This is a genomic window from Streptomyces sp. NPDC002698 (genome assembly GCF_042888945.1).
Classification (GTDB): domain Bacteria; phylum Actinomycetota; class Actinomycetes; order Streptomycetales; family Streptomycetaceae; genus Streptomyces.
This window is the reverse complement of the sequence record NZ_JBIAQM010000007.1, coordinates 57,672-114,175: the sequence shown is the minus strand read 5'-3', so window position 1 is coordinate 114,175 and position 56,504 is coordinate 57,672. Positions and strand designations below refer to the sequence as shown.

Below are 56,504 nucleotides of genomic sequence, written 5' to 3'. Positions count from 1 at the left end.
ATCGAAGAGACCCTCCTCGAGGCCGAGGAGAAGATGGAGAAGGCCGTCGTGGTCGCCAAGGAGGACTTCGCCGCGATCCGCACCGGTCGTGCGCACCCGGCGATGTTCAACAAGATCGTGGCCGACTACTACGGCGCGCTGACGCCGATCAACCAGCTGGCCTCGTTCTCCGTTCCGGAGCCGCGCATGGCCGTGGTGACCCCGTTCGACAAGAGCGCGCTGCGCAACATCGAGCAGGCGATCCGCGACTCCGACCTGGGCGTCAACCCCAGCAACGACGGCAACATCATCCGGGTGACGTTCCCCGAGCTGACGGAAGAGCGCCGCAAGGACTACATCAAGGTCGCGCGGACCAAGGGCGAGGACGCCAAGGTCTCGATCCGCGCCGTGCGCCGCAAGGCCAAGGACGCTCTCGACAAGCTCGTCAAGGACAAGGAGTCCGGCGAGGACGAGGTCCGCCGTGCGGAGAAGGAACTCGACGACACCACGGCGAAGTACGTCGCCCAGGTGGACGAGCTCCTGAAGCACAAGGAAGCGGAGCTGCTCGAGGTCTGATGAACGACTCTTCCTGGGGGGCGCCGCCACAAGCCGGGTACTGGGGGCCGTCCGAGCAGGGGCCACTCCAGGGGGCGGCCCCGGCGGGTCCCACGTACGATGCGCATGACGCGCAGCACACTCGGCCCATGCCCACCGCGCCCGGCGTACCCGCTCATGGCGGGAACCAGGATGACGACAGGGGGGCCGCTCGGCTGAGCGGCCCCCCGGTCCGCAACGACTCACCGCCGACGGCGCCCTACGGGGATCCGTCGCACAATCCGCAAAGCCCGCAGGAGCCCATGCCCAGCACCGCACCCGAGCCCGCCCCCGCACCGCAGAAGAAGAGCGCGGGACGCGACCTGGGTGCGGCCATAGGAGTGGGCGTCGGGCTCGGCGCCGTGATCGTCGCGTCGCTGTTCGTCGTCAAGGCCGTCTTCGTCGGTGTGATAGCGGTGGCCGTGGTGGTGGGGCTCTGGGAGCTCACCTCACGGCTGGAGGAGCGCAAGGGCATCAAGGCGCCCCTCGTGCCGCTCGCGCTCGGCGGGGCCGCCATGGTCGTCGCCGGATACGTGCGCGGAGCCGAGGGCGCCTGGGTGGCCATGGCGCTCACCGCGCTGGCCGTGCTGGTCTGGCGGATGACGGAACCGCCCGAGGGCTACCTCAAGGACGTCACCGCGGGGGTCTTCGCGGCCTTCTACGTGCCGTTCCTGGCGACCTTCGTGGCCATGATGCTCACCGCCGACGACGGCCCGCGCCGCGTGCTGACCTTCCTGCTCCTGACGGTCGTCAGCGACACGGGGGCGTACGCCATCGGCTGGCGCTTCGGCAAGCACAAGCTGGCTCCGCGGATCAGCCCCGGAAAGACCCGCGAGGGTCTGTTCGGAGCGGTCACCTTCGCGATGGCGGCGGGTGCGCTGTGCATGCAGTACCTGATCGACGACGGCACCTGGTGGCAGGGTCTGATCCTCGGCCTCGCGGTCGCGTCCAGCGCCACGCTCGGTGACCTCGGCGAGTCCATGATCAAGCGGGACCTCGGCATCAAGGACATGGGCACCCTGCTGCCGGGCCACGGCGGCATCATGGACCGGCTGGACTCCCTGCTCCCGACGGCTCCGGTCGTCTGGCTGCTGCTCGTGCTTTTCGTCGGCTCCGGCTGATCGTTTCTTCGCACGCGTTTACGGCGTACGTATCCGTGACGCGCGCACATCCACGACACCACCCCTTCGGGTCATCCGATCACCTCACCGTGATCGCCGTGACCCGGAGGGGTGGTGTCGTATGTGACGCTGCGCAGATGCCGCAGGCGGGACGCTTTTTCGGATACGCGTTCGGTTCTGGAGTCCGGCGGAACGTCGCGACAGCACTCCTCGCGTGCCGCCCGATCGCAGAGAGACGCAGGTCACATTCAGGTCGGTCACATCGTGCCGGGTCGTTCCGTCAACCAGGTGTAGCCACGAGAAACGACACAGGGAGCACACCATGGAAGCTCGTCTGAACCTCTTCGCCAGCCCGGTGGCGGCCAAGTTCATGAAGCACATCGTCGCCGCGGGCAGGCCGCTCGCGGAGTCGACGCTGCCGCTCGCGACGCAGGAGCTGGTGAAGCTTCGCGCCAGCCAGATCAACGGCTGCGGGTTCTGCACGGACATGCACAGCAAGGACGCGGAGGCCGCGGGCGAGACCTCCGTGCGCCTCAACCTGGTCGCGGCCTGGAGGGAGGCGACGGTGTTCACCGACGCCGAGCGCGCCGCCCTGGAGCTGACGGAGCAGAGCACGCGCATCGCCGACGCGGCGGGCGGCGTCACGGACGAGTGCTGGGCGAACGCCGCCAAGTACTACGACGAGGAGCAACTCGCCGCGCTGGTGTGCTGCATCGCGCTCATCAACGCCTTCAACCGCGCGAACGTCATGATCCAGCAGCCCGCGGGCGACTACCGGCCCGGCCAGTTCGCGTAACCGGGAGACGCGAGGGGTCCGTCGGCCGGGACCTGGGTGACGGGGAGGACCGCGCCGGTTCGGGCGGGGCCGGGGACGGTTGGGGCGGGGACGGTTCGGGAGAGGGCGGGGCGGGGGGAGAGAAGAGACGGCGGCGGAATGGTGACGATGCCGCCTTCCTCCTCCGCTTGCTCCTCCTCCGCTTGCTCCTCCTCGGCCGCGCAGGTTGTTCATGCGGTGGGTTGATGCGGTGGGTTCATCTGGTGGGTTCATACGGCGGGGGCCCACCGGAATCGTCCGGCGGCCGGTGTCTTACGAGTGAATGCCGCCGTTCTCCGATCGACGGCCGGTGTCTTACGAGTGAATCCCGGCGTTCTCCGATGGGCGGCCGGGGCGTCGGCGGGAAGAGCACCCACGTACCGACACCTCAATGGCAGGGAGCAACCCCTATGCCGAAGTTCCTCATCCAGGCCCGCTACACCCCCGAGGGGGCGAAGGGCTTGCTCAAGGAAGGCGCGAGCGGCCGCCGCGCAGCCGTCGAGCACGTCGTCGCCGGCCTCGGCGGGAGCGTCGAGGCCATGTACTTCTCCTTCGGAGAGGACGACTTCGTGTGCATCCTCGACTTCCCCGACGCGGTCTCCATGGCCGCCGTCAGCCTCAGCGTCAAGGCCAGCGGTGCCCTCCGCACCCGGGCCACACCGCTCCTCACCCTCGACGAAGTCGACGAGGCCACCCGCAGAGAGGTCGCCTTCCGCCCTCCGGGCGCGTAGCCCGAGCCGGCCGGGGACACTCCACCGCAGGCGCTCCTGCCGGACCCTCGCCGTCGAGTCCGGCTCGGATGCCATGCTCCGCCCCATGGACACGGAAGAGTTCTGGAACCTGATCGAGCGGGCCCGCGGCACGGCCGTCGACCTGGCCGACGTCGAGGACATCGCCGAGCGGGCCACCGTGCTGCTGGCCGGGTACGCCCCCCGGGACATCCTCGGCGCCGAGCAGGTCCTGCAAGAGCTGATGGCCGCGTCCGACCGAGTTCCCCTCAGGGCCGCGGCCTGGGTCATCAGCGGTGGCAGCCCCTGCTTCGACGAGGGTTTCGACTACTTCCGCGGATGGCTGATCGCCCAGGGCCGGGAGGTCTTCGAACGCGTCGTCGCGCACGCCGACCGGCTGGCCGAGCTCCCGGAGATCTCCGCGTCGGCGCCCGAGGGGATCGAACCCGACGGTGAGGGGATTCTCGGCATCGCCCAGGACGCCTACGAGAGGGCGACCGGCGCCGAACCGCCCGAGGACGTCTTCACCTTCGACGACCCGGCAGTCGATCCGGACCACGACTTCGACGACCGTGAGCGTATGACCGCCCTGCTGCCCCGGCTCACCGCCCTGTACCCGGGCTGACCCGGACCGGCCCGTGGCCTCGACGTGGCCGAGTCGGCGGGACGGGTCTGTCGTTCGAAGTCGGCGGCATATCCAGTTCCTGGCCCGCAGACGGCCCGGGACGTCAGTGTCCCGGAGACCGCCCGCCCTGTCGTGTCGCGGAGGCGATCGCGGATACGACGGCGGTCACGGCGAGGCTTCCGATCATGACCAGCACCACGCCGACCATGAAGAGGCCGCTGGAGTCGTCCGACCAGTCGTAGTAGGCGGCGACGGTGAGGCCGGCCGTGGTGCCGAGGACAGCGGCCCGGGTGTAGCGCCGGGATGCCGCCCAGTACACCGGTGCCAGCAGAATCAGCACCAGCCCGATCACCTGCCATGCCTCGTACGGACCGGTCGTCGTGCCGTCGGGTTGCACGTCACGATGCTGGTCCCAGCCCAGCCAGGCGGCCCACACCGCCAGCGACACGCCGGCCAGCAGGAGGATCGACACCAGCTGGGGAACAGGTTTCCGTGGTTCTTGACTCATGGCCCAAGCGTTTCCGTTCACTCGATCACCGACCAGGGCGCAGGTACTCAGTTCCGCCCGAGTACATCAGCCATGGCCAGTGGGTCCTCGGTCGGCCGGAGAGGCGACCGTTCCGGACCTCTGCGCTGCCGTTTCCCGGGATGCTGGCGGGATGGCAAAGGGCGATGAACTGATCATTCAAAACCTGTTCGAGAACTGGCTGGTGGAGCGGGGCTGGACGCTGACCGCCGAGCGCGGGTGGGTGGACGTGGATGCCCGGCATCCCGATGGGCGGAGGTTGCTGGCCGAGGTGAAGGGGCCCACTTCGTCCCCCGGTCTCGACGTGGATACGGCCTACGGGCAGCTGCTTCGACGTATGGGCGAAGTGGCGCCGGCGAAGACACGCTTCGGAATCGTCGTCCCCGAGAGATCGATCACGGCTGCGCTACGCGTACCCGAGCGGGTCCGCGAGCTGCTCGCTGTCGATGTCTTCGCCGTGTCTTCGAGTGGATCGGTACGGCAGATCTGACGGCCGGGGCTCCCGGCACCAACTGGCTGATGTGTCGGAGCAGTCGAGTGGCGTCCCGGCAGTGCCAAGGAGCCAGGTTGCCGCTGGAGCCGGACCGACCTGGGGAACGGCGGCGCCGGTCACGGCCGCCCTGAAAAGCGGTGGTACCAGCAGGCACCCGATTCCTACGCTACGGACATGTGTCGCTATGGGAAGAGGGACTGACCTTTCATTCGTGCGGCTGTGGTGGTTGGGGGTTCCGGCCGCGCACACCTGCGGAAGTACGTGCCGGACGGATCATCGCGCGGCGACTGGACATACCCCTTCGGGAGGCCTTGCAGCGCACTGAGGTCTATTGAGCGGAGTCGGTGACCAGACCCGGGGGGCACGGGGGCGAGTGGTGGGTCAATGAAGTTCTGCTCGGCGAGTCGGCCTGATCTGCCGAGCAGGACATCCATCGGTGGGAGGGGCGGTGTGAGCAAACGGCGGTACGTAGCGCGCGGGGTGCCAGGCGGATACCGGATCTGGGACAACAAGGGGCGGCGCTGGTGGGGAGACCTGTACGAACTCTGCCCCGACGATCTGCTGACGGAGCTGAACAGCCGGGCCGACCCTGCCAGGATTTCTACTCTCCTGAAGCGCTACCGGGCGCTGAAGCGGTAGCCGTCGTTGTTTGGAGGAGGGGACGCGGGCGCGGGCCGTAGGGGTAGAGCCACGGGCTCCAGTCGCCTTCTTGAAGGTGGGAGATCGCGATGAGCGCGTCGGCGGCGTTCTTGCAGCGCGGGTGGCGTGCCGTGAAGGACGCGATGCGGGGTCGCTGCGTGAGCAGCCAGTCGGCGACGGTTCGCGGGTCGCCGTCGTACCACCACGTGAAATCGAACTCCTCCCACAGGAAATCCGTCCCCCAGCCCAGTGACAGTCGGACGAGGCCGGCATCCGCGGCGGGGCCGGAGAGGCCGGCGATGTGGTCCAGCCATGGCTCCAGGCCGCCAGTGGCGTGGGCGACGCCTTCCACGAGGTCGCGGATGTCCGCCGGGGACCGGCCGTCGGTGAGGGCGAGGGTGAGCAGTGCCCGGAACGCCTGCTCGACCGCGGTGCGCTCGGCGACCGGCCAGCCGATCAGTTCGGCCCCGTACCGGCCGAGACCGCGCAGCTCATGGGACGGGTCGGTACCAGGGCCTTCCGGGCCCCAGTGACGCAAGGCACGCGGTATGAGGCGGCGCCACAGGACCGGGTACTGGTCCGCGTCCCAGTGATCGACGACCTTGCCCATGAAGCCTGCGAGGACGTCATCCGGCACATCGCGCGGATCACCGCCGAGGATGCGCAGCTCCGCTTCCGTGAAGCAGCGAGTGCACCCCGCCACCGGCCGGTCGAGCTCCGGGAGGGAGGCGAAGATCCGGTCCACCTCGGCGAGGGCGAGCCGCCACATCGTGTACGGGTCGGGGACAGGCTGATCGAGCATGACGGCTACCTACCGGGACTCCGCACCGTGGGCCGGGCGAAGAGAGCGACGCTACACCGGTTCCCGCCCGGCGGGTACCCGTTTCCCGACGCGGGCGAGGTCAAGATCCGCAAGGTCGGGCCGACTGCCCGCGCCTGAAAACCGGGCAATGGGCTGCCGGACCGTCTCCGGGCCGTGAAAGGGTGGCCAATGGTGACGGGGGACATCGGAGGGTGACAGGTCCCTCGCCCATCCGACCGGGGCGGCCCCAAACGATCTGCGACACTGGTTACGCCATGCCTAAGCCCGGAGAACTCACCTTTGTCGCGCCGCGCGGAGCCAAGAAGCCGCCGCGGCACCTTGCCGATCTCACGCCCGCCGAGCGCAAAGAAGCGGTTGCCGCGATCGGCGAGAAGCCGTTTCGTGCCAAGCAGCTCTCGCAGCACTACTTCGCCCGGTACGCGCACGACCCCGCCGAGTGGACGGACATCCCGGCCGCCTCGCGCGGCAAGCTCCAGGAAGCGCTGCTTCCCGAGCTGATGACGGTCGTGCGGCACCTGTCGACCGACCAGGACACCACCCGCAAGACGCTGTGGCGGCTCTTCGACGGCACGCTCGTCGAGTCCGTGCTGATGCGCTACCCGGACCGGGTGACCATGTGCATCAGCTCGCAGGCGGGCTGCGGGATGAACTGCCCGTTCTGCGCCACCGGGCAGGCCGGCCTCGACCGGAACCTGTCCACCGGCGAGATCGTGCACCAGATCGTCGACGGTATGCGCGCGCTGCGTGACGGCGAGATCCCCGGGGGTCCGGCGCGGCTGAGCAACATCGTCTTCATGGGGATGGGCGAGCCGCTCGCCAACTACAAGCGGGTGGTCGGAGCGATCCGGGCCCTGACCGACCCCGAGCCGGACGGCCTCGGGCTCTCGCAGCGCGGTATCACGGTGTCGACGGTCGGGCTCGTCCCCGCCATCAACCGGTTCGCGGACGAGGGCTTCAAGTGCCGGCTCGCGATCTCCCTGCACGCCCCGGACGACGAGCTGCGCGACACCCTCGTCCCCGTGAACACGCGGTGGCAGGTGCGCGAGGTGCTGGACGCCGGCTGGGGATACGCGGACCGGTCCGGACGGCGCCTGTCCATCGAGTACGCGCTGATCCGCGACATCAACGACCAGGCGTGGCGTGGGGACCGGCTCGGGCGGATGCTCAAGGGCAAGCCCGTACACGTCAACCTCATCCCGCTGAACCCGACCCCGGGCTCGAAGTGGACCGCGTCGCGGCCCGAGGACGAGAAGGCGTTCGTCGAGGCGATCGCGGCCCATGGCGTCACGGTCACCGTCCGGGACACCCGGGGGCAGGAGATCGACGGAGCGTGTGGCCAGCTCGCCGCGACCGAGCGGTAGTCTGAACCGAGTCGGCCCGTACGGTCGTCCGGCATCACCATGGTCGGACCATCCCGTCGTCCGGCATCTTCACCGTCCGACATCTTCATATTCCGACAGGGGAGCGCCACAGCGCTGAGAGTGCGGGACAGACCGCAGACCCTCTGAACCTTGCCCAGGTCATTCTGGGTAGGAAGTTCGGTCGTTACTCAAGCTGTTGCGCCCTGCCCGGGAACCGTCAGAGGTCCCGGGCAGGGCCGCGTCTCTTCCTGGTCACCCAGGAGGAATCAGTGAGCATCACCACCACCGTCAGCAGCGGCAGACGGTTCGCCGTCATGGCCGCCGGGCTCGGTCTCGTCGCGCTGCCCGTGCTGTCCGCGTGCGGCTCGTCCGGCGGCTCCGGCTCGGGCGATCCGAAGACGGTCACGCTCGTCAGCCACGACTCGTGGCTCGTGTCGAAGAGCGTGCTGGCGGACTTCGAGAAGCAGTCCGGCTACAAGGTCCGCGTCCTCAAGGACGGCGACGCCGGGCAGGCCGTGAACAAGGCCGTCCTGACCAAGGACAACCCCCAGGGCGACGTCTTCTTCGGCGTCGACAACACCCTGCTCTCCCGCGCGCTCGACAACGGGCTGTTCCAGCCGTACGAGGCCAAGGGCGCGGACCAGGTCCTGCCGGAGTACCGGACCGACCAGGACAAGCACCGGGTCACGCCCATCGACACCGGCGACATCTGCGTCAACTACGACAAGGCCTGGTTCAGCGAGCACGAGCTGGCGCCGCCGCGGTCCTTCGACGACCTGGTCAAGCCCGCGTACAAGAACCTCCTCGTCACCGAGAACGCCGCCACCTCCTCGCCCGGCCTCGGTTTCCTGCTCGGGTCCGCCGCGCACTACGGCGACAAGGGCTGGGAGGACTACTGGACGAAGCTCAAGGCCAACGGCGTGAAGGTCGTGGACGGCTGGGAGCAGGCGTACAACGAGGAGTTCTCGGGGTCCGCCGGAGGCAAGAAGGCCAAGGCCGACCGGCCGCTCGTCGTCTCGTACGCCTCCTCGCCGCCCGCCGAGGTCATCTACGCCGACCCGAAGCCCGCCACGGCCCCGACCGGCGTCGCGGACGGCACCTGCTTCCGGCAGGTGGAGTACGCGGGTCTGCTCAGCAACGCCGAGAACGCCGAGGGCGGCAAGGCGTTCCTGGACTTCCTGCTCACCAAGGAGTTCCAGGAGGACATGCCGCTCAACATGTTCGTCTACCCGGTCCGTGAGGGCGCGCGGGTGCCCGCGGAGTTCACCCGGTTCGGTCCGCAGGCCAAGGATCCCGAGATCCTGGCGCCCGCGAAGATCGCCGCCGACCGCGACCAGTGGGTCAAGTCGTGGACCTCACTCGTACTGAAGTAACGGAAGCGGACGAGGCCGGCGAGACCGGCCCGGCAGGCAAGCCCGAACCGGCCGGTGGGACCGGCGGGACCGGCCGGGGCGGCGACGCCGGCCCCGCAGCCGAATCCGCGGCCTCGCGCGGCGCGCGTCGGGGGAGCGCGGCGCGGTTCGGGCTGATGGTCCTGCCCGTCGCGTTCTTCGCGGTGTTCTTCGCCTGGCCGGTCGCCGCGATCGTCTCGCGCGGGCTCCACGGGGACGGCGGCTGGGAGCTCGGCCGGATCTGGGACGTGGCGACCCGCTCCGACATCCGGCACGTGCTGTGGTTCACCACCTGGCAGGCGCTCGCCTCGACGGCGCTCACGCTGCTGGTCGCGCTCCCCGGCGCGTACGTCTTCGCGCGCTTCGACTTCCGGGGCAAACAGATGCTCCGGGCCGTGGTGACGGTGCCCTTCGTGCTGCCGACCGTGGTCGTCGGCACGGCGTTCCTCGCGCTGGTCGGCCGGGGAGGGCTGCTCGACGAGCTGTGGGGCGTACGCCTGGACACCACGGTGTGGGCGATCCTGCTGGCGCATGTCTTCTTCAACTACGCCGTCGTCGTCCGGACCGTCGGCGGGCTCTGGTCGCAGCTCGACCCGCGTCAGGAGGAGGCCGCGCGCATGCTCGGGGCCTCGCGTCTCGCGGCCTGGCGCAGGGTGACGCTGCCCGCGCTCGGGCCCGCCGTGGCCGCCGCCGCCCTCATGGTCTTCCTCTTCACCTTCACCTCGTTCGGTGTGGTGCAGATCCTCGGCGGACCCACCTTCTCCACCCTCGAGGTCGAGATCTACCGGCAGACCTCCGAGATCTTCGACCTCACGACGGCGGCGGTGCTCACGATCGTCCAGTTCGTGGCCGTCGGCGCGATCCTCGCCGTGCACGCGGCGACCGTACGCCGACGGGAGACCGCCCTGCGGCTGGTGGCGCCGGCGACGACCGCGCGCCGGCCGCGCGGTGCCGGACAGTGGGCGCTCCTCGCGGGTGTGCTGGTGAGCATCGCGGTCCTGCTCGTGCTGCCGCTCGCCGTCCTCGTCCAGCGCTCCCTCGGCGCCCCGGGGCTCGGCTACTACCGGGCCCTGGCCGACGACGACGGAGGCGTCTTCCTCGTCGCCCCGATCGAGGCGGTCGGCAACTCGCTGGAGTACGCGCTCGCCGCCACCGCCATCGCCGTGCTGATCGGCGGTCTGGCCGCCGCCGCCCTCACCCGGCGCGCGGGCCGGCTGATGCGGGGCTTCGACGCCCTGCTGATGCTGCCGCTCGGCGTCTCCGCGGTGACCGTGGGCTTCGGGTTCCTGATCGCCCTGGACGAGCCGCCGCTCGACCTGCGCGCGAGCTGGATCCTCGTGCCGCTGGCGCAGGCGCTGGTGGGCGTCCCCTTCGTCGTACGGACGATGCTGCCCGTGCTGCGCGCGGTGGACGGACGGCTGCGGGAGGCCGCGGCCGTCCTCGGGGCGTCGCCGTGGCGGGTGTGGCGCGAGGTCGATCTGCCGATGGTGCGGCGGGCGCTGCTGGTCGCGGCCGGGTTCGCCTTCGCCGTCTCCCTCGGGGAGTTCGGGGCGACCGTCTTCATCGCACGGCCCGACAACCCGACGCTGCCGGTCGCCGTCGCCCGGTTGCTCGGGCGTGCGGGAGATCTCAACTACGGCCAGGCGATGGCCCTTTCGACCATTCTGATGGTGGTGTGCGCGGTGGCGCTGCTGCTGTTGGAGCGGGTGCGGACCGACCGGACCGGGGAGTTCTAGATGCTGCTGAGCCTCCAAGGCGCGACCGTACGCTTCGGCGGGCGGCCCGTGCTGGACGCCGTCGACCTCGATGTCGCCGAGCACGAGATCGTGTGCGTGCTCGGGCCGAGCGGCAGCGGGAAGTCCACACTGCTGCGGACGGTCGCCGGACTGCAGCCGCTGGACGAGGGCCGTGTGGTGCTGGACGGACAGGACCAGAAGGACGTTCCCGCGCACAAGCGGGGCGTCGGCCTGATGTTCCAGGACCATCAGCTCTTCCCGCAGCGGGACGTGGGCGGCAACGTGGCCTTCGGACTGCGGATGCGGGGCACGTCGAGGAGCGGACAGGCCGCCCGGGTGGGGGAGCTGCTGGACCTCGTCGGGCTGCCCGGAGCCCGGGACCGCGCCGTCGCCTCGCTCTCCGGCGGTGAGCAGCAGCGCGTGGCGCTGGCCCGCGCCCTCGCGCCGAGCCCCCGGCTGCTGATGCTCGACGAGCCGCTCGGCCAGCTGGACCGCTCGCTGCGCGAACGGCTCGTCGTCGAACTCCGGCAGCTCTTCGGCGAGTTGGGGACGACGGTGCTCGCCGTCACGCACGACCAGGGCGAGGCCTTCGCGCTCGCCGACCGGGTCGTGGTCATGCGCGACGGGCGGATCGCCCAGTCCGGTACGCCACTCGAGGTCTGGCAGCGGCCCGCGGACGCCTTCGTGGCCCGCTTCCTCGGCTTCGACAACGTGGTCGACGCGACCGTGAGCGGGGGTGCCGCCGACACCCCCTGGGGCAAGGTCCCGGTGCCCGAGGGCGCCCCCCAGGGTCCCGGAACCCTCCTCGTACGGCCCGCCGGTGTACGGCTCGTGGCCGTGGCGGACGGGCTGCGCTGCACGGTCGCCGCGCGCACCTTCCGGGGCACGCACGTCGCCGTACGGCTCCAGCCGGAGGGCGCGCCCCGGCTGGAGGCCGCGTGCGCGCTGCGGGACGCTCCGGAGCCCGGGGACGTGGTCGGGGTGGAGTTCGACGCCGCGGAGACCGTCGTCCTCGGGGCGCCGGCCCCCGCGAAGCGACCGGCGCGGCAGGCGGGTTGAGCGGGACGTCCGGACAGCCGTGTGGCCCGCCCCCTCGACGGGGGCGGGCCACACGGTCGTTCAGGAGGTGGTTCAGCTCGCCTTCGAGGCGCCACGGCGGCGCATGCCGAAGAAGACCGCTCCGCCACCGACGACGACGAGCGCGCCGGCGATACCGGCGATCATCGGGGTGCTGGAGTTCGCGCCGGTCTCGGCGAGGTTGGACTCACCGGCGGCCGCGGACGGCTGGTTGTCGCCCGGGGTGGCCGGAGCGGCGCTGCTCTCCGAGTCGGACGGGGTCGCCGAGTCCGAGGGGGTGTCCGCGGGGGCGGACTCCGACGGCTCCGGGCTCGCCGACGGGGACGGCGACTCCGACTCCGTGGAGCAGGCCTCGTCCTTCGTCACCAGGTTCGGGGAGATGTCCTTGTCCACGATGCCAGGGACGCTGACGTGGATGCGGTACTCGGCCTTGGGGGCCCAGTCCTCCGAGAAGGAGATGGTGGCGCCGTCCTTCTTGCCGACGACCTTCTGGGCGGTTCCGACCTGGTGGTCGTCGGCGCCGTTGCGCTCGAGGAAGACCGTGATGGTGGCTTCCTTGGCGGAGGGGTCGATGTCGGTCACGGTGATGATGCCCTTCCCGTTGCCGTCACAGGTGGCGGCGGCCGAGAAGTCCTTGATGCTGCAGGCGAGTGCGTTGCCGGCGACGCCGAGCGCGAGCGCGGCAGAGGCGGAGGCAACGCCGAGGATTCGCACGGTACGTGCGGTGCGTCGAGATATGGACACGATTGCCCTTCACAGGTTGCGCAACTGCGGGGGGTGTGGGGGGATTTGCTGCGGTCTATCCAGCAACAGCGCCCCCAGGAGTCTCACAGGTGTATAAGCGCGACCTAAGTGCTGTCAATGCGTAGACCGTGCCTCGCTGTTGGCTTTGCCGAGTTGTTAAGGTCCCAGGTGTTTGAGCGCTTCCGGAGCGTCATCGACGCCGTCGACGAGGGCGATGCGCGACTCCATCGGGCGCTCCCTGGCCAGCGACGTCAGCAGCGCCCAGGCGGGGTATCTCTCGGTCCAGTGCTCCCGGTCCACCAGGACCATGGGGGTCGGCTCACCCCTGGACCCGTAGTAGTTGGGGGTCGCGTTGTCGAAGATCTCCTGTACGGTCCCGGCGGCGCCCGGAAGGAAGACGACCCCCGCGTTCGAGCGTGCCAGCAGTCCGTCCTCGCGGGTCGCGTTGGCAAAGTACTTGGCGATGTGCGCGGCGAAGGCGTTCGGCGGCTCGTGGCCGTAGAACCAGGTGGGGATGCCGACCGAGGCGCCGCCCGAGGGCCAGCGCTCGCGCACCTCGAACGCCGCGCGCGCCCAGTCCGTGACGGAAGGGGTGAACGAGGGGACGGCGGCCAGCACACGCAGGGCCTCGTCGAGCATGCCGTCGTCGAACGGGGCCGCGTACGCGCCGAGGTTCGCCGCCTCCATGGCGCCGGGGCCACCGCCGGTGGCGACCATGAGACCGGAGCGGGCGAGGGTGCGGCCGAGCCGCGCGGCCCCCGCGTAGGCCTCCGTGCCGCGCGCCATCGCGTGGCCGCCCATCACGCCCACCAGCCGTACGCCGACGAGGAGTTCCTCGAGCGCGTCCGAGACGGAGTCGTCGTGGACCGCGCGCACCATCGACGCGAAGATGTCGCCGTCGGCCTTGGTCCGCTGGAACCAGGCGTACGCGCGGGCGTCGGGCGTCGACTCGTACCCCGCGTCGAGCGAGGCGAAGAGCTCGTCGGGGGAGTAGAGGTGGCCCCGGTAGGGGTCGAGGGGGAGGCCGGGTACGGGAGGGAAGACGAGGGCGCCGGAGAGCCGGACCCGCGCGGCCGCCTCGGGCTCCATCGGGCAGCCGAGGAACACGGCACCCCCGGTGTCCGCGGACAGCAGGTCCCGCGTACGGTCCGTCAGATCGACGGCCTGGACCCGGAACCCGGCGAGCGAGCCGCCCGCCGAGACGGCCTCGTCGAACTCGGCGAGGGATTCGATCTCACGGTCGTGGGAGACGTGAAGAGGAGTTGGCAGCACCCGGCCATGCTAGGGGCTGCCGCCCAAGGGGCACCGGGGTTCTGGACCTCCGCCCCCGCGACGTGACCCCGGGTCGCCCCGGCCCCGCGACGGACCGCGATCCGGCAGCCGACCGCTGACGCGCTCCGACCGCTGACCGTGGGCCGGCCCGGCAATCGGTCCCGGCCCCGCTCTGGCCGAGCGGTCCAGCCCCGGCCGCTTCACTGCCTGCCGCACCAGCGAGCTTCTTTCGCCCCCTCCGCCCCTGCCCGTCCCGTACCTGGGGCTCCGCCCCAGACCCCGCTCCTCAAACGCCGGAGGGGCTGAATCTTGTCCCGCACCTGAAAGGTGGCCTGCGCCGGAGGGGCTGAATCTTGTCCTGCACCTGAAAGGTGGCCTGCGTCGGAGGGGATGAATGGGGGGACGTGCCCGGGCCGGCGCGCGGACCCCTGTACCGCGCGCCGGGCCCGGAACGTCGGCCGGGTGGTGAGGCTCAGCCCTGGACCGCCGCCGGGTCCATCCACATGACCTCCCAGGTGTGGCCGTCCAGGTCGTCGAAGGCGCGCCCGTACATGAAGCCCTGGTCCTGCGTCTCGCCGGTGCCCGAGCCGCCCGCCGCGATGGCGGCGTCGACCAGTTCGTCGACCTTCTCGCGGCTCTCGGCGCTCAGACACAGCAGCACCTCGCTGGTCTTCGTCGCGTCCGCGATCTCCTTCTTGGTGAAGTCCGCGTAGCGCTGCCTGCCGAGCAGCATCGCGATGATCGTGTCGCTGATCACCACGCAGGCGCAGTCGTCGGTGGAGAACTGGGGGTTGATCGTGTAGCCGAGCTCCGTGAAGAACTTCCTCGAGGCGGCGACGTCGGACACGGGCAGGTTCACGAAGATCATCTGCTGGTACATGCGAGGTACTCCCGTCGGTGTTGTGCCGTTCGCGGGGATAGACCGGGGATCCGCCCGGAAATCATCGCCCGGTACGGACTTTTCCCGGAGGTCCGCGCAGGGCGGCCCGCAGGCGCGTCACCTGACCGGCCCGCGGGCCGGTCAGGTGATGAGCGGAAGCGCGGCCAGTTCGGCGACCGCCCAGGTCAGCGGGGCGAACGCGACGAACAGCGCCCCGGCGCGCAGGGCCGCGGCGCCGCGCAGCATCGTGGCGGGCGCCCCGAGCCGCAGCAGTGCCGCCGTGGTGTCGGCACGGGCCCGCCGCGCCTCGACGGCGGCGGTCGCCAGGGTCAGCAGCGTGCACCCGGCGACCAGCAGGGCGCCGAGCGTGGTCAGCGGACCGAAGGCGGGCCGGGCGCCGGTGTACAGCGTCGTCATGGCGAACCCGCCCGACGCCACCGCGCACACCACCCCCAGCGGCTGTCCGATGCGCCGCGCCTCCGCCTGGAGCGCCCGCCCGGCCAGCAGCCGCATCGCGCCCGGACGTACGGCCTGGAGCAGCCATCCGCACAGATACGTGATCGCGGGCCCGGCGAGGGCCAGACCGACCGCCGTCAGCACCCAGCCGAGCAGCACCCCGGCCGGACCGCCGACGAATCCGCCGGGCAGCGCGAGCGCGGGCGCGGGTCCCGGACGGCTCGCGTACGTCTCCACGGCCAGCCCGGCCGCCAGCGCGGCCGCGCCCCAGGGGAGCCCGTTCGGGCAGCCCTGCGCGGGCGGCAGCGCGCGGGAGCCGGCCTCGGCGGCCCGGCGCCGGTCCGGGCGCGCACCGGGCACGACGGCACCCTCGTACGCCGGTTCCGGGTGTGCGTACGAAGGTGCCGTGTCCCCGTACGCGATGTCCTGGCGCTCGTACGAGGGCGGCGTTCCGAGGGCGACGGCGGGCGGCAGGTCCTCCGCGGCCGTCCTCCGGGTCCCCCCGGAGGCGTACGCCTCGGCGGTCCAGTGGAAGTCGGGGCCGCCGGGGCCGTCCGCCGCGAGGGCCCGCGGGTCGGGTGCCGGCAGGGCGGCGCCGGCGGCGTCCGTCGACGCGTCCCGGAACCCGTCGCCCGTGCCGGTCACGGTCGGACCCGCGGCCGTGCCGGTCGCGGCGAAGGCCGCGGGCCCGCCGGGCGCGGTGATGGGCGCGGGCGTGCCGGGAGCGCCGCCCGTGGGCCCTCCGCCGCCGCGGGTACCGGGCCGCTGAGCGGCCGCGACGGCGTTCTGCCGCGCCGACATCCAGGTGCGGCCGTACGACCACGCGGCGCGCACCGGACCGCTGCCCCGGGGACGCAGGGCCAGGGCGGCCGCGCCGGAGGCCGCGACCGGCACCACGACGAGCAGGGTGAGGGCCGCGGGCAGGGGCAGGGACCGGCCGGAGGCGAGGAAGTCCGTGGCCGCGCCGCCGAACGGGACACCGGTCAGGTCGCCGCGCAGGTGGAGGAAGAGGACCAGGGCGAGCAGAGAGCCGAGGAGCGTGGACAGGGCGGTGGTGGCGGCGGAGATCGCCATCAGCCGGCCGGGACCGAGGCCGATGGCGGACAGGCCGGGCCGGGGCCGGGTGGCGGGGTCGGTGCGGGCCACCGCGACGGCGAAGTAGACCGTGGCGGCGAGGGGAACGACGCACCAGGCCAGGCGCAGCGCGCCGGCGGCCGAGGCGTCCGGATGGCTCAGCGCGTACCCCAGCGTGCACAGCAGCAGGAACCCGGTGCCCGCGGAGGCGGCGGCGACCAGGAGCCGGCGGAGCTGGACGAGGGGGTGGCCCCCGCGGGCTAGACGGAGAGCGAGCACGCGGCCCGGCCTTCCGTCTCGGCGACCGGGGGCAGGTGGAGGGTGTTCACACGCCGTCCGTCGAGCAGGTTCACCGTGCGGTCGGCGAGGGCCGCGGTGTCCGGGTCGTGGGTGGCGAGGACGACGGTGATGCCGTGCGAGCGGGCCGCCGAGGTCAGGGTGCGCAGCACATGAGCCTGGTCGGCGCGGTACAGGGGGGCCGTCGGCTCGTCGGCGAACAGCACGGTGGGGGTGGGGGCGAGGGCGCGGGCGACGGCCACGCGCTGCCGTTCGGCCTGGAGCAGGGCGTGCGGGCGCCTGCGGGCGCAGTCGCCGACGTCCAGGCGCTTGAGCCACTCCAGGGCGGCGGTCTTGGCGGCCCGGCGGGTCCAGCCGCGCAGCATCAGCGGGAGGGCGGTGTTCTCCCAGGCGTTCAGCTCGGGGACCAGCGTCGGGACGGGGCCGATCCAGCCGAACCGGTCCCGGCGCAGCCGCTCGCGGGTGAGCGGGCCCATGGTGTGCACGGGCGAGCTGTTGAACCAGACCTCGCCCTGCTGCGGCAGGAGCTGGCCGGACAGGCACAGCAGGAGGGTCGTCTTGCCGCTGCCGCGCGGGCCGCCGACGGCGAGGATCTCGCCCTCACGGACGCCGAGCGAGACGCCGCTGAGCGCGGGCGAGCCGTTGTGCTTGACGTGCAGGGCGCGTGCCCAGAGCACGTCGTTGTCAGGCGGGGCCACCATCGCGTACACCTCGTTCAGAGCTGATGTGCCGTGCCCGGCGATCTCTTCGAGGTCGCTCGGTCCCCCGGACGGGGGAACGGAGGGCAGGGCCGATCGGTCAAGGGGCACGCTAGGGAGTCGGGGCCGGGAGGCCGGACAGCACGCGGCCCCGGGCCGCCCATTCTCACTCGAACGGGCGCCACCGGGGCCGGTGTTGATCAGTCGAACGGAAGATCAGAGCCCGCCGGGGGAGACCGGCGGGCCGAGCTCACGGCCGGGATCGGCGGGACGCGGTCAGAGCTTGGTCCACGCCTCCGTCAGGACCTGACGGACGATCCCCTCGATCTCGTCGAAGGTCGCCTGGTCGGAGATCAGCGGCGGCGACAGCTGGATGACCGGGTCACCGCGGTCGTCGGCGCGGCAGTAGAGGCCGTACTCGAAGAGCTTCTTGGAGACGAAGCCGTAGAGCACGCGCTCCGACTCCTCGTCCGTGAAGGTCTCCTTGGTGGCCTTGTCCTTCACCAGCTCGATGCCGTAGAAGAAGCCGTTGCCGCGGACGTCGCCGACGATCGGCAGGTCGTGCAGCTTCTGCAGGGTCTGCAGGAAGCTGGCCTCGTTGTCCAGCACGTGCTGGTTCAGGCCCTCACGCTCGAAGATGTCGAGGTTGGTGAGCGCCACGGCCGCGGAGACCGGGTGGCCGCCGAAGGTGTAGCCGTGCAGGAAGGTGTTGTCGCCCTTGTAGAACGGCTCGGCGACGCGGTCGGAGACGATGCACGCGCCGATCGGGGAGTAGCCCGAGGTCATGCCCTTGGCGCAGGTGATCATGTCCGGTACGTAGCCGAACTTGTCGCAGCCGAACATCGTGCCGAGGCGGCCGAAGGCGCAGATGACCTCGTCGGAGACCAGCAGCACGTCGTACTGGTCGCAGATCTCGCGCACGCGCTGGAAGTAGCCGGGCGGCGGCGGGAAGCAGCCGCCGGCGTTCTGCACCGGCTCCAGGAAGACCGCGGCGACCGTGTCCGGGCCCTCGAAGAGGATCTCCTGCTCGATCTGGTCGGCGGCCCAGCGGCCGTAGGCCTCCGGGTCGTCGCCGAAGAGCGGGGCGCGGTAGATGTTGGTGTTGGGGACCTTGTGGGCACCCGGGACCAGCGGCTCGAAGGGGGCCTTCAGGGCCGGCAGACCGGTGATGGACAGGGCGCCCTGCGGGGTGCCGTGGTAGGCGACCGCACGCGAGATGACCTTGTACTTGGTCGGCTTGCCCTGCAGCTTGAAGTACTGCTTGGCCAGCTTCCACGCGGTCTCGACGGCCTCGCCGCCACCCGTCGTGAAGAACACCTTGTTCAGGTCGCCCGGCGCGTGGTGCGCGAGGCGCTCGGCCAGCTCGATGGCCTTGGGGTGGGCGTAGGACCACACCGGGAAGAAGGCCAGCTCCTGGGCCTGCTTGAAGGCCGTCTCGGCCAGCTCGGTGCGGCCGTGGCCGGCCTGGACCACGAACAGGCCCGCGAGACCGTCGAGGTAGCGCTTGCCCTTGTCGTCGTAGATGTAGGTGCCCTCACCACGGACGATGGTGGGAACGGGCGCGTTCTCGTACGAGGACATGCGGGTGAAGTGCATCCACAGGTGGTCGTACGCGGTCTTGCTGAGGTCCTTGGTGCTCACGGTTATCGGGTTCCCCACATGTAGGTCTGCTTCTTGAGCTTGAGGTAGACGAAGCTCTCGGTGGAGCGCACCCCGGGCAGGGCCCGGATGCGTTTGTTGATGACGTCCAGCAGGTGGTCGTCGTCCTCGCAGACGATCTCGGCGAGGATGTCGAACGAGCCCGCGGTCATCACCACGTACTCGACTTCCGACATGGCAGTCAGTGCCTCGGCCACCGGGTCGAGGTCGCCCTCGACGTTGACACCGACCATCGCCTGCCTGCGGAACCCCACGGTGAGCGGGTCCGTGACGGCGACGATCTGCATGACGCCCTGGTCGAGCAGCTTCTGGACCCGCTGGCGCACGGCGGCCTCGGAGAGGCCCACGGCCTTGCCGATCGCGGCGTACGGGCGGCGTCCGTCCTGCTGGAGCTGCTCGATGATGGCGAGGGAGACGGTGTCCAACTGGGGACTGCCGTTCCTGGACTCGCGGGAGTCCCTGGGTTCCGCGCTTCGACTGGCCACGACCTCACTGTGCACGACGTATCGACAGTTCCGCAAGCATGCGGCGATGAAATTCGTTGTTTACGGGTACGTGTCTTGCGGATTTCGCAGCCATGGGCCGTTCGGGGGTGTTGAAAACGTGGAGCCACGGATTAGGGTGGGGCCCAGGCATCTCAGGTAGTGGACACCTGGGCCGTTGGACATCCGACAGGAGGGCCGGGCAGTGAGCACCGAGCTGCGTCGTCTGCGCAATTACATCGACGGAGAGTTCCGCGATGCCGCCGATGGACGGACCACGGAGGTGGTCAACCCCGCGACCGGCGAGGCGTACGCGACCGCGCCGCTCTCCGGCGAGGCGGACGTGGACGCCGCGATGGCGGCCGCCGCCGCGGCCTTCCCGGAGTGGCGGGACAAGACGCCCTCCGAGCGTCAGAAGGCCCTCCTGAAGATCGCGGACGCGTTCGAGGAGCGGGCCGAGGAACTGATCGCGGCCGAGGTGGAGAACACCGGCAAGCCGATCGGTCTGACCCGGTCCGAGGAAATCCCGCCGATGGTCGACCAGATCCGCTTCTTCGCGGGTGCCGCCCGCATGCTCGAGGGCCGCTCGGCCGGTGAGTACATGGAGGGCATGACCTCGATCGTCCGCCGCGAGCCCGTCGGCGTCTGCGCCCAGGTCGCGCCGTGGAACTACCCGATGATGATGGCGGTGTGGAAGTTCGCCCCGGCCCTCGCGGCGGGCAACACGGTCGTCCTGAAGCCGTCGGACACCACCCCGGCCTCCACCGTCCTGATCGCCGACATCCTCGGCGGCATCCTGCCCAAGGGCGTCTTCAACGTCATCTGCGGCGACCGCGACACCGGCCGCGCGATGGTCGAGCACCCGACCCCGGCGATGGCGTCCATCACCGGCTCCGTCCGCGCGGGCATCTCGGTCGCCGAGTCGGCGGCCAAGGACGTCAAGCGCGTCCACCTGGAGCTGGGCGGCAAGGCCCCGGTCGTCGTCTTCGAGGACACCGACATCCCCAAGGCCGTCGAGGACATCTCGGTCGCGGGCTTCTTCAACGCCGGCCAGGACTGCACGGCCGCGACCCGCGTCCTCGTCCAGGACTCCATCCACGACGAGTTCGTCGCGGCGCTCGCCAAGGCCGCCGCCGAGACCAAGACCGGTCAGCCGGACGACGAGGACGTGCTCTACGGCCCGCTGAACAACCCCAACCAGCTCAAGCAGGTCGCCGGGTTCATCGAGCGCCTGCCCGCGCACGCCAAGGTCGAGGCGGGCGGCCAGCAGGTCGGCGAGAAGGGCTACTTCTACGCCCCGACCGTCGTCTCCGGTCTCAGGCAGGACGACGAGATCATCCAGAACGAGGTCTTCGGCCCGGTCATCACCGTGCAGTCCTTCTCGGACGAGGCCCAGGCCGTCGAGTGGGCGAACGGCGTCGACTTCGCCCTCGCCTCCTCGGTGTGGACCAAGGACCACGGCCGGGCGATGCGCCTGTCCAAGTCCCTCGACTTCGGCTGCGTGTGGATCAACACCCACATCCCGCTGGTGGCCGAGATGCCGCACGGCGGCTTCAAGAAGTCCGGCTACGGCAAGGACCTGTCGGGCTACGGCTTCGAGGACTACACGCGCATCAAGCACGTGATGACGTCGCTGGACGGCTGACCGCCGGCCGGCCGAGCGGCGTTCACGCTTCGCTCGTACGCACCACGTGGCCCCGGACGGGAGTCGATCCCGGCCGGGGCCACGGTGTTCCCCCTGGGCGTTCGGCTCAGACGCTCTCGGTCACGCTGGAGAGCGTGGGCCCGTCGGGTGCGCCCGCCTTCCCGGTCCCCTTCTCCGTGTGGAAGCCGGGCAGCTCGCCGGAGCCTCCGAGGGAGCCTCCGACGGAGCTTCCGCCGGATCCGGTGCCGGGCTTGCCGGGCTTGCCCGGAACGGGCAGCGGGGGCAGGCCGGCCTTCGACGAGAGGGTGATGCCGGCCTTCTTCAGGATCGGCGCGCACGCCTTCTCCGCGGCCCGGTAGCTCTTGGAACTCGGGTCGAATCCCTTGGGCGCCCCGACCCGCACGTTGAACAGGATGCGGCCCTGCTCGTCCTTCGAGGCGTGGAAGGCCGGGAAGACCTTCTGGCCGTGGCCGCGCATGCAGGCCGCGAACGCGTCGTTGGCGGTGTTCACGTCCCCTGGCGCGTGCGAGGTGGGCCGGTACCCGACGGCGCCCGGGAACCCGGCGGGGGGAAGGCCGCCCTTCGGCGGCTTGCCGGTCGTCGAGTGCTGCGTGAGCCGGGCGGACGCGGCGGTCCACGCCGTCGCCGTGGTCACGGTGGACCTGTCGGACGCCGAAGCGGCCGAGGCGCTGACGGTCCCGAGGGCGGCGGCCGAGATCAAGGCGCAGGCCAGGGCGAGTCGTTGTGGCCGAGTGGCCAGTGCACGCATGGGTTTCCTCCATGGGGCGGGCGGCGGTGCCGCCGGGTCGGACGCGTTGGCGCACGGTGGCGCACCACCGCGCCGTCACGTGTCGTGGCTCGACCGTCAGGGCGGGGTGGGCGGTGTCGTGTTGTGCCCAAGCCAAGCCCGGGGGCGGTTACGGCACGGGAACGGCCGTCCTTATCGCGAACCGACGGCGAGCCGGAGGCGTACGCCGGGACGGCCGGGCCCGGCCGGGGTGTGCGGGGCCCGCACAGGGAACGCTTATCCCCGTGTAACCCCCGGGCCGCCACACTGACCGCCATGCGTGTGCTGGTGGTCGAGGACCATGAGGAACTGGCCGAGACCGTGGCCGCCGGGCTGCGCCGCGAGGGCATGGCGGTCGATCTCGCGCTGGACGGGCCCACGGCGCTGGAGCGCGCCACGGTCAACGCGTACGACGTCGTCGTGCTCGACCGCGATCTGCCCGGCGTCCACGGCGACCAGGTGTGCCGGACGCTGGCCGCGGGCGGCAGCCGGGCGAGGGTGCTGATGCTGACCGCGTCCGGCACGGTGGCCGACCGGGTCACGGGACTCGGCCTCGGCGCCGACGACTATCTGTCCAAGCCCTTCGCCTTCGCCGAACTCGTCGCACGTGTACGGGCCCTGGCGCGACGCGCGCAGCCCGCGCTGCCCCCTGTCCTGGTCCGCGGGGAACTGCGGCTCGACCCGGCGCGGCGGCAGGCGACCCGGGGCGGTTCGGGGCTCGCCCTCAGCCCGAAGGAGTTCGCCGTGCTCGAACTCCTGCTGGCCGCGCAGGGCGCCGTGGTCTCCACCGAGGAACTCCTGGAGCGGGCCTGGGACGAGGCGGCCGACCCCTTCAGCCAGACCGTGAAGGTCACGGTGAGCCGGCTGCGCCGCAAGCTGGGGGAGCCGCAGCTGATCGCGACGGTGGACCGGGCGGGGTACCGGATCGCATGACGGACGCATCCGCCGGAACTCACCGCCCGGCCCCGTACGGCACGCGCCCGCGGCCGGCACCGCCCGGCCGCCTTCGGTGGCGAGCACCGCGGACCGTCCGTGGGCGGCCGGACCTCGGCGGTGTCCGGTGGCGGCTCGCCCCGCGCAGCATCCGCTGGCGGCTGACCCTGCTCTACAGCGCGCTGTTCGTGGTGGCGGGGGCCGCCCTGCTCGGCTTCACCTATCTGCTGGCGTCGCGGACGACGCCGTCGACGGCGGTCGGGGGTTCGTCCGTGGCCCCCGGGCTGCCCGGGGGCGAGGGACAGACCCCCGATCCGCCGACGCTGACGATGTACGCCGAGGCCCTGCGCGCCGATCAACTGCACCAGCTGCTCGTCGAGGCGGGCGTCGCGCTCGCCGTGATGACCTTCGCCTCCGTGGCCCTGGGCTGGCTCATGGCAGGGCGCGTCCTCGCGCCGCTGCGCACGATGACCTCGGCCGCCCGGCGGATCTCCGCGGACAACCTCCGCCAGCGGCTGGCGGTGCCGGGTCCCGAGGACGAGCTCAAAGCCATGGCGGACACCTTCGACGACGTACTGGGGCGGCTGGAGGGCGCGTTCGAGGCGCAGAAGCAGTTCGTCGCCAACGCGTCGCACGAACTGCGCACTCCGCTCACGCTCCAGCAGGCGATCGTGGACGTCGCGCTCGCCGACCCGGGGGCGTCGGTGGAGAGCCTGCGGGCCGCGTGCCTGCGCGTTCGTGCCGCCGGGCAGGAACAGGAGCGCCTCATCGACGCCCTGTTGACCCTCGCACGCAGTCAACGCGGGCTTCAGCGCAGGGAGTTCGTCGACCTTGCCGAGACGGTGCGGGAGCTGCTGCCGGACGGCGGGCCCGGGACCGGCGGGCCGCGGGTGCGGGCCGACCTCGGCTCCGCGCCCGTACTGGGCGACCCCCAGCTGATCGAACGCCTGGTGGTCAACCTCGCCGACAACGCCGTACGGCACAACACCCGTGGGGACCAGGAGAGCTGGGTCCAGGTGTGGACCGGGACGGAGGCGGGGCGCCCGGTCCTGCGGATCGACAACACCGGCCCGGTGATCCCGCGCGACCAGGTGGCCGGACTCTTCCAGCCGTTCCGGCGGCTGGGCCTGGAGCGGACCGGGACGCACCCGCGCGGGAAGGGCCGCCCCCGCGAGGGCCTCGGGCTCGGCCTGTCCATCGTCACGGCCGTCGCCACCGCCCACGGCGGCACGGTCGAGGCATGGCCCCGTCCGCGCGGCGGCCTGTCCGTGAGGGTCGCGTTCCCGCCGTGCGCACCGCCCGCGTCGGGGCCGGGCCAGGCACAGGACCAGGCACAGGGCCGGGGACGGGCGGCGGTCACGCGCGCGGAGTTCTCGGAACGCCGGGAAACGGATCGACAGGGTGTCGGGTCGGCGGGCGACTGATCGACGCAGCGTCCATTGTCCCGGCCGGGCCCGGGTCGGCATGCTTCGCGCGTGCCCGTGAATCGGAAGACCCCGCCCCCCTCCCGCCGGTCCCTGCTGCGCGCCCTGGGCGGCGGTGCCGCGCTCGCGGCACTCGCGGGATGCGGGGTGCCGGCGGCATACGTGGCACCGGAAGACCGGGCCGGAGCGGACCTCTCCGCCACGGACAAGCGGCTGACCTGGGCGAACTGGCCGCTGTACATCGACACCGACGACGAGGACAGCACCCGGCGGCCGACGCTGGAGGCCTTCGGGAAGCGCACCGGGATCTCCGTCGACTACATCGAGGAGATCAACGACAACGACGAGTTCTTCGGCAAGATCAGCCCGTCCCTGATGAACCACCAGCGCACCGGCCGCGACCTCATCGTCATCAGCGACTGGATGTGCGCCCGTTTCGTCCGGCTCGGCTGGGTCCAGGAGATGGACCGGTCCCGGCAGCCGAACGTCGCCAAGTACCTGGACCCGCTGCTGAGTTCGCCCGCCTTCGACCCCGGCCGCACGTCCTCGGTGCCGTGGCAGTCGGGGATCACCGGCATCGCGTACAACCGCCGCAGGCTCGGCCGCGAGATCAAGCACGTGTCCGATCTGTGGGCCGACGACCTCAAGGGCCGGGTCACCCTGCTCTCCGGCCTGGACGAGGCGTTCGCGCTGCTCATGCAGGGCAACGGCGTCGACATCACGAAGTGGCGGGCCGACGACTTCCACCGGGTGTGCGACCAGGTCGAGAAGCAGGTGCGCCGCGGCCAGATCCGCCGCTTCACCGGCAACGACTACATCAAGGACCTCGCCGGCGGGGACGTGCTGGCCTGCCAGGCCTACTCGGGCGACGTGATCCAGCTCCAGGCCGACGACCCCGACATCCGCTTCGTCGTCCCCGAGGAGGGCGCCGAACTGTGGGCCGAGTCGCTGATGATCCCCAACCTGGCCCGGCACAAGGCCAACGCCGAGAAGCTCGTCGACTACTACTACGAGCCCGAGGTCGCCGCCGAACTGGCCGCCTGGGTCAACTACGTCTGTCCGGTTCCCGCCGCCCAGGACATCCTCGCCTCCTCCAAGGACAAGGACACCGCCGCCCTCGCCGAGGACCCCCTGATCTTCCCGGACGCGACGATGCGCAAGCGTCTCGCGATCGCCCGCGACATCACCGCCGGCGAACGCACGGAGTTCGCCAAGCGCTGGAACGCGATAGCGGGCCTGTGAGTCAGGGGTCCTGGGCGGGCCGGTCCGGCAGCCGTGCCCCGATCACCGCGGTCCGGAGCCTGCAGCGGTGGGCCGGATCGGCCGGGCCGGCGCCGGTGGCGAGTGCGGGGGTCGACGCGGTCAGCAGGGCGGTCGCGGTGAAGGCGGCCGCCGCCCAGACGGCGCCTCTGCGCCGGGGCGGTTGGGGCAGGTGCATCGGGGGTGCTCCTCCGGGAACGGTAGGGGGAGCACGGACGCTAAGGGCTGTCCCGTAATCCCCGGCGGGCGCACGACGACAGCTACGGCACCTCGCCGCGTTGTCGGATCGCCCGAATACACCCGGTATGAGGACGACCCTCCGCCTTGCGATGCACCGCATCTGACGCCGCGCGCTGATCCACCGGGGATTACGGGACAGCCCTTAGGGAGACGCCGTTACTCGGGCATTACAGGGTTCGGCCCGGCCGTACGACTGCCCGCTTTCCAGGGCGAATCAGGCCGCGTGCGCCCATACGGTCGCGTCAACACGCGGATGAACGGGGGAGATTGACCCCAGGCCGGAGGCGGACAGCCGCCGGTGCGGCCGAGTTCCCGCACGGCGCGGCCTCCGCACGGTGGCTTTGCCGTCTCTTTACAACCCCGTCCGCCGCCGGTTCGTCTCTCCGCTCGATCCGTAACCGGCCCGCCGTTCCGACGGGCCGTCGGACCGAGGAAAGAGAGCGATCCATGCGCCGAACCGTCTTCAGTGCCACGGCACTCGCGTGCACCGCCGTCCTGGTGGGCACGGTGCCCGCGTTCGCCGACGGGACCTCCCCGAGCCCCAGGACCCGTCCGGGCGTCACCGCCGTGCCGGCCCCGGCGAGCCCCACCGCGACCCGGGCGCCCTCCGCCGTTCCCAGCCCCGTGCCGACGCGGGCGCGGACCTCGCGGCAGGTCTCCGTCCGGCCGGGCGGAGCACCCGACACCGGTGTGGCGACGACCGCGACGCCGTCCTCGGTCCCGGGCGCGCTCGTCGGCGGGAGCGCCGCCGCCGTGTTCGCGGGCGCGGCCGTCCTCGTCGTACGCCGCCGGCGGGCGACCGGGGCATGACGCCTCTCTCCAGGCGCGCGTTCGTCACCACGGCCGCGGCCGCGCTGCTCGTGGGCTGCGGCGGCCACCCGGGCACCGCGCCCGCGACCGCACGGCCCGGCGGCGCGTCCACGGCCGCGGAGCCGACCGCGAGGCCGGCGCGTGCGCTCGGGCGTTCGGTGCCGGTCGGGCTGCGGATACCGGCCATCGGGGTCGACACCCCGCTGATCCGGCTCGGGCTGGCCCCGGACGGCAGCGTGCAGGTGCCCCCGATCACGGCACACGACCGGGCCGGCTGGTACCGGCACTCGCCGACGCCCGGCCAGAAGGGCCCGTCGGTGATCCTCGGTCATGTCACGGTCGGCTCGTACGGCGACGGCGTCTTCCGTCACCTCGCGCGGCTGCGCCACGGCGACCGGATCGTGGTGCGCCTGGAGAACGGCGGGTCGGCAGGGTTCACCGTCGGCGACGTCCGTACGGTCGCCAAGGCCGACTTCCCGGCCGACGCGGTCTACGGCGACGTGGACCGCCCGGAGCTGCGGCTCATCACCTGCGGAGGTCCCCGCTCCGGAAGCGGCTACCGCGACAACGTGATCGTGTTCGCGGCGCTCACCTCCGCGAGCCCCTGATCCCCGACCGGCTGCTCGACGGGGCGCGGGGAGGAGGATCCTGGGCCGCCGGACCGTACCCCCGCGGCCCGGGATCCGTTCCTCCCGGCACCGTCACGACCATGGAGAATGTTGAAAGGGTCCCGTGAGAAGGCCGCGTCCGAGCTGTTCGCCGCCCTCTATCCGCGCCTCGCCGGCTGGTGCCGCCGTCTCGTCGACGACGACGGGACGGCCCACGAGATCGCCTCGGAGGCGTTCACCCGGCTCTGGTCCCGCTGGACTTCGGTGGCCGAGCCACGGGGGTTCCTCTACGTCACGGCGGCCAACCTCGTCCGGGACCACTGGCGCAAGCTGGAGCGGGAACGCAGGGCGATGCACCGGGCCACCGCCGAGGCCGTCGTCGGCCCGCCCAACGAGCAGGCCGATCCGTCCGTACGTCTGCTCGTGCAGTCGCTGCCCGAACGGCTGCGCGTCCCGATCCTGCTGCACTACTACGCCGACATGCCGATCCGGGAGGTGGCCGCGCTGACCGGGCGCAAGGAAGGAACGATCAAGGCCGATCTCCACGCGGCCCGCGAAACGCTCCGCGCCCACCTGAGGAGAAGTCTTGATCACACACTCTGACGACGATCCGGACCTCGGCCCCGACGACCCGCTCGCCGTCATCATGCGGCCCCCGTCCGCGTACCTCGCCCCACCGCCCGGCCGTTACGAGGCGATCCGCCGGGGCGCGGCCCGGCGCCGGCTGCTGCGCGCCGCGGCCGGAGCCGCGATGGCGTGTGCCGTCGGCGTTCTCGTCGCGCTGCCGCTCCGGTCGGCCGCGCCCGCGCCACCCGTGTCCCCGGTGGTCCCGCTGGCCCCGCCGCCCGCGAGCGGCCCGTCGGCCGAGCCCACTCCGTCGTCGCCCGGGAGCGCCGGTCCTCGTCCCCGTGCGAGCGGACCGTCCCACCGGACGCCGGCGCCCGGTACCGCACCGGCTGCCACGGCCACGACCGGTGTACCCTCCCTCACCCGCACTCCGTCGGCGACCCGGACCTCCGAGCCCGCGACCGCCGTACCGTCCGCGGTCCGTACCCGGACCGTTCCCACGGCGACCAGGGGGGCCCGACGGTAGGGGGCGGAGGGTGCGCTCCGCAGTCCGGGCGCCACCCATAAAGCGGTCCTTCAGTACCCATAAGTCAGCCTTATGAGGTCATAGCCCGGACCCGCCTACTGACTTAGGTTTGCCTCAGTTTAGGCTTCCCGTCGAGTCCCCCGCCCCTGTTCGAAGGGAACCTGATCATGCCTCGCCCTCTGCGGGTAGCCATTGTCGGAGCCGGCCCCGCCGGAATCTACGCCGCCGACGCGCTGCTGAAATCCGCAGTGGCCGTCGAGCCCGGTGTCTCCATCGACCTGTTCGAGCGGATGCCGGCCCCGTTCGGTCTCATCCGTTACGGGGTCGCCCCCGATCACCCCCGGATCAAGGGCATCATCACGGCCCTGCACCAGGTGCTCGACAAGCCGCAGATCCGCCTCTTCGGCAACGTCGACTACCCGCGCGACATCAGCCTCGACGATCTGCGCGCCTTCTACGACGCGGTGATCTTCTCCACGGGCGCGACGGCCGACCGGGCCCTCGACATCCCCGGCGTCGACCTCGACGGCTCCTACGGCGCGGCGGACTTCGTCTCCTGGTACGACGGTCACCCGGACGTCCCGCGCACCTGGCCGCTGGAGGCCGAGAAGGTCGCCGTCCTCGGTGTCGGCAACGTCGCCCTCGACGTGGCCCGCATCCTGGCCAAGACCGCGGACGAGCTGCTGCCCACCGAGATCCCGCCGAACGTCCACGAGGGCCTCAAGGCCAACAAGGCGCTCGAGGTCCACGTGTTCGGCCGCCGCGGTCCGGCGCAGGCGAAGTTCAGCCCGATGGAGCTGCGCGAGCTGGACCACTCGCCGAACATCGAGGTCGTCGTCGACCCCGAGGACATCGACTACGACGAGGGCTCGATCGCCACCCGGCGCGGCAACAAGCAGTCCGACATGGTCGCCAAGACCCTGGAGAACTGGGCCATCCGCGACACGGGCGACCGCCCGCACAAGCTGTTCCTGCACTTCTTCGAGTCGCCGACCGAGATCCTCGGCGAGAACGGCGAGGTCGTCGGCCTGCGCACCGAGCGCACCGCCCTCGACGGCACCGGGAACGTCAAGGGCACCGGCGAGTTCAAGGACTGGGACGTCACCGCGGTCTACCGTGCCGTGGGCTACCTCTCCGACAGCCTGCCCAAGCTGCCCTGGGACGTCGACTCGGGCACGGTGCCGGACGCGGCCGGCCGGGTGCTGGAGGACACGGGAGAGCACCTGCCGTCCACCTACGTCACCGGCTGGATCCGGCGCGGTCCCATCGGTCTGATCGGTCACACCAAGGGCGACGCCAACGAGACGGTCGCGAGCCTGCTCGACGACCACGCGAACGGCCGTCTGCTCGCGCCCACTTCGCCCGAGCCGGAGGCCGTCGACGTCTTCCTCGGCGAGCGGGACGTCCGTTTCACCACGTGGGAGGGCTGGTACAAGCTCGACGCCGCGGAGAAGGCGCTGGGCGAGCCGCAGGGCCGCGAGCGCGTGAAGCTCGTCGAGCGCGAGGACATGCTGCGGGAGAGCGGCGCCTGAGTCACCGGAGCCCCGGGCGGGGGCAGTTTTGAACACGTTCAAGTCGGGGCGTACGCTCCCGGTATGAGCGACAGAGCCGCCCTGCTCCGGGGCATCCGTGCGTGGCTTGCCTTCTTCGTCGTCAGCCTGGTGCTCAGCGGCGCCACGGCCTTCCCGCTGGTGCACGAACTGCACTGGACCGAGGACCTGCTCCGGGCCCTGTCCGTGCCCGAGCACCTGCCCGCCCTGATGGACTGGATCGAACGCGTGAGCCGCGGCCTCGACACCGCCGACGCCGACTACCCCTTCCTGCTCTACGGAACGGACTGGCTGGCGTTCGCGCATCTGGTGATCGCGGTCGCGTTCTACGGTCCCTACCGCGATCCGGTCCGCAACATCTGGGTCGTCGAGTTCGGGATGATCGCCTGTGCAGGCATCGTCCCACTGGCCCTGATCTGCGGACCGATCCGCGGCATCCCGTTCTGGTGGACGGTCGTCGACATGTCCTTCGGGATCTTCGGTGTGATCCCGCTGTATGTCGTACGGAAGAAGATCAAGCGCCTGGAGGCGCTCACCGCCGGCCCGGCTCCCGTGCCGGTACCCGCTGTCTGAGAGCGTCCGGGGCGATCCGCCGGCCCGGTCGGCTCAGTCCCGGCGCAGCGCGGTCAGGGCGTCGATGCGGTTGGTCGTGATCGAGTCGACCCCCGCGTCGAGCAGACGGCGCATGGACCGGCGGGTGTCCGGGGTCCACACGGAGAGCAGGTGGCCGCCCTGGTGGACGCGGGCCGCCAGGTCGCGGTTCACCAGGGGGAAGCGGTAGTTGAGCCAGCGCGGGCGTACGACGTCGAGCAGGCCCGGACGCGGCGGGGCCAGGCTCGTCCAGGTCAGCGCGATCTCCGCGGACGCGTCGGCGGCCCGCACCGCGAGCATGGCGGCGGCCCCGGCGCAGTAGTACACCCGCTCCTCGGCCCCGCACGCCCGCACCACGTCCACGACCTCGCGCGCGACCCCCGCGTCCACCTGTCCCGGCAGGTCGACCATGACCCGGCTGCCGCCGGTCGCCCCGAGGGCCTGCGCCAACGTGGGCACACCGCCGGCCGTGAGTCCGCGCACCTCGTCGCCGGAGAGCGAGCTCAGCGGCCGGTCGTGTCCCCACAGACGCTTGAGCGTCGCGTCGTGCAGCAGGACGGGTACGCGGTCGCGCGTCAGCCGTACGTCGATCTCGACGGCGTCCGCGCCCCGGTGGAGCGCGGAACGCAGCGAGTCGATCGTGTTCTCACGGGCGCGATAGGGGTCGCCGCGGTGGGCGACTGCGGTCACGGTGCGCATGGGGCCATTGTGCTGGGTCAGAGCGCGAGCCAGGTGGCGGCGTACGTGTCGACCTCCGCGGCGAGTTCGGCCTTCTGCGCCTCGCCGAGGAACGAGGCGCGCACCGCGTTCTTGGCGAGCTCCGCGACGCCCTGCTCGTCGAGGCCGAGGAGGCGGGCGGTGACCGCGTACTCGGTGTTGAGGTCGGTGCCGAACATCGGCGGGTCGTCGGAGTTGACGGTGACCGTCACCCCGGCCGCCACGAACTCCTTGACGGGGTGTTCGTCCAGGGTGCGGACGGCGCGGGTGGCGATGTTCGAGGTCGGGCAGACCTCCAGCGCGATGCCGTGCTCGGCGAGATGGGCGAGCAGCCGCGGGTCCCGGGCGGAACTCGTGCCGTGGCCGATGCGCTCGGCGCCGAGGACGTTCAGCGCGTCCCAGACCGTCTCCGGGCCCGTCGTCTCACCGGCGTGCGGCACCGACCGTAGTCCCGCCGCGCGGGCACGGTCGAAGTACGGCTTGAACTGGGGCCTCGGCACACCGATCTCGGGGCCGCCGAGTCCGAAGGAGACGAGCCCCTCCGGCCGCAGCCGGTCGTCGGTCGCGAGCCGCACGGTCTCCTCGGCGGCCTCCAGACCGGCCTCGCCCGGGATGTCGAAGCACCAGCGCAGGACGACACCCAGTTCGGCCTCGGCGGCCTTGCGGGCGTCCTCGATCGCGTCCATGAAGGCGCGCTCGTCGATTCCGCGCCGGGTGGAGGACCACGGAGTGATCGTCAGCTCGGCGTAGCGCACCTGCTGACGGGCCATGTCGCGGGCGACCTCGTACGTCAGCAGCCGTACGTCCTCGGGCGTGCGGATGAGGTCGACGACGGACAGGTACACCTCGATGAAGTGGGCGAAGTCCGTGAACGTGAAGTAGTCCGCGAGCGCCTCGGGGTCGGTCGGCACCCGGGAGTCGGGGTGGCGGGCGGCGAGCTCGGAGACGATGCGCGGGGAGGCGGAGCCGACGTGGTGGACGTGCAGTTCGGCCTTGGGCAGCCCGGCGATGAAGGTGTGCAGGTCGCGGGCGTCGTCGCGTGCGGTGATGTGCTCGGTCAACGGGTTCCTCCCCGGAACGGCGTCCCTGGGCCGTGTTCGGCCGGACGCGGGTGATCGGCTGATCGATGGTTCGGGATCATCGTAGGCGGCCGCCCGTCCGGGCCCGCTGTAACCCCGCGGGGGACGAGAGGGCCGTCGTACGGCCCGGATCCGGGGAGCGGCTTGGCCGTAGCATGACGGAACGTACGAGAGAGGGGACCTCGCGCATGTCCGACGACGCCCAGAGGCCGACCGCCCCACGCGACGCGGGTGCGTGGGCCCCGCCGGGCGGGGCGAACCCGATGTCCGCGCGCGGCGGGTCACCCGAGCGGAGCGGATCGTCCGGGACGGGGACCGGTCCCGGTCCCGGTTCGGATTCCGGTCGCGCGGAGGACGCGATACCCGAGGCGGATCGCGCGTCCGCCGCCGGTCCGGATCGTGCGGCACCCGCGGTCGACCGGGACCACGGGGCATCCGTGGTGCCCGCGGCCGGTGCGGATCACGGGACACCCGCCGTCGGCCCGGCCCGTGCGACGCCCGCGGCCGGCCCCGACCGGACGGCCTTCGCGTCGGACGGCGGACCGGACGACGGTCGGGACGGACGTCAGGACAACGACTCGGACAACGACTCGGGCGGTGACCGGGGCGGTGATCCGGGCCCCGGGCCCGAGGTGGCCGCGCGGTGGGTGGACAGCGCGTTCGACGGCGGACCGGGACACGCGGCGCCCGCGACGGGCGGCGCGTTCGGTGAGGCGCCCGCGGGTTCCGTTCCCGCCCAGGGCGCCGCGCCCTTCGCCGTCCCCGCCCCCGACGCCCGGATCTCCCTCGGGAAGCGCGAGGCCGACCGGGAATCCGAGTTCGACCCCTGGGCCCCGCCCGAGGAGCTCGCCTCGCCCGGGCGGACCGCGCGGGGGAGCGCCGCGCCTCCTCCGGCGTACGGGCTTCCGGCGATCACCTCGCTGCCCGGCACGCCCGGCATGCCCGGCATGCCCGGCCCCGGACACCTCGGCGGCCCCGCCTGGGACAACCCCTTCGCGCCGCCGACCGCCCGCACCCCCTACCCGCAGCCCTTTCCCGGCGAGCCCGTCCCTCCGCCGCCGATCGCCCCCGGAGGCCCCGGCCTCGCGTACGGCTACGGCTACCCGCAGTACCCCGGCGCTCCCGCGGGTGCCGTGCATCCGGGCGTACCGGGTTACGGCTGGCCCGTGACGGGGCCCATGCCGAGCAACGGGCTGGGAACCGCCGGGCTCGTGCTGGGCATCATCGCGGCGGTCCTGTTCGTCGTGTGGCCGCTGGCGATCGTGCTGGGCGTCCTCGCCGTGGTCTTCGGGCTGATCGGTGGGGCCAAGGCCCGCCGCGGCGAGGCCACGAACCCCGGGCAGGCGCTGGCCGGGGTCATCCTCGGAGCCGTCGGACTCGTTCTCGCCGTCGGCGTGTTCGTCCTGATCATCGTGTTCGCCGCGGACGACGGCGGCAGTGGTGACGCGGGCGACGACGGCTTCTCCACGTCCCTGGTGACACAGCGCTGACGGCCCGCGTGACGTGCCCGCCGGTGACGGCCCGCGCCCGGCACGTCCGTGGACCGGTCCGGCGGCGCTGTCAGCCGGCCGGCGGGGGTTCCTCCGGCTCCGTCGTCCCCCCTCGGCCGCCGGGGTGGCGCAGGGCGCAGAGGAACGCGACGGCGAGCGCGATCGCCATGCCGTAGAAGACCACCTGGTTGGCCTCGGCGAAGTCCGTCCGCACGCCGGTCATCACCTCCCGCATGGTCGACGCGGTGACGCCGGTGCCCGTCGGCTGCCGTGCGTCGGAGTTGCCCGTGACCGCCTGGGTGATGTCGTCGGCCACGCCGTGGGCCTCGGCCGACGACAGGCCGTGGGACCGGAGCGTCGAGACGACCCTGTCCGTCATCGTGTGTGTCAGGACGGTCCCGAAGACGGCCAGCCCGACACTCGCCGCGTAGTTGCGGACGGTCTGGGTGATGCCGGTGACCTCGCCGTAGGAGGCTCCGATGGACCGGTTGACGGCGTCGGTGGACGCGGGCGCCAGGATGAAGCCGATCCCGGCTCCCGCGAGGGCGACGTAGGGCCACTGGTCGTGCATCGACAGGTCGGTCAGCTTGCCGGCCCAGAGGTAGAACCCGACCGCGCCCACGATGGTGCCGATCTTCATGGGCCGCCGTGCGCCCTGTCTGTCCAGCATGCGGCCGCCCCACTGGGAGGCGATGGCGAAGCCCGCGAAGAAGTACAGCAGGTAGAGCGCGGCCTGGTTGGGCGAGGCGCTGAGGGAGACCTGCGCGTACACCGAGGCGAAGAAGAAGACCGGGACGAAGGCCAGCATGGCGAAGAAGAGCACCAGGGAGTCCACGGTGAACGCCTTGTCCCGGAAGACCGCCAGGTTGACCAGAGGGTGGCGCCGGTCCCGCTCGTAGCGCCAGAAGAGGACCAGGACGACGAGGCCGCCCGCGATGCAGCCCCAGGTCGCCACGCTGTCCCAGCCCCAGGCCGCCGCCTGCTGGAATCCGAGCACGCTCAGGCCCATGCCCACCGCGATGAGCAGGGCCCCGACGCCGTCCAGCGACTCGTCGCGCCGGCGGTCGGGAATGCGCGCCAGCACGGTCAGGACGAGCGCCACGACGGCGACGGGCACGTTGACCCAGAAGATCGCCCGCCAGGTCCACGACGTGAGCCAGCCGCCCAGCAGCGGGCCGATGGCCGTCAGCGCCCCCGACAGCCCGAAGAACAGCGCCAGGGCCCGGCCGCGCCGCTCCACCGGGAACACGGCCACGACCACGGCGAGTGCCGCGGGGAAGAGGAGGGCGGCCCCCAGGCCCTGTGTCGCCCTGAAGACGATCAGCCAGGTCTGGGCGAGGTCTCCCTCGGGCACACAGCCGCACAGGACCGACGAGATGACGAACACCAGGGTGCCCACGACGACGACACGGCGTGGCCCGAGCAGGTCGGCCAGCCGCCCGCCGAGGGCGAAGAACGCGGCCAGCGACAGCAGGTAGGCGTTCACCACCCACTGCATCCCGGACGCCGACAGCCCCAGTTCGCGGACGATGTCCGGCGCCGCGATGGAGACGATCGTCTGGTCGATGAACGTCATCGACACCGCGAAGAGCATCGCCGCCAGTGCCAGTGACTGGCGCGGGGCCCGGGGCGCGGTGGGCGCGATGTCGTTCTGCTCTGCGTACATGCCACTCACACGCACAGTTTTGGCCGGTCGGGACACCACCGCATCCGGGGACCGCCATCACCGGGGCGGCCACCTCGGCATCCGCGGACCGCCGCCTCCGCCTCTGGAAGCGTCGGTTCCGGCCCGTGCCTAGGTGCCCGCCTCCGTGGGCGCGTCCCCCGCGCGCAGCCGCTCGCGTGCCTCCATCAGGGCGAAGCCCAGCAGGTTCTCGCCCGGCCAGCGGCGGGGGTCGAAGGCGCCGTCGTCGTTCGTGGCGAGTCCGATGCCCCAGATCCGGTCCACGGGACTCGCCTCGACGAGCACGCGCCCGCCCGTGCCCAGCAGGAACGCCCGCAGGCCGGGATGGGCGGCGAACTTGTGGACGCTGCCCTCGACGACGATCCCGAACCGCTCGCGCTCCCACACGGCGTTGTCGAAGTCGCGCACCAGCCGCCCGGCCTTCTTGGCGAGCGCGGGGTTCGGAGCCTCGACCGCCTGCCGCTCGGCCTCGGCGTCGCCGAACAGGCGCGCCTTGGACGCCATCATCCAGTGCTCCGCCGTCGCGTAGACGACCCCATCGGCCACGAAGGGCGACGGCCACCACTGGCTGAGACAGCTCGACCCCAGCCGTCCGTCCGGCCGCGGGCGGTGCCCCCAGAAGTGCAGGTACTTCACCGGCGTCCCCGACTGAACCGCACTGACCAGTGCTTCCCGCGTATCGATCTTCCCCATGCACGCCACTGTGGCACGCACCACTGACACACCGTCCCGCCTTTTCCGGGAGGACTCGACACCTGGTCAAAGGATTCCGTCGCGTAACCAAAAGGCAACAACGGAATCACTTGTTGGAGTCCCTTTGCTCTGTCAGGATCGGCACTCAAATCGAGCTGGAGCTACGCCGACCCTCGTCCGACGGGGAGGACGGCGGAGGAGAGCGACATGCACAATCCGGGCCATCGCTTCCAGGCGCAGGACCGCCTCGCGGGCGGCGCGCAGTACATCGGAGGCCGTCTCACCCAGGGCACCTCCGGCCGTACGCACGCGGTCGTGAACCCCGCCACGGGCGAGGAGGTGTACACGTACGAGCTGGCGAGCACCGCCGACGTGGACGCGGCCGTCGCGGCCGCCCGCGCGGCGTTCCCCGGCTGGGCGGCCACCACCCCCGGGGAGCGGTCCGACGCGCTGCACCGCTTCGCCGCCGTGCTCGCCGAGCGGGCCGAGGAGTTCGCCCAGGCCGAGTCGCTCCAGTGCGGGAAGCCCCTGAAGCTGACCCGGGAGTTCGACGTCCCGGGAACCATCGACAACACCGCGTTCTTCGCGGGCGCCGCCCGGCATCTGCAGGGCCAGTCGGCCGGTGAGTACTCCGGCGACCACACCTCGTACGTACGCCGCGAGCCCATCGGGGTCGTCGGTTCCATCGCACCCTGGAACTACCCGCTCCAGATGGCCGCCTGGAAGATCCTCCCGGCGATCGCGGCGGGCAACACGATCGTGCTGAAGCCCGCCGAGCTGACCCCGCTGACCTCCCTGCTGTTCGCCGAGGCGGCCACCCACGCGGGTGTCCCGGACGGCGTGATCAACATCGTCACGGGCCTGGGCAAGGAGGCCGGCGAGCATCTCGTCGGGCACCCCGACGTCGCCATGACCTCCTTCACCGGGTCGACCGCCGTCGGCAGGCGCGTCGCGGAGATCGCCACCTCGACCGTCAAGCGTCTCCACCTGGAACTCGGCGGCAAGGCCCCCTTCCTCGTCTTCGACGACGCGGACCTGGAGGCCGCCGTGCACGGCGCGGTCGCCGGTTCGCTCATCAACACCGGCCAGGACTGCACGGCCGCCACGCGCGCGTACGTGCAACGCCCCCTCTACGAGGCGTTCGTGGAGCGGACGGGTGCCCTGATGGCGAGCGTCCGCGTGGGCGATCCCTTCGCGCCCGGCACCGACCTCGGCCCGCTGATCTCGCACGCGCAGCGCGACCGCGTCGCCGGATTCGTCGACCGGGCCCGCGGCTACGCGCGCGTGGTCACCGGCGGAGAGGCCCCGCAGGGAGAGCTCAAGAGCGGCGCGTACTATGCGCCCACGCTCGTCGCCGACGCCGCACAGGACAGCGAGATCGTGCAGGCCGAGATCTTCGGTCCCGTGCTCGTGGTGCTGCCCTTCGACACCGACGGCGAGGGCATCGCGCTGGCCAACGACACCCCGTACGGACTGGCCGCCTCCGCCTGGAGCCGCGACGTCTACCGGGCCAACCGCGCGACCCGCGAGATCAAGGCCGGGTGCGTGTGGGTCAACGATCACATTCCGATCATCAGCGAGATGCCGCACGGCGGTTACAAGGCCTCCGGCTTCGGCAAGGACATGTCCGCCTACTCCTTCGAGGAGTACACGCAGGTCAAGCACGTCATGTTCGACAACACCGCGGTCGCCAGGAAGGACTGGCACCGCACGGTCTTCGGGGACCGGCCGTAGCCCCACCGGCTACGGCCCTGTGGCAGACCAGGCCGCGACCACGGCCGCGACCCTCTCGAAAGGGCATCAGAGCATGGAGCAGTACGAGCCCGAACGCCTGTCCCCGGTGCAACTGGCCGCCATGCGGCGCAGCCTCCGGAACGGCAGGGCGGCCCTCACCCGTCGTTCACTGCTGCGTGCCTCGGCGGGCGGCGCGCTGGCCGTCGGCGGACTCGGGGCGCTGAGCGGCTGCGGGATCCCCGCGGCAGGCAGGACCCAGGGCGGCACGTCCGCCCAGGACCACTCCGCGACGGAGAAGACCCTCAACTTCTCCAACTGGACCGAGTACATCGACCTCGACGACAGCGGCAAGCACCACCCGACGCTGGAGACGTTCCGCAAGCGGACGGGCATCTCGGTCAAGTACACCGAGGACATCAACGACAACAACGAGTTCTTCGCCAAGATCAAGCCGCAGCTCGCCGCCGGCCAGCCCACCGGCCGTGACCTGATCGTCCTCACCGACTGGCTGGCCGCGCGCGTGATCCGCCTGGGCTGGGTCCAGAAGCTCGACCCGTCCAACCTGCCGCACGCCTACACGAACCTGTCGCCGCAGTTCCGCAACCCCGACTGGGACCCGGGACGCGCCTACTCGTACGCGTGGCAGGGCATCCCGACGGTCATCGCCTTCAACAGGAAGGCGCTCGACGGGATCGAGGTGAAGTCGGTCTCCGACCTCCTCGACAACCCGAAGCTGAAGGGCCGAGTCTCCTTCCTGTCCGAGATGCGCGACACCATGGGCATGACCCTGCTCGACATGGGCAAGGACCCGGCGAAGTTCACCGACGACGACTTCGACGCGGCCGTGGCCCGGCTGCAGAAGGCCGTCGACAAGGGCCAGATCCGCCGCTTCACGGGCAACGACTACACCTCCGACCTGACCAAGGGCGACATCGCCGCTTGCGTCGCCTGGGCCGGAGACGTCGTCCAGCTCAAGAACGACAGCCCGGACGTCGACTTCGTCATCCCGGACAGCGGCTACATGACGTCGACCGACAACCTGCTGGTCCCCAACAAGGCGCGTCACAAGACGAACGCCGAGCGGCTGATCGACTTCTACTACGAGCCGGAGCAGGCAGCCGAGCTCGCCGCGTACATCAACTACGCGACTCCGGTCGAAGGAGTGAAGCCCTACCTTGCCAAGATCGACGAGGACGCGGCGAACAACCCGCTGATCGTTCCCGACAAGGCCATGCAGGCCCGGTCCCACGCCTTCCGCTCGCTGAGCCAGAAGGAAGAGACGGCCTACGAAGAGAAGTTCGCGAAGCTCACAGGGGCGTGACGATGATGACGACACAGACCAGCGGCGACGTCCGCCTCACCGGGATCAGCAAGACCTACGGATCCTTCACCGCCGTACACCCGCTCGACCTGACCGTGCCGCAGGGCTCCTTCTTCGCCCTGCTCGGCGCCTCGGGCTGCGGCAAGACGACCACCCTGCGCATGATCGCCGGTCTGGAGGAACCTTCCTCCGGCACCGTGCACCTCGGCGACCAGGAGGTGACGAACCTGCCGCCGTACAAGCGGCCGGTGAACACCGTCTTCCAGTCGTACGCGCTCTTCCCGCACCTGGACATCTTCGAGAACGTCGCCTTCGGCCTGCGCCGGCGCGGGATCAAGAGCGTCAAGAAGCAGGTCGAGGAGATGCTCGACCTCGTCCAGCTCGGCGAGCAGGCGCGCAAGAAACCCCACCAGCTCTCCGGCGGCCAGCAGCAGCGTGTCGCGGTCGCCCGCGCGCTGATCAACCACCCCAAGGTGCTGCTCCTGGACGAGCCCCTCGGCGCCCTCGACCTCAAGCTGCGCCGCCAGATGCAGCTCGAGCTCAAGCGGATCCAGACCGAGGTCGGCATCACCTTCGTGCACGTCACGCACGACCAGGAGGAGGCCATGACCATGGCCGACACGGTCGCCGTGATGAACGCGGGCCGCGTCGAGCAGCTCGGCGCGCCCGCCGACCTCTACGAGAACCCGAACACCACCTTCGTCGCCAACTTCCTCGGCACCTCCAACCTCATCGAGGCCGAGGTCGACTCCCGCAGCGGCGACGACATCGTGCTCAAGGCGGGCGGCGGCAAGCTGGTGCTCCCCGCGGCGCGCTGTTCGGCACCCGCCACGACCGGCGGCAAGGTCCTGGTGGGCGTCCGCCCGGAGAAGATCTCCCTCACGCACGCCGACGACGCGGGCGAGATACCCGCCGGCCGCAACCGGATCACCGGCAAGATCGCCGACTCCAGTTTCATCGGCGTCTCCACGCAGTACGTCATCGACAGCGCCGTCTGTCCCGAGTTCGAGGTCTACGCCCAGAACATCGACCGGGACTCCCGGCTGGTCCCCGGCGCGGACGTCGTCCTGCACTGGAGCCCGGCGCACACGTTCGGCCTCGACGCGGCCCAGGACATCGACGCGGGTGTCGACACGGCCGAGGAGGAGGCCGCCTGATGGCCACCGTCACCGAGGCCGAAGCGCCACCGCTCGCGCCGCAGCCCGTGAAGAAGCAGCCCAGGAAACGGGGCCGCCTCGTCCCGTACTGGCTGCTGCTGCCCGGACTCCTGTGGCTCCTCGTCTTCTTCGCGCTGCCGATGATCTACCAGGCCTCCACGTCCGTGCAGACGGGCTCCCTGGAGGAGGGCTACAAGGTCACCTGGCACTTCGCGACCTACTGGGACGCGCTCACCGAGTACTGGCCGCAGTTCCTGCGCTCGGTGTCCTACGCGGCCGCCGCCACGGTCCTGTGCCTGCTGCTCGGCTACCCGCTGGCGTATCTGATCGCCTTCCGGGCGGGCCGCTGGCGCAACCTGATCATGATCCTGGTGATCGCGCCCTTCTTCACCAGCTTCCTGATCCGCACCCTGGCCTGGAAGACGATCCTCGCCGACGGCGGCCCGGTCGTCGGCGCGCTCAACACGCTGCACGTCCTGAACGTCACCGACTGGCTCGGCTGGACCGCGGGCGACCGCGTCCTCGCGACGCCGCTGGCGGTGGTGTGCGGTCTGACGTACAACTTCCTGCCGTTCATGATCCTGCCGCTCTACACCTCGCTGGAGCGCATCGACGGCCGGCTGCACGAGGCCGCGGGCGACCTGTACGCCAGGCCCTGGACGACCTTCCGCAAGGTCACCTTCCCGCTGTCGATGCCGGGCGTGGTCTCCGGAACGCTGCTGACCTTCATCCCGGCGGCCGGTGACTACGTCAACGCCGAACTCCTCGGCTCGACCGACACCCGCATGATCGGCAACGTCATCCAGACCCAGTTCCTGAGGATCCTGGACTATCCGACGGCCGCCGCGCTCTCCTTCATCCTCATGGCCGCGATTCTCCTCATGGTCACGGTCTACATCCGCCGGTCCGGGACGGAGGACCTGGTCTAAATGCCCTTCGTCAACTGGCTCAAGCGCCATCTCGTCGTCATCGCGGGACTGCTGACGCTGTCCTATCTGCTGCTGCCCAACGTCGTCGTCACCGTGTTCTCCTTCAACAAACCGAAGGGGCGCTTCAACTACGAGTGGCAGCAGTTCTCCACGGACGCCTGGAAGGATCCGTGCGGCGTCGCCGACATGTGCGGCTCGCTCGGGCTCAGCCTCCAGATCGCCGTCTGGGCGACGATCGGGGCCACCGTCCTCGGCACGATGATCGCCTTCGCGCTGGTCCGCTACCGCTTCCGCGCGCGCGGCGCCGTGAACTCGCTGATCTTCCTGCCGATGGCGATGCCCGAGGTCGTCATGGCCGCCTCGCTGCTCACCCTGTTCCTCAACATGGGCGCCCAGCTCGGCTTCTGGACGATCCTGATCGCCCACATCATGTTCTGCCTCAGCTTCGTCGTGACGGCCGTCAAGGCCCGTGTCATGTCGATGGACCCCCGGCTGGAACAGGCGGCCCAGGACCTCTACGCCGGCCCGGCGCAGACGTTCCTGCGGGTCACCCTGCCCATCGCGGCCCCCGGAATCGCCGCGGGCGCGCTGCTCGCCTTCGCGCTCTCCTTCGACGATTTCATCATCACCAATTTCAACGCGGGCTCGACCGTCACGTTCCCCATGTTCGTCTGGGGCTCGGCACAGCGCGGAACACCCGTTCAGATCAATGTCATCGGTACGGCCATGTTCCTCGTCGCCGTCCTGTTCGTCCTGTTCGGAATGATCATCGGAAATCGCCGGAACAGGCAGAAGGCATAACACCCGTCACCCTTGTGGGGAGTTGAAATCATGGCCCCAAGCGCCATGACCCGTGGTAATCAGTGGACGAAATCCCTTTCCGACGCCCAGCCGGTCCCGTACTGGCTGGACGACCCCGGCAGACCCCACCCCGAGCCCGCGCTCACCGGCGCCGAGACCTGCGACCTGCTCGTCGTCGGCGGCGGCTACAGCGGACTGTGGACCGCGCTGATCGCCAAGGAGCGCGACCCCGGGCGGGATGTCGTCCTGGTGGAGGGCCGCGAGGTGGGCTGGGCCGCCTCCGGCCGCAACGGCGGCTTCTGCGCCGCCTCCCTCACCCACGGTCTGTCCAACGGGCTCACCCGCTGGCCGGACGAGATCGGGAAGCTGGAGGAGCTGGGCGCCCGCAACCTCGACGAGATCGAGGCGGCCGTCGCCCGCTACTCCCTGGACTGCGACTTCGAGCGCAGCGGAGAGATCGACGTCGCCACCGAGCCGCACCAGGCGGCCGAACTGCGCGCGTGGCACCAGGAGCTGGAGCGACGGGGTCTCGCCGGCGGCATCGAGTTCCTCGACACCGCGGCCGTACGGGAACAGGTCGACTCCCCGACCTTCCTGGCCGGACTGCACGACCGCCGCGGGGTCGCCATGCTCCACCCGGCCAAACTGGCCTGGGGCCTCAAGCGCGCGTGCGTGGAGCTCGGGGTGCGGGTGTACGAGCACACGCCCGCCCTCGCCCTGAAGCCGTCCGGCGCCGGCATGGCCGTCCGCACGCCGTACGGCTCGGTCCGCGCCCGCCGGGTGGCCCTCGGGACCAACATCTTCCCGAACCTGGTCAGGCGCGTGCGCCCGTACACCGTCCCGGTCTACGACTACGCGCTGATGACCGAACCGCTCACCGCCGACCAGCTCGCCTCCGTCGGCTGGAAGAACCGCCAGGGGCTCGGCGACTCGGCCAACCAGTTCCACTACTTCCGGCTCTCGGCCGACAACCGCATCCTGTGGGGCGGCTACGACGCGATCTACCCGTACGGCGGCCGGGTGCGCGCGGAGTACGACGACCGCCCCGAGACGTACGCCACGCTCGCCGAGCACTTCTTCACCTGCTTCCCGCAGCTCGAGGGCGTCCGCTTCTCCCACGCCTGGGGCGGCGCGATCGACACCTGCTCCCGGTTCTCGGCGTTCTTCGGCAGCGCCCACCAGGGCAAGGTCGCCTACGCGGCCGGCTACACGGGGCTCGGTGTGGGCGCCACCCGGTTCGGCGCGGAGGTGATGCTCGACCTGCTGGAGGGGGAGCGGACCGAACGCACCGAGCTGGAGATGGTCCGCAGGAAGCCGCTGCCGTTCCCGCCCGAGCCGTTCGCCTGGACCGGCATCGCGCTCACCAAGTGGTCGCTGGCGCGGGCGGACACGCACGGAGGCCGGCGCAACCTGTGGCTGAAGGCGATGGACAAGCTGGGTCTCGGCTTCGACAGCTGACGGCACGCCGCCCCTCGAAGGGCGTGAGTTGAATTTCTGTCAACTGATCCCCCGAACCCGCGTAATGGACCGCCCGGACCTCCCTCTCCTCTGTGACGCGACCCGCGTCGACGCGAGAGGGAGGTTCCGTCATGACAGGGCCCAAGGCGGCGGTCGAGTGGCTGGCATCCGTGGCTCCGGACCCCGAAGCCTGCCGCTGGGAGTGGGAGCGCAGCCCCCGAGGGGTCACGCTGCTGCCGGCGGGAAGGGCCTGGGACGTCCTGATTCTTCCGGCCGGGCTCGGCTATCCCACCCTCGACGTACTGACCCGGGTGCTCGACCGGCCCGGGCCGGTGCTCGTCGACTTCGGGGACGCCCGGATGGGCTTCTTCGTGCCCGCGGGCACCGCGACCCGGTGGCTGGGCACCGGGGTGCGCGCGGCGGGCCACGGCACATGGATCGTGGTGCCCTATCCGGGACGGTCGACCGGCGGGGTCCGCTGGCTGGTCGCGCCGGACGGCTCGGGCACGCTCACGGACCCGGCGCTGCTCGAACTGGCCATGCACGAGGCCGCGGCGGGCCTCGCTCGTGACGGGGACCGGCGCCGGTGAGGGGGCCGGCGGCGGTGTCGGGGAGCGGCGGCGGGTGAGGGGAGCCCGCGCCGGTGAGGGGGAGTCCGGGGCGGCCGTGCGAACTCCGTTGCCTGTCAGGGGTCTTGACAACCGAATTGGTCTGGACCAAGTTGGGCGCGCGCTCCACCCTCCAACTCCCCCATGCCCGGAGGCACTCATGGACCCCAATCGGCACGACAGACCCCTCGCACACCGTCGCCGAAGGCTGTTCGCCGCCTGCGCGGCCACCGTCCTGACCGTTCCCGGCCTGGTGGCGCTCTCCACCGCCGCCCAGGCGGCCGACGTCGACGTGGCCAGGAACGGCGGCTTCGAGTCGGGCCTGGGCAACTGGACCTGTACGGCGTCCGCTGTCGTCAACTCGCCGGTGCACAGCGGCGGTTCGGCGATGATGGCGACCCCGGCCGGCAGCGACTACGCGCAGTGCTCGCAGACCGTGACCGTGAAGCCCGACGCGCAGTACACCCTCTCCGGCTACGTCCGCGGCAGCTACGTCTACCTCGGCGCGACCGGCACCGGCACCACCGACGTCAGTACCTGGACCCCGTCCGCCGCCGACTGGCAGCAGCTGAGCACCACCTTCCGCACCGGCGCGTCCACCACGCAGGTCACGATCTACACGCACGGCTGGTACGGCACCGGCGCCTACTGGGCCGACGACCTCTCGCTGACCGGCCCCGGCGTCGACGCGGGACAGCCGCCGGCCCCGCCGACCGGGCTGAAGGCCGGTACGGTCACGTCCTCGTCGGTCGGTCTGTCCTGGACGGCGGTGTCCGGCGCGACCGGCTACTCCGTCTACCGCGACGGGGCGAAGGTCCAGACCGTCACCGGAACCTCGGCCACGGTGAGCGGGCTGACGGCCTCCACCGCGTACTCCTTCCAGGTCGCCGCGACGAACGACGCGGGCGAGTCCGCGAAGTCGGCGACCGTCACCGCGACCACCTCCGCGGGCTCGGGCGGAGGCGGCGGAGGCTCCTCCGACCTGCCCGCGCACGCGCTCGTCGGCTACCTCCACGCGAGCTTCGCCAACGGCGCCGGCTACACACGCATGGCCGACGTGCCCGCGAGCTGGGACGTGATCGACCTGGCCTTCGGCGAGCCGACCTCGGTCACCTCGGGCGACATCCGCTTCAACCGCTGCCCGGTCACCGAGTGCCCCACCGTCGAGAGCGACGCGGACTTCAAGGCCGCGATCAAGGCCAAGCAGGCGGCCGGCAAGAAGGTGCTGATCTCGATCGGCGGCCAGAACGGCCAGGTCCAGCTCGCGACCGCGGCCGCCCGCGACACCTTCGTCTCCTCGGTCTCGAAGATCATCGACACCTATGGCCTCGACGGCCTGGACATCGACTTCGAGGGCCACTCGCTCTCCCTCGACGCGAGCGACACGAACTTCAAGAGCCCGACCACCCCGGTGATCGTCAACCTCATCTCGGCCCTGAAGACCCTGAAGGCCAAGTACGGCTCCAAGTTCGTCCTGAGCATGGCCCCGGAGACGTTCTTCGTCCAGCTCGGCTACCAGTACTACGGCACCGGGAAGTGGGGCGGCCAGGACCCGCGCGCCGGAGCGTACCTCCCGGTGATCCACGCCCTGCGCGACGACCTGACCCTGCTGCACGTCCAGGACTACAACTCCGGGTCGATCATGGGCCTCGACAACCAGTACCACTCCATGGGCGGCGCCGACTTCCACATCGCGATGACCGACATGCTGCTGACCGGCTTCCCGGTGGCGGGCGACGCGAACAACGTCTTCCCGCCCCTGCGTCCCGACCAGATAGCGATCGGCATGCCCGCCACCACCAACGCGGGCAACGGCTACGTCGCCCCGGCCGAGGTCACCAAGACCCTGGACTGCCTGACGAAGAAGACCAACTGCGGCTCGTACGCGACCCACGGCACCTGGCCGGGCCTGCGCGGCCTGATGACCTGGTCGGTCAACTGGGACCGGTTCGGAGGCTGGGAGTTCTCGCGGAACTTCGACGCGTACTTCGGCTGACGAACAGCCACAGGGAGCTCAGCAGTACCGCGCAGAGGCACCAACTGGCCACCACGTCCAGTGGCCAGTGGTAGCCGCGCCGGACCAGGCCGAACGCCACGCCCGCGTTCAGGGCCGCACACACGCACAGCAGTGCGCCACGGGCGCCCGCGGTGCGGAGCAGCGGGAGGAGGAGCAGAGTCGCCGCGCCGTACGCGACGACGGCGGTGGCGGTGTGGCCCGAGGGATAGAAGCCGGTGCCGGGTCCCATGACCGGGGGGCCCGGCCGGGAGACGAGTTCCTTCAGGGGCACGATCACCGCGGGGACCAGCGCCATCAGGACCGCGGCGGCGGCCGGGGGCAGCCACCATCGGTCCAGACCGGTGGCGCGGTTCCGCAGGGCGACGAGAAGCAGCGCCAGTGCCAGGACCGGAACCGCCACCTGGACGCTGCCCAGGTCGGCGAGCAGTTCGGAGAACCGGCTCGGGTGGACGAGGCTGCCGCTCAGCCGCTCGTCCAGGCTCACGAGCGGGCCGCCCGCCACGACCTGCCAGGTGATGAGCGCGAAGCACAGGGCGGGCAGGCCGAACAGGAGGGGCGTGCGGGACATGGGGGACAGCCTGCCATTGTCCGGCGCCGTCGCGGCACGGGCCCCGCGGAAGAAGGGAGTCGGCCGCCCCGGAACAGGGGGGGTGGTTCCGAGGCGGCCGTCCGGACCGGAATGCCGCGCGCCCCGGGGGGTTTGGGGCGGGCGACCGTCCGATCGGTGAGGAGAACCGGAGCCGCAAGCTCCGGGTGTGTGCGCGAGGGCACGACCAGGGCGAAGCTGGGAAAGCCTCGGCCCGGTACAGCCCGCAGTCCCCTGCGGGCGGGTGTATCCCTGATCCGGTTAGAACCTACGGCAGGGGGTGCGGCTCCGACAGGCGGATTCGCGTCCCGCCATGCACCTCGCACACCTTCTTCACACGCCCCCACGGGAACACCGCAGCACCGAAACCCCGGCGGAATCCGCCGGGGGCGGGTCCGGGGTTCCGGTGCCGTGGTGACGTCCGCGTCGTCAGATGCGGGAGAAGGCCTGTTCGATGATGTCGAGGCCCTCGTTCAGGAGGTCCTCGCCGATGACCAGCGGGGGCAGGAAGCGGAGGACGTTGCCGTAGGTGCCACAGGTCAGGACCAGCAGGCCCTCCTGGTGGCAGGCCTTGGCGAGCGCGCCGGCCGCCTCCGGGTTCGGCTCCTTGGTGGCGGCGTCCTTGACCAGCTCGATCGCGATCATGGCGCCACGCCCGCGGACCTCGCCGATGATGTCGAACTTCTCGGCCATGGCGCCGAGGCGGGTCTTCATGACCGACTCGATGTTCTTCGCCTTGGCGTTGAGGTCGAGCTCCTTCATCGTCTCGATCGCGCCGAGCGCACCGGCGCAGGCCACCGGGTTGCCGCCGTAGGTGCCGCCCAGGCCACCGGAGTGCGCCGCGTCCATGATCTCGGCGCGGCCCGTCACGGCGGCGAGCGGCAGACCGCCCGCGATGCCCTTGGCGGTGGTGATCAGGTCCGGGACGATGCCCTCGTCCTCGCAGGCGAACCACTGGCCGGTACGGCAGAAGCCGGACTGGATCTCGTCCGCGACGAAGACGATGCCGTTGTCCTTGGCGAACTGGCTGATGGCCGGCAGGAAGCCCTTCGCGGGCTCGATGAAGCCGCCCTCGCCGAGCAGCGGCTCGATGATGATCGCGGCGACGTTGTCGGCGCCGATCTGCTTGTTGATCATGTCGATGGCCTGGGCGGACGCCTCGGCGCCGGCGTTCTCCGGGCCCGTCAGCCAGCGGTAGCCGTAGGCGACCGGCACGCGGTAGACCTCGGGCGCGAACGGACCGAAGCCGTTCTTGTACGGCATGTTCTTGGCGGTCAGCGCCATCGTCAGGTTCGTCCGGCCGTGGTAGCCGTGGTCGAAGACGACGACGGCCTGGCGCTTGGTGTACGCGCGGGCGATCTTGACGGCGTTCTCGACGGCCTCGGCGCCCGAGTTGAACAGGGCGGACTTCTTGGCGTGGTCGCCCGGGGTCAGCTCGGCGAGCGCCTCGGCGACGGCGACGTACCCCTCGTACGGCGTGACCATGAAGCAGGTGTGGGTGAAGTCCTGGAGCTGGGCGGAGGCCCGGCGCACGACGGCCTCGGCGCTCGCGCCGACCGACGTCACGGCGATGCCGGAGCCGAAGTCGATGAGCCGGTTGCCGTCGACGTCCTCGATGATCCCGCCGCCGGCGCGCGTGGTGAAGACGGGGAGCACCGACCCGACACCGGCCGCGACCACGGCGGTGCGCCGGGCCTGCAGCTCCTGCGACTTCGGGCCGGGGATGGCGGTGACGACGCGGCGCTCCTGCGGAAGTGCGGTCATGAGGGGCTCCCTGATGATCTTGCGAACCGGACGGTCCCCGGCGAACGCGGGGCTGGTCCGGGCGGGGGGTTTTCGGACGCTTGCCTTCTTTCTTCGCAGGCTAGAGCCGAGGAGGGGGGCTCGGCATGCGCCATGTGGGCGTTGTCGGACGAATCCGTTGTCCGCGGTGGACATAGAGGAACGGACGCCCGGTGGCCCCGTCCCGCCGCGGGCCCGGCCGTGTAAACGGTGAACTCGCCCCGCGGGACCACTAGATTGGCCTCGGAGCGACAGGCGGACTGGCTGGTCAGGGGGCGCACACGATGGACTTCGACGGTACGCGCGACGCACGTGGCACGCATGCCGATCCCGTGCCTCGTCCGGCCGCACCCCCCGGGGCCGTCCCCGGGGGAGCCCCGCCCAGGCCCTCGGGCCCGCCGCCCGTCCCCGCCGGCCCGCCCGGACCCCGCCGGGCCGTACGCGACTGGCTCAACGAACCCCGCCCCGAGGCCGCACTGGGGATCTGGCGGTACGGATACGTCGCCCCCCGGGCGTCGAAGGAGCGCGGGCGCCTGCCCTCCGTGACGATCGTCGGTCTCCTGATCCCTCTGGTGCTCGGGCTCGTCGTCTGGTCCCTGTGGCGCCGGGGGAACGTCCCCTACCAGCTGGTCGTGCTGAAACTGTTCACACCGGACGACTGGTGGTGGGGCGGTACGACCGCCCCGAAGTCCTGGCAGGGCGAGGACGCCATCCGTGTCTACGACGGACTCTTCTTCGGCGCGCTGGTCTACACGATGGGGCGCCTCGGAAGCTGGCGCGAGATCGCCCATCACTTCGTCGTCCGGCGCGCGCAGCCGGGGCGGGCCGTCATCGCCGCCCTGGCGGCCCTGCTGACGCTCACGTTCGTCTGGCCGGACGCCTTCCCGGGCGTCGGCTGGGACCCCCTGCCCATCGTCAATCCGGTGCTGTCCCTGGTGGCGCTGATCGCCGGCGGGCGTGAGGTGTTCGAGTCGCTGGTGATCAGCTACGGCGTGTACACGCTGATCACCGTGCTCGTGGTGCTGCCCTTCGCCAAGCTGGGCGGATGGTGGCCGCTCGCCAAGGAGCGGTTCGGTTCCCGGTCGGCCGCGGCGGGCGCCGCGGCGACGGCCCCGGCCGCACCGGAAGAGCCGTCCGGCCCTCCGGCCGAATGGCCCGAACTGAGGGCGACCGGTCAGCACAAGGCGGCGGAACTGCTGTCCTCCGAGGTGCTGACGGAACGCATGAACGACGTCGACTGCGCGAGGATCCTGCGCGCCTGGACCTCGGCCAAGCGCGACGGAGGGCTCGCCGGCTTCAGCGACACCGTGCTGCGGCGGGGCGCCGCGGCCTGGGCCCATCCGTCCGGGGCCCGCGACCTGCCCGTCCGCGCCGCCTCGCACGACCTGCTCGCGGGCCAGGTGAGGCTCGGCCGGTGGGTCGCCCGCGAGCGCACTCCGCTCGCCTACTCCGGCGCGGGTGCCGCTCTCGGCCCGGCGACGCTCGGTACCTCGCTCCTCGCCGTCGGACCCGCGGGTTCCGGCAAGACGCGCCACCTCGTGCGGCCCGTCGCCGAATCCCTCGGGCTCCAGGCCCTCACCGCGCGCTGCGCCGTCGTCGTCGTGGCCGCCGCCGGGACACCGGTCGGCCCCGACGCGTCGTACGACGTCGTCGTGAAGCTCGGTGACCCCGAGTCGGTCCACGACCTGGATCTGTACGCCGACTGCGAGGACCCCGACGAGGCCGCCGCGTTTCTCGCGGAAGGCCTGGTCGGGAGCGTCGACGGTGTCGACGTCCGGCGCGCCGCCACGGCCCTGGCCCAGCTGCTCGGTCCCTACCGTGCCGTGCACGGCACGTTCCCCACCATTCCCGTGCTGCGCGAACTGCTCGAAGGAGTGCCCGCGCTGCTGGAACCCCTGCGGCAGGACCTGTCGGCCGGGGGCCATCCGGCGATGCTCCGCGAACTGGAGGCACGGCTGCGGCAGAGCGGCGGCCCGAACGACCCCGGCCCCGTTCTGGCCGACCGCCTGGCGCTGCTGGACCGGCCCGTCTTCGCGGACTTCTTCGGCTCGGGCACCGGCGCCCGGCCGTTCTCGCTCCGGGCGGTGGCCCATCACCCGCTGCGCGTCCGCGTCGACCTGCCGGAACGCGGGTACGAAGAGGCCTCCCAGCTCGTCACCCGGCTCCTGCTCGCCCAGTTCGCCGCCGTCGTCCGCGGCGGCGACCGGCGCGGGCACTTCGCCTGCCTGGTCCTCGACGACGCGACCGGCGCCCTGACCGCCGAGACCGTACGCCGTATCCAGGGCCTGCGGGCGCACAACGCCGGAGTGGTCCTCGCCCTGCGGACCATCGGGGACATCCCCGAGGCCCTGCACGGGCCGCTGTACGGCGCGGTCGGCTGCCGCATGGCCTTCTCCGGCGTCACGACCTGGGACGGCGGCCGCTTCGCCGAGTCCTGGGGCACCGAGTGGGTGGAGACGCAGGACGTGGCCAAGCACACCGTCTTCGCCGACCAGCCCATGACCCGGGCCATCCACGCGCTGCGCAAGCTCGTGACCGGCAAGGCGGTGACCACGGACGCCGTGACCGTGCGTCAGGTCGAGCGGGAACGCTGGTCCGCCTCCGAACTGGCGCACGCGGTCCCGCCCGGCCACGCCGTCCTGTCGCTGACCAGCGTCGAGGGGGAACACGCCCCGCCGCTGCTGGTGGACCTGCGCGGCTGACCGGCACCCGGCGTGACGTATAGAGGGGGACGTATGGATATACGGGCCCGCTGACCAGGGTGTCCGGGGATGAACGCACGCGGCGACCGTACGGTGAGGCAGAATCGACACAGGCCGTTCATACGCCGCGGCCAAAAGATCACAGCGATCACACCGACCTGAAGGTCCCATGCCCCCCACGCTCGCCTCGCTCGTCCACCACTCCGCGCTCAAGCTCACGGTGCGCGCGGGCGAGGACCGCCTGGACGTGCCCGTCCGCTGGGCCCATGTCAGCGAGCTCGCCGACCCCGTGCCGTACATGGAGGGCGGGGAACTCCTGCTGATCACCGCGCTCAAGCTGGACGCGGACGATCCCGAGGTCATGCGGCGGTACGTGAAACGGCTGGCCGGTGCCGGAGTCGTCGGGATCGGCTTCGCCGTCGGGGTCAACTACGACGAGATCCCGAAGGCGCTCGTCGACGCGGCCGCGGAGGAGGGACTGCCGCTCCTCGAAGTGCCCCGGCGCACCCCGTTCCTCGCCATCAGCAAGGCCGTGTCCGCCGCCATCGCCGCGGATCAGTACCGGGCCGTCACCGCGGGATTCGCCGCGCAGCGCGAGCTCACCAAGCAGGCCCTGAACGACGGGCCGGAGGGACTGCTCACCGCGCTCGCCGGACAGGTCGACGGATGGGCGGCGCTCTACGACGCGTCCGGTTCCGTCGTCGCCGCCGCCCCCGACTGGGCGGGACGCCGCGCCGCGCGCCTCACCCCGGACGTGGAACGGCTGCGCGAGCGGCCCGCCCCCGCGAGCTCCGTGGTGGGCGGGGAGGACCGCGTCGAACTGCACTCCCTCGGCACGGGACGCAGGCCGCGCACCGCGCTCGCCGTCGGGACCGCCGGCGCGCTCGGTACCGCCGAGCGCTACGCCGTGCACTCGGCCATCGCCCTGCTGACCCTCACCACCGAACGCTCGCGGTCCCTGCACGCCGCCGAGCAGCGGATCGGCGCGGCCGTGCTCGGGATGCTGCTCGCCGGGGAACCCGACCACGCGCGCGCCGTCGCCGGAGACCTGTACGGCGAACTGCTCGACGCCCCCTTCCGGGTGATCATCGCCGAGTCGGTGTCCGCGTCGGCCGGCCGTGCGCACGCCGACGCGCACGCGCGCCCGGGTGCCGCCGTGCCCTCGAAGACCGCCGCCGTGCCCGACGCCAAGGGCGATCCGCTGGGCGGCCTCGCGGAGGTCGTCGAATCCGCCGCCGTGCGTTCGGGGGAGTCGGTGCTCGTCGTGCCCGACGGGGAGCGGCTGGTCGTTCTCGCCGTAGACGGAGGCGCCGCGGTGGCGGCCTGCGGGGACCACGCCGCGGGGCTGGAGTCCGCGCGGGCCGTCCCGCGCGAGCAGCCCTCCGGGGCGGCCGGGGACGAGGGCGAACTCGTCGTCGGGCTCTCGGCCCCCGCAGGACCGATCGCCGCCCGCGCCGCCTACAAGCAGGCCGAACAGGCCCTGTCCGTCGCCCGGCGGCGGGGCCGGTTCCTCGTCGAGCACGAGGAACTGGCGGCCGGGTCCGTACTGCCGCTGCTCGCGGACGACGCCGTGCGGGCGTTCGCCGACGGGCTCCTGCGGGCGCTCCACGAGCACGACGCCACCGGCCGCGGGGACCTCGTCGCCTCACTGCGGGCGTGGCTGTCACGTCACGGGCAGTGGGACGCGGCGGCAGCCGACCTGGGGGTCCACCGGCACACGCTGCGCTACCGGATGCGCAGGGTCGAGGAGATCCTCGGCCGCTCCCTGGACGACCCCGACGTCCGGATGGAACTCTGGCTGGCCCTGAAGACCACGGCCGCGACAGGGGAGTGACCGGGTCCCGCCGCCGACGGCCGCGCGCCCGGCGGCTCGCCCGGCGGACATCCGGCGATCCCGCCCGGCGGATCCCGGCGATCAGCGGGCCCGACCAGCGGGCGACCAGTAGACCCGACCAGTGGGCGATCAGTGGGCGATCAGTCCAAACCGGCGCACCTCGCCACCCGACTGGTACGCGCCGGACAAACGACCCGTGGTGGTCCCGGCCCTACCGTGGACGCGAGAGCAGCACCAGCAGGACACCCCATCGTCACCCCCATACGGAAGGGCCGGGACTCGCACATGCCCCAGGAAAAAATTGTGGGGGCCACCCACGCCTTCTGGCTCGCCGGCCGCCAGGCCACGGGCGAGACCACCTTCGACGTCACCTCGCCGTGGGACGGCCGCCTCGTCGGCCAGGTCAGCGTGCCCACCGAGGCCCAGGTCGAGGAGGCCGTGGCCGCCGCGCACGCCGTGCGCGACGAGTTCGCCGCGACCCCGGCCCACGTACGCGCCGCCGCCCTCGACCACGTCTCGCGCCGTCTGGCCGAGCGCACCGAGGAGATCGCGCAGCTCATCTCCGCCGAGAACGGCAAGCCGATCAAGTGGGCCCGCGGCGAGGTCGGCCGCGCGGTGTCCGTGTTCCGGTTCGCCGCCGAGGAGGCCCGCCGCTTCAACGGCGGCGAGGCGCAGCGCTTGGACACCGACCTGGGCGGTCAGGGCCGGCTCGCCCTCACGCGCCGCTTCCCCAAGGGCGTCGTCCTCGGAATCGCGCCCTTCAACTTCCCGCTGAACCTGTGCGCCCACAAGGTCGCCCCGGCCATCGCCGCGGGTGCCCCGATCATCCTGAAGCCGGCGCCCGCCACCCCGCTGTCCGGCCTGATCCTCGGCGACCTGCTGGCCGAGACCGACCTTCCCGCCGGTTCCTGGAGCATCCTGCCGGTCGCCAACGAGAAGATGCCCGCCCTGGTCCAGGACGAGCGCCTCCCCGTCATCTCCTTCACCGGTTCCGAGACGGTCGGTTACGCGATCATGGACTCGGTGCCGCGCAAGCACTGCACCCTGGAACTGGGCGGCAACGGCGCGGCCGTCGTCCTCGCCGACTTCGCGAGCGACGCGGACCTGGACTGGGCCGCGACCCGTATCGCGACCTTCTCCAACTACCAGGGCGGCCAGTCCTGCATCTCGGTGCAGCGCGTGATCGCGGACGCCGCGGTGTACGAGCGGCTGCTGCCGCGCATCGTCGCCGCCGTCGAGGCCCAGGTCACCGGCGACCCGTCCGACGACGCGACGGACGTCGGCCCGCTGGTCAGCGAGGCCGCCGCCGAGCGCGTCGAGTCGTGGGTGGACGAGGCCGTCGCGGCCGGCGCCACGCTGCTCACCGGTGGCAAGCGCGACGGCGCCTCCTACGCCCCGACCGTCCTCGCCGACGTTCCGGCCGACGTCACGATCTCCTGCGAGGAGGTCTTCGGACCGGTCCTGACCGTGCAGAAGGTGGACGGCGAGGCGGCTGCCTTCGAGGCCGCCAACAACTCCAAGTACGGCCTCCAGACGGGCGTGTTCACGCACGACCTCCAGACCGCGTTCCGCGCGCACCGCGCCCTGGAGGTGGGCGGCGTCGTGATCGGCGACGTTCCGTCCTACCGCGCCGACCAGATGCCGTACGGCGGTGCGAAGCAGTCCGGTGTCGGCCGTGAGGGCGTCAGGTTCGCGATGGACGACTACACCTACGAGCGGGTGCTCGTGCTGACGGGTCTCGCCCTCTGACGAAGACCTCACCGAAGCCGACGGCCGGAGCCCACTGTGCGGGGGCTCCGGCCGTCGGCGTGTCCGGGAGCTTCGGACGGCCGGCTCCACCAGTACCTGGTGTCGCGGGCCAAGCCCGCGGGGTCGGCCCGCATGGGCGGCCTCTACAGGACCGCACGGGCTCACGCGGGCCCGAAGAGACCCGTCCCCCGACCGGAATCGGCCGTGCGAGCCGGCCCCGGACAAAAAAAGACCCTGTCCCGGACAACCGGGACAGGGTCTTCACAGAGCGCTGGGCAGGCCTTGCACCTGCATTTCCCCGCAGGAAGCGGGGCGTCTTTCCTTGGACCACCAACGCATCGCGAACCGGTGTGACCTCCACCGATCTGCTGAAGATCATATTAGCGCACGGCTTGAGGAGCGCAAACACCCCGGCCGGGCGGGATCGCCGGACATGCGCGGCCGGCGCACGGCAGCACGGTCTGACGTTTCCCGGAAGGGCTCGAAGGTGCCCACGGGCTCCGGCCGTCCGTCCGTCAGGACGTGACCGAAAACGACGTGTCTAGTGACAATCGTTTTCAGCTAAGTTCGCCAGAGAAGGGGCCCGGCACCGATGCCTTCCGGTGCCGGACCCCTGTGCCGGCTCCTCCGGACCCTCAACCGGAGAAGCCGACGTGCGCGAGCCGGACGGGCCCGCGCAGTCCGAGGCGGACGTCGTGCACACCGCCGGCGGTGAACGGGGCGGTGAGGGTGCGGTAGTCGTAGGGCCCCCGTGTTCCGCTCAGCGTGACTTCGGCGACCGGCTTGCCGTCCAGCGAGACCTCGACGGCGCCCTCGCCCGCCACCTCGATCACGGCACCGGTGACGCCCGCTCCGAAGTCGCACAGCCGGTACAGGAGTTCGCCCGTGCCGCCGTCCGCCGGGGTCACCGCGTCGCCCGCCGTCCTCGTACGGTCGACGATCTCGGTGCCGTGCTGCTCGTCGAAGTCGGCCGCGTCCAGGCCGCGTTCGCGGACCGGACGGAACACGCCCGGCTCGCCGTCGAGTTCGACGGTCGCGGCGAGCCGGACGTCCTGGCTGGAGGCGCCGACCAGCAGCTCGTACATGCCCGGTTCCAGGCGTCGGCGGCCGTGCGCGACGTCCCAGAACTCCAGCGCGGTGAGCGGGAGGTCGAAGGTGACGGCCGTCGAGGTGCCCGGAGCGAGCCGGACCCGCCGGTGCGCCGCCAGTTCGCGGCGCGGGCGGGGTACGGAGGGGGCGGCCGCCCGGGTGTAGAGCTGGACGACCTCGTCGGCGGTCACGGTCGCGGTGTTCGTCACGGTGCAGGAGACGGTCAGGGCCGCGGCCTCCCTGCGGATCCGCAGATCGGTGTAGGCGAACGAGGCGTAGGACAGACCGTGCCCGAAGGGGAACAGCGCGGTCCCCTCGAAGTAGAGGTAGGTCTGCCGGCCGCCGATCACGTCGTAGTCGAGCAGACCGGGCAGGTCGTCGTCCGTGGCGTACCAGGTCTGCGGGAGGCGGCCCGCGGGGGAGACGTCCCCGGCGAGCACGCGGGCCAGCGCGGTGCCCGCCGCCTGGCCGCCGTGCGCGGTCCACAGCAGGGCGGGCAGACCGGTGGGGTCGACCGCGTACGGGTAGGCGGATACCAGCGCCAGCACGGTGTCCGGGTTCGCCGCGCGGGCGGCGTCCAGCAGCCGTTCCTGATGGGCGGGCAGCCGCAGGGTCGTACGGTCCTCGGTCTCGCGGCCGTTGATGTGCGGGTCGTTGCCCGCGA

At 71.6% G+C, this 56,504-nt stretch carries 50 protein-coding genes, 1 pseudogene and 1 riboswitch (2 of these 52 cut by a window edge); of the genes and pseudogenes, 33 read left to right on the top strand and 18 right to left on the bottom strand.

The window, feature by feature from the left end; genetic code table 11:
* The 5 genes from frr to ACFYW9_RS13025 form a co-directional block, all read left to right on the top strand.
* Positions 1-555: the 3' portion of a ribosome recycling factor gene (gene frr / locus ACFYW9_RS13045; protein ID WP_037625129.1), read on the top strand. It extends 3 nt beyond the left edge of the window; 555 of the gene's 558 nt are visible here — the last part of the coding sequence; its start codon lies off the left edge, out of view; it ends in the stop codon at positions 553-555.
* A complete protein-coding gene (locus ACFYW9_RS13040) occupies positions 555-1,694 on the top strand; it encodes a phosphatidate cytidylyltransferase (RefSeq protein ID WP_389148544.1) in 1,140 nt (379 codons plus the stop codon). The genes frr and ACFYW9_RS13040 overlap by 1 nt, the downstream gene beginning before the upstream one ends.
* Positions 1,695-2,016: 322 nt before the next feature.
* Positions 2,017-2,490 (top strand): carboxymuconolactone decarboxylase family protein, encoded by a 474-nt coding sequence (locus ACFYW9_RS13035; RefSeq protein ID WP_328671758.1) that lies wholly within the window; start codon positions 2,017-2,019, stop codon positions 2,488-2,490.
* 428 nt (positions 2,491-2,918) lie between these two features.
* Entirely contained in the window at positions 2,919-3,239 is a 321-nt protein-coding gene (locus ACFYW9_RS13030) for a GYD domain-containing protein (protein WP_351868923.1), read from the top strand.
* An 85-nt stretch (positions 3,240-3,324) separates the two neighbouring features.
* The gene (locus ACFYW9_RS13025; protein ID WP_351868926.1) at positions 3,325-3,861 is read left to right on the top strand and encodes a DUF4240 domain-containing protein; all 537 of its coding nucleotides are present in this window, start codon (positions 3,325-3,327) and stop codon (positions 3,859-3,861) included.
* Between the two features lie 103 nt (positions 3,862-3,964).
* Here ACFYW9_RS13025 and ACFYW9_RS13020 read toward each other — a convergent pair whose 3' ends face one another.
* The gene (locus ACFYW9_RS13020) at positions 3,965-4,369 is read right to left on the bottom strand and encodes a hypothetical protein (RefSeq protein ID WP_351868928.1); all 405 of its coding nucleotides are present in this window, start codon (positions 4,367-4,369) and stop codon (positions 3,965-3,967) included.
* Between the two features lie 151 nt (positions 4,370-4,520).
* On the opposite strand from ACFYW9_RS13020, the gene ACFYW9_RS13015 reads away from it, so the two are divergent.
* Entirely contained in the window at positions 4,521-4,877 is a 357-nt protein-coding gene (locus ACFYW9_RS13015) for a hypothetical protein (protein WP_389148537.1), read from the top strand.
* A gap of 453 nt (positions 4,878-5,330) precedes the next feature.
* Complete coding sequence (locus ACFYW9_RS13010; protein ID WP_351868934.1) at positions 5,331-5,519, top strand: hypothetical protein; 189 nt, start codon at positions 5,331-5,333, stop codon at positions 5,517-5,519.
* Here ACFYW9_RS13010 and ACFYW9_RS13005 read toward each other — a convergent pair.
* Positions 5,482-6,321, bottom strand: coding sequence for a hypothetical protein (locus ACFYW9_RS13005; protein WP_389148533.1), 840 nt, complete (start codon positions 6,319-6,321; stop codon positions 5,482-5,484). The genes ACFYW9_RS13010 and ACFYW9_RS13005 overlap by 38 nt on opposite strands.
* A gap of 275 nt (positions 6,322-6,596) precedes the next feature.
* Here ACFYW9_RS13005 and rlmN point away from each other — a divergent pair, with 275 nt between their 5' ends.
* From rlmN to ACFYW9_RS12985, 4 genes are all read left to right on the top strand, one after another.
* On the top strand, positions 6,597-7,703 hold the full coding sequence (gene rlmN / locus ACFYW9_RS13000) for a 23S rRNA (adenine(2503)-C(2))-methyltransferase RlmN (protein ID WP_351868939.1): 1,107 nt from the start codon (positions 6,597-6,599) through the stop codon (positions 7,701-7,703).
* Positions 7,704-7,790: 87 nt separating this feature from the next.
* Positions 7,791-7,896: riboswitch (TPP riboswitch) on the top strand.
* Between the two features lie 121 nt (positions 7,897-8,017).
* Positions 8,018-9,076, top strand: coding sequence for a thiamine ABC transporter substrate binding subunit (locus ACFYW9_RS12995; protein ID WP_389148953.1), 1,059 nt, complete (start codon positions 8,018-8,020; stop codon positions 9,074-9,076).
* Positions 9,077-9,231: 155 nt separating this feature from the next.
* A complete protein-coding gene (locus tag ACFYW9_RS12990) occupies positions 9,232-10,830 on the top strand; it encodes an ABC transporter permease (protein ID WP_389148529.1) in 1,599 nt (532 codons plus the stop codon).
* Positions 10,831-11,889 carry an ABC transporter ATP-binding protein gene (locus tag ACFYW9_RS12985; RefSeq protein ID WP_389148526.1) on the top strand — a complete coding sequence of 353 codons (1,059 nt, stop codon included), beginning with the start codon at positions 10,831-10,833 and terminating at the stop codon, positions 11,887-11,889.
* A gap of 72 nt (positions 11,890-11,961) precedes the next feature.
* Here ACFYW9_RS12985 and ACFYW9_RS12980 read toward each other — a convergent pair whose 3' ends face one another.
* The 7 genes from ACFYW9_RS12980 to ACFYW9_RS12950 form a co-directional block, all read right to left on the bottom strand.
* Entirely contained in the window at positions 11,962-12,621 is a 660-nt protein-coding gene (locus ACFYW9_RS12980) for an LAETG motif-containing sortase-dependent surface protein (protein WP_389148523.1), read from the bottom strand.
* 186 nt (positions 12,622-12,807) lie between these two features.
* Positions 12,808-13,923: an LOG family protein gene (locus tag ACFYW9_RS12975; RefSeq protein WP_389148520.1), complete on the bottom strand. Its 1,116-nt coding sequence runs from the start codon at positions 13,921-13,923 to the stop codon at positions 12,808-12,810.
* 472 nt (positions 13,924-14,395) lie between these two features.
* Complete coding sequence (locus tag ACFYW9_RS12970) at positions 14,396-14,803, bottom strand: VOC family protein (RefSeq protein WP_351869586.1); 408 nt, start codon at positions 14,801-14,803, stop codon at positions 14,396-14,398.
* A gap of 141 nt (positions 14,804-14,944) precedes the next feature.
* On the bottom strand, positions 14,945-16,612 hold the full coding sequence (locus ACFYW9_RS12965; RefSeq protein WP_389148516.1) for a hypothetical protein: 1,668 nt from the start codon (positions 16,610-16,612) through the stop codon (positions 14,945-14,947).
* The gene (locus ACFYW9_RS12960; RefSeq protein ID WP_351869874.1) at positions 16,594-17,331 is read right to left on the bottom strand and encodes an ATP-binding cassette domain-containing protein; all 738 of its coding nucleotides are present in this window, start codon (positions 17,329-17,331) and stop codon (positions 16,594-16,596) included. Before ACFYW9_RS12960 ends, ACFYW9_RS12965 begins: the two co-directional genes overlap by 19 nt.
* A gap of 273 nt (positions 17,332-17,604) precedes the next feature.
* Positions 17,605-18,987 (bottom strand): aspartate aminotransferase family protein, encoded by a 1,383-nt coding sequence (locus ACFYW9_RS12955; RefSeq protein WP_389148513.1) that lies wholly within the window; start codon positions 18,985-18,987, stop codon positions 17,605-17,607.
* Positions 18,972-19,487 carry an Lrp/AsnC family transcriptional regulator gene (locus ACFYW9_RS12950; RefSeq protein WP_328447551.1) on the bottom strand — a complete coding sequence of 172 codons (516 nt, stop codon included), beginning with the start codon at positions 19,485-19,487 and terminating at the stop codon, positions 18,972-18,974. Before ACFYW9_RS12950 ends, ACFYW9_RS12955 begins: the two co-directional genes overlap by 16 nt.
* Positions 19,488-19,674: 187 nt before the next feature.
* Between ACFYW9_RS12950 and ACFYW9_RS12945 the strand changes: the two genes are divergently transcribed.
* Complete coding sequence (locus ACFYW9_RS12945) at positions 19,675-21,114, top strand: gamma-aminobutyraldehyde dehydrogenase (protein ID WP_389148510.1); 1,440 nt, start codon at positions 19,675-19,677, stop codon at positions 21,112-21,114.
* 106 nt (positions 21,115-21,220) lie between these two features.
* Here the strand turns inward: ACFYW9_RS12945 and ACFYW9_RS12940 are convergent, their stop codons facing one another.
* Positions 21,221-21,883 carry a hypothetical protein gene (locus tag ACFYW9_RS12940; RefSeq protein ID WP_389148508.1) on the bottom strand — a complete coding sequence of 221 codons (663 nt, stop codon included), beginning with the start codon at positions 21,881-21,883 and terminating at the stop codon, positions 21,221-21,223.
* 294 nt (positions 21,884-22,177) lie between these two features.
* Here ACFYW9_RS12940 and ACFYW9_RS12935 point away from each other — a divergent pair, with 294 nt between their 5' ends.
* From ACFYW9_RS12935 to ACFYW9_RS12925, 3 genes are read left to right on the top strand one after another with little or no spacing between them, the layout of a single operon-like run.
* Positions 22,178-22,834: a response regulator transcription factor gene (locus ACFYW9_RS12935; RefSeq protein ID WP_389148506.1), complete on the top strand. Its 657-nt coding sequence runs from the start codon at positions 22,178-22,180 to the stop codon at positions 22,832-22,834.
* Positions 22,831-24,258: a sensor histidine kinase gene (locus ACFYW9_RS12930; RefSeq protein ID WP_389148502.1), complete on the top strand. Its 1,428-nt coding sequence runs from the start codon at positions 22,831-22,833 to the stop codon at positions 24,256-24,258. The genes ACFYW9_RS12935 and ACFYW9_RS12930 overlap by 4 nt, the downstream gene beginning before the upstream one ends.
* Positions 24,259-24,309: 51 nt before the next feature.
* Entirely contained in the window at positions 24,310-25,500 is a 1,191-nt protein-coding gene (locus ACFYW9_RS12925; protein ID WP_389148499.1) for a spermidine/putrescine ABC transporter substrate-binding protein, read from the top strand.
* A 1-nt stretch (position 25,501) separates the two neighbouring features.
* On the opposite strand, the gene ACFYW9_RS12920 is transcribed toward ACFYW9_RS12925, so the two are convergent.
* Entirely contained in the window at positions 25,502-25,696 is a 195-nt protein-coding gene (locus tag ACFYW9_RS12920) for a hypothetical protein (RefSeq protein ID WP_389148496.1), read from the bottom strand.
* A 509-nt stretch (positions 25,697-26,205) separates the two neighbouring features.
* Here ACFYW9_RS12920 and ACFYW9_RS12915 point away from each other — a divergent pair.
* From ACFYW9_RS12915 to ACFYW9_RS12890, 6 genes are all read left to right on the top strand, one after another.
* Positions 26,206-26,568 carry a sortase-dependent protein gene (locus ACFYW9_RS12915; protein ID WP_389148493.1) on the top strand — a complete coding sequence of 121 codons (363 nt, stop codon included), beginning with the start codon at positions 26,206-26,208 and terminating at the stop codon, positions 26,566-26,568.
* A complete protein-coding gene (locus tag ACFYW9_RS12910; RefSeq protein ID WP_389148490.1) occupies positions 26,565-27,176 on the top strand; it encodes a class F sortase in 612 nt (203 codons plus the stop codon). The genes ACFYW9_RS12915 and ACFYW9_RS12910 overlap by 4 nt, the downstream gene beginning before the upstream one ends.
* A gap of 111 nt (positions 27,177-27,287) precedes the next feature.
* Entirely contained in the window at positions 27,288-27,779 is a 492-nt protein-coding gene (locus ACFYW9_RS12905; RefSeq protein ID WP_326790775.1) for an RNA polymerase sigma factor, read from the top strand.
* The gene (locus tag ACFYW9_RS12900; RefSeq protein WP_389148487.1) at positions 27,763-28,269 is read left to right on the top strand and encodes a hypothetical protein; all 507 of its coding nucleotides are present in this window, start codon (positions 27,763-27,765) and stop codon (positions 28,267-28,269) included. Before ACFYW9_RS12905 ends, ACFYW9_RS12900 begins: the two co-directional genes overlap by 17 nt.
* A gap of 167 nt (positions 28,270-28,436) precedes the next feature.
* Positions 28,437-29,801 carry an FAD-dependent oxidoreductase gene (locus tag ACFYW9_RS12895; protein ID WP_389148485.1) on the top strand — a complete coding sequence of 455 codons (1,365 nt, stop codon included), beginning with the start codon at positions 28,437-28,439 and terminating at the stop codon, positions 29,799-29,801.
* Positions 29,802-29,864: 63 nt separating this feature from the next.
* Positions 29,865-30,392 carry a hypothetical protein gene (locus ACFYW9_RS12890; protein ID WP_351869717.1) on the top strand — a complete coding sequence of 176 codons (528 nt, stop codon included), beginning with the start codon at positions 29,865-29,867 and terminating at the stop codon, positions 30,390-30,392.
* A 33-nt stretch (positions 30,393-30,425) separates the two neighbouring features.
* Here the strand turns inward: ACFYW9_RS12890 and ACFYW9_RS12885 are convergent, their stop codons facing one another.
* Together ACFYW9_RS12885 and ACFYW9_RS12880 are read right to left on the bottom strand one after the other, a co-directional pair.
* Complete coding sequence (locus tag ACFYW9_RS12885; RefSeq protein WP_389148480.1) at positions 30,426-31,109, bottom strand: glycerophosphodiester phosphodiesterase; 684 nt, start codon at positions 31,107-31,109, stop codon at positions 30,426-30,428.
* 17 nt (positions 31,110-31,126) lie between these two features.
* Positions 31,127-32,275 (bottom strand): annotated as a pseudogene (locus ACFYW9_RS12880) (adenosine deaminase); the annotation flags it as partial.
* A gap of 368 nt (positions 32,276-32,643) precedes the next feature.
* On the opposite strand from ACFYW9_RS12880, the gene ACFYW9_RS12875 reads away from it, so the two are divergent.
* Positions 32,644-33,696, top strand: coding sequence for a hypothetical protein (locus ACFYW9_RS12875; protein ID WP_389148477.1), 1,053 nt, complete (start codon positions 32,644-32,646; stop codon positions 33,694-33,696).
* 70 nt (positions 33,697-33,766) lie between these two features.
* On the opposite strand, the gene ACFYW9_RS12870 is transcribed toward ACFYW9_RS12875, so the two are convergent.
* Both ACFYW9_RS12870 and ACFYW9_RS12865 read right to left on the bottom strand, forming a co-directional pair.
* The gene (locus ACFYW9_RS12870) at positions 33,767-35,362 is read right to left on the bottom strand and encodes an MFS transporter (protein WP_389148948.1); all 1,596 of its coding nucleotides are present in this window, start codon (positions 35,360-35,362) and stop codon (positions 33,767-33,769) included.
* A gap of 129 nt (positions 35,363-35,491) precedes the next feature.
* Positions 35,492-36,073 (bottom strand): NADAR family protein, encoded by a 582-nt coding sequence (locus ACFYW9_RS12865; protein ID WP_389148474.1) that lies wholly within the window; start codon positions 36,071-36,073, stop codon positions 35,492-35,494.
* A gap of 207 nt (positions 36,074-36,280) precedes the next feature.
* Between ACFYW9_RS12865 and ACFYW9_RS12860 the strand changes: the two genes are divergently transcribed.
* The 8 genes from ACFYW9_RS12860 (at position 36,281) to ACFYW9_RS12825 (ending at position 46,077) form a co-directional block, all read left to right on the top strand.
* The gene (locus ACFYW9_RS12860; protein ID WP_389148471.1) at positions 36,281-37,807 is read left to right on the top strand and encodes a gamma-aminobutyraldehyde dehydrogenase; all 1,527 of its coding nucleotides are present in this window, start codon (positions 36,281-36,283) and stop codon (positions 37,805-37,807) included.
* Positions 37,808-37,880: 73 nt separating this feature from the next.
* Positions 37,881-39,128: a spermidine/putrescine ABC transporter substrate-binding protein gene (locus ACFYW9_RS12855; RefSeq protein WP_389148468.1), complete on the top strand. Its 1,248-nt coding sequence runs from the start codon at positions 37,881-37,883 to the stop codon at positions 39,126-39,128.
* A 5-nt stretch (positions 39,129-39,133) separates the two neighbouring features.
* On the top strand, positions 39,134-40,285 hold the full coding sequence (locus ACFYW9_RS12850) for an ABC transporter ATP-binding protein (protein ID WP_351869881.1): 1,152 nt from the start codon (positions 39,134-39,136) through the stop codon (positions 40,283-40,285).
* Positions 40,285-41,214 (top strand): ABC transporter permease, encoded by a 930-nt coding sequence (locus ACFYW9_RS12845; protein ID WP_351869735.1) that lies wholly within the window; start codon positions 40,285-40,287, stop codon positions 41,212-41,214. The genes ACFYW9_RS12850 and ACFYW9_RS12845 overlap by 1 nt, the downstream gene beginning before the upstream one ends.
* Positions 41,215-42,015, top strand: coding sequence for an ABC transporter permease (locus ACFYW9_RS12840; RefSeq protein WP_389148464.1), 801 nt, complete (start codon positions 41,215-41,217; stop codon positions 42,013-42,015). It abuts the gene before it with no gap.
* 30 nt (positions 42,016-42,045) lie between these two features.
* Positions 42,046-43,473: an NAD(P)/FAD-dependent oxidoreductase gene (locus tag ACFYW9_RS12835; RefSeq protein ID WP_389148461.1), complete on the top strand. Its 1,428-nt coding sequence runs from the start codon at positions 42,046-42,048 to the stop codon at positions 43,471-43,473.
* Positions 43,474-43,604: 131 nt separating this feature from the next.
* Entirely contained in the window at positions 43,605-44,063 is a 459-nt protein-coding gene (locus tag ACFYW9_RS12830; protein WP_389148458.1) for a hypothetical protein, read from the top strand.
* A gap of 178 nt (positions 44,064-44,241) precedes the next feature.
* Positions 44,242-46,077 (top strand): chitinase, encoded by a 1,836-nt coding sequence (locus tag ACFYW9_RS12825; protein ID WP_389148455.1) that lies wholly within the window; start codon positions 44,242-44,244, stop codon positions 46,075-46,077.
* Here ACFYW9_RS12825 and ACFYW9_RS12820 read toward each other — a convergent pair.
* Positions 46,016-46,666, bottom strand: coding sequence for a phosphatase PAP2 family protein (locus tag ACFYW9_RS12820; RefSeq protein ID WP_389148452.1), 651 nt, complete (start codon positions 46,664-46,666; stop codon positions 46,016-46,018). The genes ACFYW9_RS12825 and ACFYW9_RS12820 overlap by 62 nt on opposite strands.
* A gap of 447 nt (positions 46,667-47,113) precedes the next feature.
* Positions 47,114-48,448, bottom strand: coding sequence for a 4-aminobutyrate--2-oxoglutarate transaminase (gene gabT / locus ACFYW9_RS12815; protein WP_351869754.1), 1,335 nt, complete (start codon positions 48,446-48,448; stop codon positions 47,114-47,116).
* A 302-nt stretch (positions 48,449-48,750) separates the two neighbouring features.
* Here gabT and ACFYW9_RS12810 point away from each other — a divergent pair, with 302 nt between their 5' ends.
* From ACFYW9_RS12810 to ACFYW9_RS12800, 3 genes are all read left to right on the top strand, one after another.
* Positions 48,751-51,168: an ATP/GTP-binding protein gene (locus ACFYW9_RS12810; RefSeq protein ID WP_389148448.1), complete on the top strand. Its 2,418-nt coding sequence runs from the start codon at positions 48,751-48,753 to the stop codon at positions 51,166-51,168.
* Between the two features lie 169 nt (positions 51,169-51,337).
* The gene (locus ACFYW9_RS12805; protein ID WP_389148445.1) at positions 51,338-53,002 is read left to right on the top strand and encodes a PucR family transcriptional regulator; all 1,665 of its coding nucleotides are present in this window, start codon (positions 51,338-51,340) and stop codon (positions 53,000-53,002) included.
* 303 nt (positions 53,003-53,305) lie between these two features.
* Entirely contained in the window at positions 53,306-54,751 is a 1,446-nt protein-coding gene (locus tag ACFYW9_RS12800; protein ID WP_389148442.1) for an aldehyde dehydrogenase family protein, read from the top strand.
* A gap of 635 nt (positions 54,752-55,386) precedes the next feature.
* Here the strand turns inward: ACFYW9_RS12800 and ACFYW9_RS12795 are convergent.
* Positions 55,387-56,504 carry the final stretch of a glycoside hydrolase family 3 C-terminal domain-containing protein gene (locus tag ACFYW9_RS12795; RefSeq protein ID WP_389148439.1) on the bottom strand. 1,732 nt of this gene lie beyond the right edge of the window, so only the last 1,118 of its 2,850 coding nucleotides appear in the window; its start codon lies beyond the right edge, outside the window — the gene reads right to left on this strand; its stop codon occupies positions 55,387-55,389.

Coding starts and splice junctions, on each gene's coding strand:
- ACFYW9_RS12865 (WP_389148474.1), bottom strand. CDS start 36,073: ATGGGGAAGATCGATACGCGGGAAGCACTGGTCAGTGCGGTTCAGTCG.
- ACFYW9_RS12810 (WP_389148448.1), top strand. CDS start 48,751: ATGGACTTCGACGGTACGCGCGACGCACGTGGCACGCATGCCGATCCC.
- ACFYW9_RS12890 (WP_351869717.1), top strand. CDS start 29,865: ATGAGCGACAGAGCCGCCCTGCTCCGGGGCATCCGTGCGTGGCTTGCC.
- ACFYW9_RS12845 (WP_351869735.1), top strand. CDS start 40,285: ATGGCCACCGTCACCGAGGCCGAAGCGCCACCGCTCGCGCCGCAGCCC.
- ACFYW9_RS12990 (WP_389148529.1), top strand. CDS start 9,232: ATGGTCCTGCCCGTCGCGTTCTTCGCGGTGTTCTTCGCCTGGCCGGTC.
- ACFYW9_RS12920 (WP_389148496.1), bottom strand. CDS start 25,696: ATGCACCTGCCCCAACCGCCCCGGCGCAGAGGCGCCGTCTGGGCGGCG.
- ACFYW9_RS13015 (WP_389148537.1), top strand. CDS start 4,521: ATGGCAAAGGGCGATGAACTGATCATTCAAAACCTGTTCGAGAACTGG.
- ACFYW9_RS13020 (WP_351868928.1), bottom strand. CDS start 4,369: ATGAGTCAAGAACCACGGAAACCTGTTCCCCAGCTGGTGTCGATCCTC.
- ACFYW9_RS13040 (WP_389148544.1), top strand. CDS start 555: ATGAACGACTCTTCCTGGGGGGCGCCGCCACAAGCCGGGTACTGGGGG.
- ACFYW9_RS12835 (WP_389148461.1), top strand. CDS start 42,046: ATGGCCCCAAGCGCCATGACCCGTGGTAATCAGTGGACGAAATCCCTT.
- ACFYW9_RS12820 (WP_389148452.1), bottom strand. CDS start 46,666: ATGTCCCGCACGCCCCTCCTGTTCGGCCTGCCCGCCCTGTGCTTCGCG.
- ACFYW9_RS12825 (WP_389148455.1), top strand. CDS start 44,242: ATGGACCCCAATCGGCACGACAGACCCCTCGCACACCGTCGCCGAAGG.
- ACFYW9_RS12995 (WP_389148953.1), top strand. CDS start 8,018: ATGGCCGCCGGGCTCGGTCTCGTCGCGCTGCCCGTGCTGTCCGCGTGC.
- ACFYW9_RS12805 (WP_389148445.1), top strand. CDS start 51,338: ATGCCCCCCACGCTCGCCTCGCTCGTCCACCACTCCGCGCTCAAGCTC.
- ACFYW9_RS12860 (WP_389148471.1), top strand. CDS start 36,281: ATGCACAATCCGGGCCATCGCTTCCAGGCGCAGGACCGCCTCGCGGGC.
- ACFYW9_RS12985 (WP_389148526.1), top strand. CDS start 10,831: ATGCTGCTGAGCCTCCAAGGCGCGACCGTACGCTTCGGCGGGCGGCCC.
- ACFYW9_RS13035 (WP_328671758.1), top strand. CDS start 2,017: ATGGAAGCTCGTCTGAACCTCTTCGCCAGCCCGGTGGCGGCCAAGTTC.
- ACFYW9_RS12915 (WP_389148493.1), top strand. CDS start 26,206: ATGCGCCGAACCGTCTTCAGTGCCACGGCACTCGCGTGCACCGCCGTC.
- ACFYW9_RS12910 (WP_389148490.1), top strand. CDS start 26,565: ATGACGCCTCTCTCCAGGCGCGCGTTCGTCACCACGGCCGCGGCCGCG.
- ACFYW9_RS12970 (WP_351869586.1), bottom strand. CDS start 14,803: ATGTACCAGCAGATGATCTTCGTGAACCTGCCCGTGTCCGACGTCGCC.
- ACFYW9_RS12830 (WP_389148458.1), top strand. CDS start 43,605: ATGACAGGGCCCAAGGCGGCGGTCGAGTGGCTGGCATCCGTGGCTCCG.
- ACFYW9_RS13030 (WP_351868923.1), top strand. CDS start 2,919: ATGCCGAAGTTCCTCATCCAGGCCCGCTACACCCCCGAGGGGGCGAAG.
- ACFYW9_RS12855 (WP_389148468.1), top strand. CDS start 37,881: ATGGAGCAGTACGAGCCCGAACGCCTGTCCCCGGTGCAACTGGCCGCC.
- ACFYW9_RS12850 (WP_351869881.1), top strand. CDS start 39,134: ATGACGACACAGACCAGCGGCGACGTCCGCCTCACCGGGATCAGCAAG.
- ACFYW9_RS12960 (WP_351869874.1), bottom strand. CDS start 17,331: ATGGTGGCCCCGCCTGACAACGACGTGCTCTGGGCACGCGCCCTGCAC.
- ACFYW9_RS12895 (WP_389148485.1), top strand. CDS start 28,437: ATGCCTCGCCCTCTGCGGGTAGCCATTGTCGGAGCCGGCCCCGCCGGA.
- ACFYW9_RS12840 (WP_389148464.1), top strand. CDS start 41,215: ATGCCCTTCGTCAACTGGCTCAAGCGCCATCTCGTCGTCATCGCGGGA.
- ACFYW9_RS12940 (WP_389148508.1), bottom strand. CDS start 21,883: ATGCGTGCACTGGCCACTCGGCCACAACGACTCGCCCTGGCCTGCGCC.
- ACFYW9_RS12870 (WP_389148948.1), bottom strand. CDS start 35,362: ATGTACGCAGAGCAGAACGACATCGCGCCCACCGCGCCCCGGGCCCCG.
- ACFYW9_RS13005 (WP_389148533.1), bottom strand. CDS start 6,321: ATGCTCGATCAGCCTGTCCCCGACCCGTACACGATGTGGCGGCTCGCC.
- ACFYW9_RS12930 (WP_389148502.1), top strand. CDS start 22,831: ATGACGGACGCATCCGCCGGAACTCACCGCCCGGCCCCGTACGGCACG.
- rlmN (WP_351868939.1), top strand. CDS start 6,597: ATGCCTAAGCCCGGAGAACTCACCTTTGTCGCGCCGCGCGGAGCCAAG.
- ACFYW9_RS13025 (WP_351868926.1), top strand. CDS start 3,325: ATGGACACGGAAGAGTTCTGGAACCTGATCGAGCGGGCCCGCGGCACG.
- ACFYW9_RS12885 (WP_389148480.1), bottom strand. CDS start 31,109: ATGCGCACCGTGACCGCAGTCGCCCACCGCGGCGACCCCTATCGCGCC.
- gabT (WP_351869754.1), bottom strand. CDS start 48,448: ATGACCGCACTTCCGCAGGAGCGCCGCGTCGTCACCGCCATCCCCGGC.
- ACFYW9_RS12935 (WP_389148506.1), top strand. CDS start 22,178: ATGCGTGTGCTGGTGGTCGAGGACCATGAGGAACTGGCCGAGACCGTG.